The organism is Burkholderia sp. MSMB2157WGS, assembly GCF_001532755.1.
Lineage (GTDB): Bacteria > Pseudomonadota > Gammaproteobacteria > Burkholderiales > Burkholderiaceae > Burkholderia.
This window is the reverse complement of the sequence record NZ_LPJG01000005.1, coordinates 113,208-170,878: the sequence shown is the minus strand read 5'-3', so window position 1 is coordinate 170,878 and position 57,671 is coordinate 113,208. Positions and strand designations below refer to the sequence as shown.

The following is a 57,671-nucleotide window of genomic DNA, read 5'->3' as shown; positions in this document are numbered from 1 at the left end:
GTCGGCGCTCAACCCGGACGAAGCCTTGCGCGTACGCCGCCCCCAGCGACGGACGCGAAATTCGAGGGCCTGGAGCGCGACGATCAGCAGCAACGCAACAACACAGGCCGGCACGTAGAACGCGAGAAACTGCGGCCCCGTGTAATTCAGCACGTTGAAGTCCTGCGCCGATGCGCATGTGGCGGCGACGCTCGCGGCCGCCGCCGGCCACGCGAGTTTCGGCAGACGGTTGCGCCATGCACGGCGCGGCGGCGCGGCGGCCGTGCCGTCAGGCTGCTGCGCCTCCGCCTTCGCATCGGCCGGCCGATCGACGGGACGCGGCCAGATCGATGCCGGCGGCTCGCAGCCGAACAGCCGGCGGTAGCTGTCGAGCGTGTCGCGATAGCGCTGCGCGTACACGGTGGCCTCGTCCGGCGCGCCGGTGCCGGGCATGTGGTGCAGCGGCGCGCGCAACACGCCGGCGCAGAACACATCCCAGTATTCGAGCGTGTATTGCAGATGGAAATGCCACGCGGCATCGACCGCGACCGACGGCGTGACCGGATGCCCGGCCGCCTGTGCGAGGAACGCGAAGCGCTTGTATTCGTCGATCACGGCCAGCGCGTGGTCGCGCGACCAGCCTTCGGCTTCGGCGAGGCGCCGGCTGTACGGCAGCGGCGCGTGAGGATCGTCGGGGGAATACGCGTGCAGACGCGCAAGCAGCGCCTGCTGTGCCTCGGTCGGCGCGCACGCGGCGACTGCGGTCGAGGTAGACGGGATGGCAGCCATCGGGAGTCGGCGCGATGCGCGGACGGCCGCCGCGATCGACGCTTGGAGTGGTCGTTGCGGGCGATTCTCGCACAACGGCGAGGCACCGCGGCGGCGTGCCGCGCGCATCTGGGGCTGCTCGCCGCGCCACAAGTCAGAAACCGAGCTGCGCGAGCGTGATGTCGAGCGCGGCCGCGACTTTCTTGCGCATCGACTTGTGCAGCTTCTCGCGCTTTTCCTGTTTCGCGTAGTCCGATCGGCTAATGCCCATCCGCCGCACGACCTCGGCCCGCGTCAGGCCGAGATACCCGCGCCACGCGCGCGTCGCCACGTCGACCGTTGCGCTGCCGACTGCGTGCGGAATCGAGTCGCGAGCTTCGTCGCGCTGCACCATGTATTCCGCGTAGGGGATCATCACAAAGGCCGGCGCCCCGTCCGGCACGCTGATGAGCTGAGCGGAAAGGGATTTGCTCATCCGATGATCGGCGCCGTCGCTTCTACCTTTGTTCAGTAACTTACTCATGACGCTCGATTGAACTGGCCGCGCTCATCTGTATAAACTGCCACCAACCATCGCATCCCACCAAGTCAGGCGCAAGCAAAGCTGCCAGTAATACAGCAAAGTCAATCATTCATAGCCCATCGTAGGCTTAACTACCGTACGCACTGGGTCGTTCAAACGACAGCGTTAAAAATCAACAGGAAAATACTTATGGCGGAGCGTCGTTCGTCGGATTGCGAAAGGGTGTTGAATTCCTGCCTTGAGACTCTTCAGAACCGCGTTTCTATGGCGTGGAAGGGTCGTGAGAAAGAAGCCTTGATCTCGCTTGTCAGAGTTCTCGACTATGTCGCAGCGGCATCGATCTGGGGATTGGGAGTCCACGATGAGACATCTACATCGAAGACAAGAACGAACCCGAGATTTGCGCTCATGGGTGCGGCGGCCGCGCTGCGGCCGTTCCTTTCTGCAGTAAAGAACCTACCCGGTGGGGTTCCATGGGGTCCCAGCCAACTCCAAGTACAGCAATACTCCTATTCCTATCTCCACACTTGCGGTGAATTGATATTCCTGCGTCGTATGGCCGCATTGGAGCACTATGGCCTAGCCACTTCAGAACGCGAGGGGGCGGGTCAGTTTCGGATTAAGGCGGTAGCGGGCGCGCGCGAACGAGCTCTGATGGCTGCCTCCCAAGCGCTAGGGACACGTCGCCCCGAAGTTGATGTACCCGATACCGACGTGGACTGGTCTCGAGTTCACGCTCGGATGGCGAGCTACGTGGACACACCGGATGATTGGTCCATCTGCTATGAAAATGACTCGGAGATTGTGTCGATCTACCGCAATGCGGCTCGGCAATTTGGTCACGGCTTCTTCGAGGCAGAGGCACTTCCGGATGATGTGATCATTGGCGACAGGAGCTTCGGAGAGTGGAAGCACGCCTGCGAGCAAGCTTTGGGACGAATCCTTGCGCACATGAATTTCGCACGCCTACTCCAGAAGAAAATTCCAACAATTAACTTGAGGGACGTTCTTACTATTTTCGCCAGGAAAGACGATCTAAGGGATGTTTGGGAAGAAGCTGGAATTCCTGAAGCACTGATCCCTGCCACCATGAAGGCACTAACTCTGGACGTCGACGGATTGGACGACTGGGATAAAGCATTTGAGACACCCACCCCCTTTTATGTGGATCTCGGTAAGGATTTTGCGCTACTTCCTTGTTTTGGCGCTCTGATTAATCCGTACTTTGCGCTCTTCCGACACCTGAGGCAATTTTACAAGGCCGACTGGGATCGAGGGGTCGATCGCCGCGAAGAAGCTTTTCGCGCTGACTTAGCACGTTTGTTCACTGAGCCGAGATTTATTGTGCCGCCTCAAGGATTTCGACTTCAGCGCGCGGACGGCACTATGCTGACGGACATTGATGCCATCATAATTGACCGGGGATGCGGATCGGTCGCACTTGTGCAACTGAAATGGCATGACGTCTTCGGTTTCTCATTATCAGAAAGAGAAAGTCGTAGGCGAAATATTATCAAGGCCAATGATTGGACCTCCAAGGTCTCCGAATGGGTCGGCAGCAGATCATCGCAAGAGATCCTGCAACAGTTTCGGATCGACATACCTGTCTCTGATCGTCCCCCGCTTCTCTACGTCATCGCCAGATACATGGCTCGGTTCTCCGGGGCCGAAGACCAAGATACCCGGGCATTCTGGCTTGGTTGGCCAGAAATAGAGAATACCGAAAAAAACGCATTTACGACCTCGGATCCCTTAGAATTTATACCGATGCAAATAATGCGGGATCAGAAGAAATACGAATCACCCTTTACGCAGAATTTGGTTTTTCAGTTCCCGGATCTTGCAGTGAACCTAGAGATAGGTGCGTCGCCATGAGCTACCCTACTCATGGCCCAAGGGGTTGGACAGGTGGGAAACGATGGAAATGGTGCAACGATACTCGCACCTAGCAGCGGACCAGCCGGCACAATGGGTCGCGCCACTCACAGCCGAAACGACGACGGCGTCAGCTGCAAACCGGCCTATCAGACCGTGACCGCCGCGTGGCAGAAGGCCTTGAGGCCAGCGGTGATACGCGGCTTCCGTTGGCACGATCTGCGGCACACCTAGGTGAGCTGGCACGTGCAGCGCGGCGCGCCACTGCAGGTGTTGAAGGAGTTGGGCGGCGGGGCAACGCTGGAAATGGTGCAGCGGTACGCGCACCTGTCAGCCGACCACTTGGCGTATTGGTCACGCCGCTGACGGACGAGCCGGCGCCGGTGCTAGCTGCAATTTAGCTGCAATGAGTCTGTCCGACGAAGGAAGGAAACCGCTGAAAGCCTGACTAGACTTGGCGCGCCCGGCTGGGATCGAACCAGCAACCCCTGCCTTCGGAGGGCAGTACTCTATCCATTGAGCTACGGGCGCGTGAGACAGTGAAGCGACCCCATATACAGGCCGCCCACGATCGGCAAGACGGCAAGGATACCCGGTTTCCCATGACGCGTCCACCTCGCCCGCCGAATCGCCGTCGGGCGAGCCTGCGTGCGGGTAAACACGCGCCATCGCACCGCTCGCCGTGATGTAAACGTTCCGTCTATAATCGTCCGTGCTTCATTGGACTGCCATTTTGCCGTTGCACCGCGCTCACAATTCCTATTCACGGAGACGAGGCAAGCATGAGCGAAGCACCCCACGAATCTCCCGTCAAAACCCCCGGGCAGCTGATTGCCGTCATCATCGCGTCGTTCGCGATTCCGATCGTCCTGATCGTCCTGTTCGCCAATTACGCGAACCATGCATTCCGTTCCGGCGCCGGCACGGACGCGCTGTCCGACGAGCAGGTCGCCGCACGTATCGCCCCGATCGCGAAGGTCGACGTGAAGGACGCCAACGCACCCCGCACGTACAAGACGGGCGAGGAAGTCTACAAGGCCGTCTGCGTGACCTGTCACGGCACCGGCGCCGCCGGCGCGCCGAAGTTCGGCAACAAGGACGACTGGGCGCCGCGCATCTCGCAGGGCTTCGACACGCTGCTGAAGACGGCCCTCGCGGGCAAGGGCGCGATGCCGGCGCGCGGCGGCACGAGCCCCGACGACGTCAGCGACTATGAAATCGCGCGCGCGATCGTCTACATGGCGAACAACGACGGCGCGAACTTCCCCGAACCGGCCGCACCGGCCGCCAACGCGGCACAGGCCGCCAGCGGCGCACCCGCGTCGGGCGCCGACGCGTCGAACGCGCAGGCCGCCGCCGCCATGGCTGCGATCGCCGCGATCCCGAAGGCCGGCGAAAAACCCGCGGCCGCCCCGGCCGCCGCCGATGCGGCAACGGCCGGCAAGGCGCTGTACACGTCGACCTGCCAGGCCTGCCACGCGGCCGGCGTGCTCGGCGCGCCGAAGTTCGGCAGCAAGGAAGACTGGGCGCCGCGCCTGAAGGATTCGATGGACACGGTCTACAACTACGCGCTGCACGGCAAGGGCGCGATGCCGCCGAAGGGCGGATCGAACGCGTCGGATGCCGACGTGAAGGCGGCCGTCGACTACATGGTCAACGCGGCGAAGTAACGGTCCCGCTCGGCCATCCGTAAAAAACCCCCGCGACGCACGCGCATCGCGGGGGTTTCGTTTTCGTGCGGCCGGTTCGTCGCGCCGACGTACGCGCGGCGGCGGCGCCGCGTCACTTCTGCAGCAACGCCTTCAGGCTCGCGAGCCGGTCCTTCGGCGACATCGGCGCCTCTTCCGGCGTCGGCGGCGGCGCTTCGTCGAGTCCCATCTCGGGAATGAACCGCGACGGTTCGCACACGACCGTCTCGCGCGCCCGCTTGCGCTTCTTGCACCAGTTCAGGTGCAGGCTGCGCTGCGCGCGGGTGATCGCGACGTACATCAGCCGGCGCTCCTCCTCGATCCGTTCGTTGTCGATCGGGCCGTCGTCCTCGCTACCGCCGCGGTGCGGCATGATGCCTTCCTCGACGCCGACCAGGAACACGTGCGGATACTCGAGGCCCTTCGACGCGTGGACGGTCGACAGCCGCACGGCGTCCGGATCCTCGTCCTTGCCTTCGAGCATCGACATCAGCGCGACGGTCTGAATCAGGCCGAGCAGGTTCTTGCCCGTATCGGCGAGCCCGTCCGCGTTGTGGAAACCGTCGGCCTCGCCGTCGACGGCGTCCGTCTCGGGCTTCGTACCCTTGCGCTTCAGCCATTCGAGGAATTCGAGCACGTTCTGCCACTTCGACTGCGCCTGCCGCTCGTCGAACGCGTCGTACAGGTACGCCTCGTAGTGGATCGCCTCCATCATGTCGTCGAGCACGACGGTCGCGGGCTCCTTGTCCGCGCGCTCGGTCAGGCGCTGGATGAAGTCGCAGAACATCCGCAGCGGCTCGACCTGGCGCGCCGACAGCCGCGCCTCGATCCCGCCCATGTACACGGCCTCGAACAGCGACACCTTCGCCTGCCCCGCGAACGACCCGAGCGCCTCGAGCGTCGTGTTGCCGATGCCGCGGCGCGGCGTCGTGACCGCGCGGATGAACGCGGGATCGTCGTCGGCGTTCGCGATCAGCCGCAGGTACGCGCACAGGTCCTTGATCTCGGCCTTGTCGAAGAACGACTGGCCGCCCGACAGCACGTACGGAATCCGCTCGCGCCGCAGCACCTGCTCGAAAATCCGCGCCTGGAAGTTGCCGCGGTACAGGATCGCGTAGTCGCGGAACTGCGCGCGCCGCTCGAACTTGTGCGCGGACAGCCGGAACACGACCGATTCGGCCTCGTGTTCCTCGTCGTTGCACGCCGTGACGGTGATCGAATCGCCCATCCCGTGCTCGGACCACAGCTTCTTCTCGAACAGCTTCGGGTTGTTCGCGATCACGTTGTTCGCGGCGGTCAGGATCCGCACCGTCGACCGGTAGTTCTGCTCCAGCTTGATCACGTGCAGCTTCGGGAAATCCTTGCCGAGCTGCGCGAGGTTCTCCAGCGTCGCGCCGCGCCAGCCGTAGATCGCCTGGTCGTCGTCGCCGACCGCCGTGAACGCTGCGCGCGGGCCCGCGAGCTGCTTGAGCAGCTCGTACTGGCACGCATTGGTGTCCTGGTACTCGTCGATCAGCAGGTAGCGCAGCTTGTTCTGCCAGCGGTCGCGCACCTGCTCGTTCTTCGCGAACAGCTCGGCCGGCAGGCGGATCAGGTCGTCGAAATCGACCGCCTGGTACGCGTGCAGCGTCGCCACGTAGTTGCGGTAGACCAGCGCGGCCTGGTGCTCGTCCTCGTTGGCCGCGATCGCCATCGCCTCGTCGGGCATGATCAGGCCGTTCTTCCACAGCGAGATGATGCTCTGGATCTTGCGGATCAGGCCCTTGTCGGTCGTGCCGAGCTGCTCCTGGATCATCCCGAAGCAGTCGTCCGAATCCATGATCGAGAATTGCGGCTTCAGGCCGACGTGCTCGGCCTCCTGGCGCAGGATCTGCACGCCGAGCGAGTGGAACGTGCAGACGGTGAGTTGATTGACGGGCACCTTGCGGCCTTCCTTGCCGGGCGTGGTGAGCGTCTTGCCTTCCAGCAGCTTGGACACACGCTCGCGCATTTCGGCGGCGGCCTTGTTCGTGAACGTGACGGCGGCGATATGGCGCGGCTCGAAGCCTTTCGCTTCGATCAGGTGCGCGATCTTCTGCGTGATCACGCGGGTCTTGCCGCTGCCCGCGCCGGCGAGCACGAGGCAGGGACCGTCGAGGTAGCGCACCGCTTCATTCTGAGCGGGATTGAGGCCTGCGGACATGATGGCGGATGGTGTTGCTGGTTGACGGCGGAACGCCGGGAGGATGCCGTGCGCGGCAAGCTGGCGAAGCAGGCGCACACGCAGGCAGGACGCGCATGTTAACACGTCGGCGGCGTGTATTTCGGGCGCGCCGCAGGGCAGGGGCGCGCAGGCTTGCCGGGCGGGCGCCTCCTGTCCGTTCGCCGGGGGCGCGCCTGTCCGTTCGGCCAATCCGGCCCCGTCCGCGCTGCGATCGGACACAATACGCACTCCCCCGGCGCCACCCGCCGGCCCGCTTCAAATTCTCCTGAGCCGTCACCGGATCGATCTCATGGAATACCTGCTCGCCGCCGCCGCCGTCGGCCCACCGCTGTCCGTGCGGTGGCATTGCATGCGCGGGCGCCGCGGCAGCCCGAGGCTGCCGCCCCGCGCGACAGTGTGGCTGGAGACGGCCCGCTCCGGGGCTGGCTGGCCGCCACGGCTCGCCGCGCGCCGCGCGTCAGTTGGTCACGCCGTACGGCGCCCATCCCGCGCAAAATGCCGGCATGCCTCGTGCAAACGCCGCATCGCTTCGCGCGTTTCGCCCGACGCGTCTGTGCAAGCGGCGGCGCCATGCCAAAATAGCCGGTCGTCTCCGTGCCGTTTCGGCGCGCCATCCTTTAATTTCCTTCGCAGCCAGGAATTGCCATGTCGTCATTGCTCAGGATTGGTTTGATGGGTTTCGGTTTCGCCGGCGCGACGTTCCACGCGCCCGTGATCGCCACGAGCGGCCGCACTGAAGTCGCCGCGATCGCGACGGGTCAGTCCGATCGCGCGCACGCCGCCTATCCGGGGGCGCGCATCGTCCCCGACCTCGACACGCTGCTCGGCCTCGACGACATCGAATGCGTGGTGATCGCCACGCCGAACGACACGCACTTCACGCTCGCGCGCCAGGTGCTCGAAGCCGGCCGCCACGTGGTCGTCGACAAGCCGGTCACGCTCACCGCCGACGAGGCGCTCGCGCTCGCGCGGCTCGCGAACGCACGCAGCCGGTTGTTCGCGCCGTTCCACAACCGCCGCTGGGACGGCGATTTCCTCACCGTGCGCCGGATCGTCGACTCGGGCGAGCTCGGCCGCGTCACCTGCTTCGCGTCGCACTTCGACCGCTTCCGGCCGACGCCGCGCACGCGCTGGCGCGAGGAGCCGGCCCGCGGCGGCGGCCTGCTGCTCGACCTCGGCCCACACCTGATCGATCAGGCGCTCGTGCTGTTCGGCACGCCGGACACCGTGAGCGCCACCGTCAAGACGCGCCGCGACAACGGCACGGCGCCCGATTTCGTGCACCTGCTGCTCGGCTATCCGGACAAGGACGTCGCGCTGCATGCGAGCGCGCTGTCGGCGATCGAGCCCGCGCGCTTCACGCTGCACGGCACGCGCGGCAGCTACCAGAAGTTCGGGCTCGACACGCAGGAAGACCAGCTCAAGGCCGGCCTCACCGCCGACGACGTCGAATTCGGCGGCGGCAATCCGCCCGGCCTGCTGCGCGTGCTCGACGGCGACGTCGAAGTCGAACGTCCGGTGCCGACGCTCGACGGCCAGTACGCGGAGTTCTACCGCGCGCTCGCCGCATCGATCCGCGACGGCGCGCCGTTCCCCGTCACCGCGCAGGACGCGGTCGACGTGATGACGATCATCGAGCTCGCCGCGCAAAGCGAGCACGACGGCCGCCGGCTGCCGTTCGTGCGTCGTATCGTCTAATCGTTGCCGGCCGGGGCGGCGCCGCCGCGGCCGGCATCCCACGCCATGCGCCACGCACCACGCACCGCAGCGTCTGCCGCCCGCGGCCCCGGCGACTCGGCGACTCGGCGACTCGGCGACTCGGCGGCTCGGCGGCTCGGCGGCTCGGCGGCTCGGCGGCTCGGCGGCTCGGTGGCGCGGCGGCTCGGTCGGCTCGGTCGGCTCGGTCGGCTCGGTCGGCTCGGTCGGCTCGGTCGGCTCGGTCGGCTCGGTCGGCTCGGTCAGCTCGGTCAGCTCGGTCAGCTCGGTCAGCTCGGTCAGCTCGGTCAGCTCGGTCAGCTCGGTCAGCTCGGTCAGGTCGGTCAGGTCGGTCAGGTCGGTCAGCTCGGTCAGCTCGGCGGCATGGCGGCATGGCGTCTCAACATTCCGTTACAAATGGTGCGGGAACGAAAGTCAGCGGTCGTCCGGTCTGACGCGTTTCTCGAAAATCGATCCGACACCCATCCGTCAGGAGAATTTGATGCAACGGTTGATTCGCGCAGCGGCATGCTGCGTCCTGGTTTCCTCGCTCGCGGCCTGCATCGTGCAGCCGCAGCGGCCGGCCCGGCAGGCGCCCCCGCCCCGACCGAATCCGCAGGTCGTCGCGAACGACCGCATGCAGGAGGTCCAGGGCCGGATCGACAACCTGCACCGCCGCATCGACGCGCGCGTGAACGGCGGCTACTACCCGCCGCCGTATGGCGCGCAGTTGCACCACCGCCTCGACGTGATCCGCCAGGAAGCGAGCGACATGGCGGCCCAGCACAACGGCGGCCTGTCCGGCGACGAGCAGCGGGTGCTGAACCAGGAACTCGACACGGCCGCACGCGCGATCGGCGAGTAACGCGCCGGCGCCTGCCGGAGCGGATGACGCGGCGGCGCCCAGGGCCGCCGCTTGTCGCGAAGCGACATTCTTTTGCCCAAATTGACAATGCCCACCCGCTCGCGTACAGTCGCCCGCACGCGTCGGGAGAGCGTGCGACCGGGTGTTCCGACACCGGTTGCGCCGCCGAAGGGGCACACCCGCAAACTCTCAGGCAAAAGGACCGACCGCGTCGGGGAACCGCGTCCGCGCACTGCGCGCGCAATACGTTCCCCGCACTCTGGAGAGCGGCAGTAGCCCGCAGCGCATTGGCTGCGCGGGCAAGCTGCCCACCGAAGGGGCGCGCGCTCGCCGGGCTTGGCCCGAGCGCAATCTCTCAGGTATCGAGGACAGAGGGGCATGTACCGGATTGCTCGAGGCCATCGGCCGCGGCGGTCGGCACATGGCCGTTCTGATCCGCGCGCAAGCGCCTTGCCTGAGGCCTCGATGACTGCACTGAATCACACCCCGCTCAACGCCGCGCACCGCGCGCTCAATGCCCGCATGGTCGACTTCGGCGGCTGGGACATGCCCGTCAACTACGGCTCGCAGATCGAAGAACACGCGGCCGTGCGCACCGACGCCGGCATGTTCGACGTGTCGCACATGTGCGTCGTCGATTTCACCGGCAGCCGCGTGCGCGCGTTCTTCGAGCATGCGATCGCGAACCACGTCGGCAAGCTCAAGACGCCCGGCAAGGCGCTCTACTCGTGCCTGCTCAACCCGCAGGGCGGCGTCATCGACGATCTGATCGTCTATTACTTCACCGAAGAATTCTTCCGCGTGGTCGTCAACGCCGGCACCGCCGAGAAGGACATCGCGTGGTTCAACCAGCTGAACGAGCAAGGCGGCTACGGCCTGACGATCGCGCCGCGCCGCGATTTCGCGATCGTCGCCGTTCAGGGCCCGAACGCCCGCGAAAAGGTCTGGGCGACGGTGCCGTCCGCACGCGCCGCCACCGGCGAGCTCAAGCCGTTCAACGCCGCGCAGGTCGCCGGCACGCCGTTCGGCGATCTCACCGTCGCGCGCACCGGCTACACCGGCGAAGACGGCTTCGAAGTGATCGTCCCGGCCGTGCACGTCGTAGCGCTGTGGAATGCGCTGCAGCAAAACGGCGTGCGCCCGTGCGGGCTCGGCGCGCGCGACACGCTGCGCCTCGAGGCCGGCATGAACCTGTACGGCCAGGACATGGACGATACCGTCTCCCCGCTCGACGCGGGCCTCGCCTGGACGGTCGACCTCAGCGCGCCGCGCGACTTCGTCGGCCGCGCCGCACTGGAAGCCAACGGCACGCGCGCCGCGTTCGTCGGCCTGATCCTGCAGAAGGAAAACGGCAAGGCGGGCGGCGTGCTGCGCGCGCACCAGAAGGTCGTCACGCCGCACGGCGAAGGCGAGATCACGAGCGGCACGTTCTCGCCGTCGATGCAGGAATCGATCGCGTTCGCGCGCGTGCCGACGGCCGTCCAGATCGGCGACACCGTCCAGGTGCAAATTCGAGACAAGAATCTTCCCGCGCGCGTGGTAAAACTGCCGTTCGTGCGCAACGGCAAGGTCCTCGCTGCGTAACGACCGAGAAGCGGCCGGGGCCGCCTCCCGGCAAGCCGGGAGATGGCGCCCGGCGCAACCCCATCCGGCGCACCATGGCGGCGCGCCAGCAGAACGAACACACCTTTTTATCCAGGAGCATCCGATGAGCAACGTCCCGGCCGATCTGAAGTACACCGACGAACACGAGTGGATCCGCACCGAAGCCGACGGCACGCTGACGGTCGGCATCACCGATCACGCGCAGAGCACGCTCGGCGACATCGTCTTCCTCGAGCTGCCCGAAGTCGGCAAGTCGGTGACGGCGGGTGACGCCGTCGGCGTCGTCGAATCGGTGAAGGCGGCATCCGACATCTACTCGCCGGTGTCCGGCGAAATCGTCGAAGTCAACGAAGCGGCCACCGATGCACCGGAAGGCGTGAACAGCGACGCGTACGGCGTGTGGCTCTTCAAGATCAAGCTCGCGGCCGGCGCGTCGACCGACAAGCTGATCGACGCCGACGCCTACAGCAAGCTGATCGACTAATTTCCCTACCCGAACCGCGCGGCGCCGGCCTCGGCCCGCGCGGGACCAGAGTCACGCCATGAAGCTCGAACACCCGGACCGCCTGATGAACCGCACGCCCCTCTCGCTCGCCGCGCTCGAAACGCACGACGCGTTCGCCGAACGCCACATCGGCCCCGACGCCGCCAGCCAGCAGGCCATGCTCGACACGCTCGGCTTCGCGTCGCGCGCCGCCCTGATCGACGCCGTGATCCCCGCGTCGATCCGCCGCGCCGAAACGCTGCCGCTTGGGCCCTTCGCGCAGCCGAAGAGCGAGGCCGAAGCCCTCGCCGCGCTGCGTGCGCTCGCGGACAAGAACCAGGTGTTCCGCTCGTATATCGGCCAGGGCTACCACGACACGCACACGCCGGCCGTGATCCTGCGCAACGTGCTCGAAAATCCGGCGTGGTACACGGCCTACACGCCGTACCAGCCCGAAATTTCCCAGGGCCGCCTCGAGGCGCTCCTGAACTTCCAGCAGATGGTGGCCGACCTCACGGGTCTCGCGATCTCGAATGCCTCGCTGCTGGATGAAGCCACCGCCGCGGCCGAAGCGATGACGCTGCTGCAGCGCACCGGCAAGCCGAAGTCGAACGTGTTCTACGTCGCCGACGACGTGCTGCCGCAAACCCTTGAAGTGATCCGCACGCGCGCGCTGCCGGTCGGCATCGAGGTCAAGACGGGCCCGGCCGCCGACGCCGCGCAGGCAAACGCGTTCGGCGTGCTGCTGCAGTACCCGGGCGTGAACGGCGACGTGCGCGACTACCGCGCGCTCACCGAAGCGATCCACGCGGCCGGCGGCCACGTGGTCGTCGCGGCCGACCTGCTCGCGCTCACCGTGCTGACGCCGCCCGGCGAATGGGGTGCGGACGTCGCGGTCGGCAACACGCAGCGCTTCGGCGTGCCGATGGGCTTCGGCGGCCCGCACGCCGCGTATCTCGCGGTGCGCGACGAATTCAAGCGCCAGATGCCGGGCCGCCTCGTCGGCGTGACCGTCGACGCGCAGGGCAAGCCCGCGCTGCGCCTCGCGCTGCAGACGCGCGAACAGCACATCCGCCGCGAGAAGGCCACGTCGAACGTGTGTACCGCGCAGGCGCTGCTCGCGATCATGGCGAGCATGTACGCGGTCTACCACGGCCCGCACGGCCTGAAGACGATCGCGCTGCGCGTGAACCGCATCGCGGCGCTGCTGGCCGCCGGCGTGAAGCAGCTCGGCTTCGCGACCGTCAACGACACGTTCTTCGACACGCTGACGATCGATACCGGCGCGCGCACCGCGCAAGTCCACGCATTCGCGAAGAGCAAGCGCATCAACCTGCGCCGCGTGAGCGACACGCAAGTCGGCGTGTCGGTCGACGAAACGACGACGCGCGACGACCTCGCCGATCTCCTCGACGTGTTCGCGCAGGCCGCGGGCGGCACCGCGCCGGCCGTCGATGCGCTGGACGCGGGTCTCGACGGCGTCGCCGCATTGCCGGCCGGCCTCGAGCGCACGAGCGCGTACCTGACGCACCACGTGTTCAACCGCCATCATTCCGAAACCGAAATGCTGCGCTACCTGCGCAGCCTGTCGGACAAGGATCTCGCGCTCGACCGCTCGATGATCCCGCTCGGCTCGTGCACGATGAAGCTGAACGCGACGTCGGAAATGCTGCCCGTCACGTGGCCCGAGTTCGGCCGCATCCACCCGTTCGCGCCGGCCGAGCAGACCGTCGGCTACCGCGAGATGATCGACCAGCTCGAACAGATGCTCGTCGCGGCCACCGGCTACGCGGCCGTGTCGCTGCAACCGAATGCGGGCTCGCAGGGCGAGTACGCGGGCCTGCTGATCATCCACGCGTACCACGCATCGCGCGGCGAAGGCCATCGCGACGTGTGCCTGATCCCGGCGTCCGCGCACGGCACGAACCCGGCGTCCGCGCACATGGCCGGCATGAAGGTCGTGGTCGTCGCGTGCGACGCGCAGGGCAACGTCGACATCGCCGACCTGAAGGCGAAGGCCGAGCAGCACTCGAAGAACCTCGCGGCGATCATGATCACGTATCCGTCGACGCACGGCGTCTTCGAGCAGAACGTCCGCGAGATCTGCGAGATCGTCCACGCGCACGGCGGCCAGGTGTACGTCGACGGCGCGAACATGAACGCGATGGTCGGCCTGACCGCGCCGGGCCAGTTCGGCGGCGACGTGTCGCACCTGAACCTGCACAAGACCTTCTGCATCCCGCACGGCGGCGGCGGCCCGGGCGTCGGCCCGGTCGCGGTCGGCGCGCACCTCGCGAAGTTCCTGCCGAACCAGCGCTCGACCGGCTACGCGCGCGGCGAGGAAGGCATCGGCGCGGTGTCGGCCGCGCCGTACGGCTCGGCGTCGATCCTGCCGATCTCGTGGATGTACATCGCGATGATGGGCGCGAAGAACCTGACCGCCGCGACCGAAACCGCGATCCTCAACGCGAACTACATCGCGAAGCGCCTCGCGCCGCACTACCCGGTGCTGTATTCGGGCCCGGGCGGGCTGGTCGCGCACGAGTGCATTCTCGACCTGCGGCCGATCAAGGAAACGAGCGGCATCAGCGTCGACGACGTCGCGAAGCGCCTGATGGACTACGGCTTCCACGCGCCGACGATGAGCTTCCCGGTGCCGGGCACGCTGATGGTCGAGCCGACCGAATCGGAATCGCAGGAAGAACTCGACCGCTTCATCGCCGCGATGATCGCGATCCGCGAGGAAATCCGCGCGGTCGAGGAAGGCCGCGCCGATCGCGAGGACAACCCGCTGCGTCACGCGCCGCACACGGCCGCCGTCGTCACCGCGAACGAATGGCCGCATGCGTACTCGCGCGAGCAGGCCGCGTACCCGGTCGCATCGCTCGGCACGAACAAGTACTGGCCGCCGGTCGGCCGCGCGGACAACGCGTACGGCGACCGCAACCTGTTCTGCTCGTGCGTGCCGGTGTCGGACTACGCATAACGCGCGTCACGCCCGGAGCCGACCGACGGTGACCGCACCGCACGCAACCCCGGTTGCGTGCGGTTTTTGCGTTCGTCGGGCCGACCGGTTCACGTTCATCCGCCAATCCGGCTAACATCACACGCGATCCAGCCAATGAAGGAGTTCCGCATGGTGCGTCCGATGTTTCCGGGCCATGGTGCAACAGAGCGGCGGCCGCGCACGCGCGCAGGCCGTTCCGTGCCGATGCTCGTCGCGTCGCTGTCGCTGGCCGCCGCCGGCCTCGGCATGTCCGGCCGTGCGCACGCGGCGATGAATTTCTGCGCGGCGCCGGCGCTGCAGGCGAGCGAGACGACGCAGGCCGAGCCAGGCGTGCAGGCGCTGATCCGCAGCGTCGACGCACGCATCGGCGAGCAGCCGAAGGCGATGGCGCGCGTGCACACCGAAGGCACGCTGCCGCACGAAGGCATCTACGACCAGAGCGCCGCCGCGCTCAAGGACATGGACCTGATGCGCGATGCGGCGCTCGCGTGGCGCGTGACGAACGCGCCGCGCTACCTGCAACTCGTCGACCGCTTCCTGTCCGCGTGGGTCTCGACCTATCAGCCGAGCTTCAACCCGATCGACGAGACGCGCTTCGAGAGCCTGATCGTCGCGTACGACATGACCGCGAGCGCGCTGCCGGTGAAGACGCGCAACGCGGCGGCCGCGTTCATCGCCAAGCTCGGCGCCGGCTATGTCGCGCAGGTCGACGCGCAGAAGCGCCCGCTCACCGGCACCTGGCGCAACAACTGGCAGAGCCACCGGATCAAGCTGATCGCGCTGTCCGCGTTCACGCTCGGCGACCGCAAGATGATGAACGCCGCGCAGCGGCTGTTCGTCGAACATCTCGCCGACAACATCGGCCCGGACGGCAAGACCTGGGATTTCGAGGAACGCGATGCGCTGCATTACGCGGTCTACGATTTGCAGCCGCTGGTGACGGCCGCGCTCGCCGCGCGCCGCTTCAACCGCAACTGGCTGCGCGAGCGCGGCGCGAACGGCGCGACGCTCGCGGCCGCGCTCGACTGGCTCGTGCCGTATGCGCTCGGCGAGAAAACGCACGAGGAATTCGTGAATTCGCCGGTGCCGTTCGACGCGAAGCGCCGCGAGGCCGGCCTGCCGGGTTACACGGGGCAGTGGGACCCGAAAAACGCCACCGAACTCTTTCATCTGGCCGCGCGGCTCGACGGGCGCTATGCCCGCGTCGCGCAGCAGCTTTCCCCAACGCCGCCCGCATGGCTCGCCGCGTGCCTGCCATTGCAGGCGCGCTAGCTTCATTCTTATCGCAAGGCAGGTATCGAAATGGCAGTCAGCGTGTTTGACCTCTTCAAGATCGGCATCGGTCCGTCCAGTTCGCACACGGTCGGACCGATGCGCGCGGCGCTGATGTTCGTCCAGGGCCTCGAGCGCGACGGGCTGCTCGACGCGACGGCCCACGTGAAGGTCGAGCTGTACGGCTCGCTCGGCGCCACCGGCAAGGGCCACGGCACCGACCGCGGCGTGATGCTCGGCCTGCTCGGCGACGCGCCCGACACCGTGGATCCCGACACGATCGACGCGCGGCTGGAAGACGTCCGCAAAACGAAGCAGCTCGCGCTGCTCGGCACGCATCCGGTGCCGTTCGTGCTGAAGGACAACATCGCGTTCTACCGCCAGGCGCTGCCCGAACATCCGAACGGGATGAAGCTGCGCGCGAGCGACGCGAACGGCGCGGTGCTGGTCGAGCGCACTTACCTGTCGGTCGGCGGCGGCTTCGTCGTGACGGCCGGCGCGCCGAACACCAAGGTACTGAGCGCGGCCGAGCAGATGACGCACCCGTTTCGCACCGGCGCGGAGCTGCTCGCGCTGACCGCATCGACCGGCAAGTCGATCGCGCAACTGATGTGGGAAAACGAGCGCGCATGGCACACCGAGGAAGAAACGCGCGACGGGCTGCTGAAGATCTGGGCCGTGATGCAGTCGTGCGTGTCGCGCGGCTGCGGGATCGGCCATCCCGATGCCGACGGCAACCTGCCCGGCCCGTTCCAGGTCAAGCGCCGCGCGCCGCAGCTGTACCGCACGCTGACCGGCAGCCCGGAGCGCGCGCTGCAGGACCCGCTGTCGATGATCGACTGGATCAACCTGTACGCGATCGCGGTCAACGAGGAAAACGCGGCCGGCGGCCGCGTCGTCACCGCGCCGACCAACGGCGCGGCCGGCATCATCCCGGCCGTGCTGCATTACTACACGCGTTTCACGCCCGGCGCGAACGAACAGGGCGTGATCGACTTCCTGCTGACGGCCGCCGCGATCGGCATCCTCTACAAGCTCAACGCGTCGATCTCGGGCGCGGAAGTCGGTTGCCAGGGTGAAGTGGGTGTCGCGTGCTCGATGGCGGCCGGCGCGCTGGCGGCCGTGCTCGGCGGCACGCCGCAGCAGGTCGAGAACGCGGCCGAGATCGGGATGGAACACAACCTGGGCCTGACCTGCGACCCGGTGGGCGGGATGGTGCAGATCCCGTGCATCGAGCGCAACGCGATGGCGTCGGTGAAGGCCGTCAACGCGGCGCGCATGGCGCTGCGCGGCGACGGCTCGCATTACGTGTCGCTCGACTCGGTGATCAAGACGATGCGCGAGACGGGCGCCGACATGAAGACGAAGTACAAGGAAACGTCGCGCGGCGGGCTCGCGGTGAATATCGTCGAATGCTGATGCCGACCCCGGCGGCGACGCGGGATGGACCGATATCCCGCATTGCCGCCGGCACGGCGCCCGACGCTAGTCGTTCAGCCAGTTCTCCAGTCGCAGCCCCGGATAGCTGACGAAATCCCGCTCGTTGTTGGTCACGAGGACGACATCGAGCGACACCGCATGCGCGGCGATCAGTTTGTCGAGGTGATCCTTCTTCCGCTCGCGGGTGGCGTCGCGGATCGGGCCATACGCTTGCGCGGCCGCGGCGTCGAACGGCGCGACGGGAATATCCTCGATCAATGCGGCGAGATGGCGGCGCTCCCGGGCCGGACTCGCACATGCGGTCACGCCGTACTCGAGCTCCGCATAGGTGATCGCCGACATGACGACGTCGCCCGTGTAGCACTGCGCGAATCGTTTCGCGACCTGCTCCGGCTGATGCTTCATCAGATAGATGCACATGTTGGTGTCGAGCATGAAGCGCGGCATCACAATCCCTCGCGTTCGGCCTGCTCCTGATCGCCGCGCCCTTCGGCCATGAAGTCCGGCCCGAATTTCGCGAATTTCTGCAGTACCTGCGTCAGCGGCCGCCGCATCGGCCGAATCCGGATTTCGTCACCGACGCGCTCGATTTCCAGTTCGATGTCGCTGCGTTCATAGGCGAGGTCCGCCGGAATTCGCACGGCCTGCGAGTTGCCGTTCCTGAATACCCTCGTGGTATGCATGTCGATCTCCGCTCGGATGTACATTGTATGTACATTATCCGATGCGGGCGAAGATGTAAATCCATGTGTGTACATAAGCCTCCCGATGGCGTTCCGCTCGATACGTGAGCGTCAACGCCCCCGCTGAACGCCGACATGCCGATTCGGCGTCGGGCTCAACATCCATGGCACTCACTTTCCGCCGTCGCACGAACGCGCACAAGCTGGCCGACCCGCCCAGCGTTCCGGCACTTTTCGGCGGCCGGCGTACCGGCGCTCGGCCAACCGGCGTAAGCTGTACGTCCCGCTACCCAAGGGAGACGGCTGCCCATGTCGCATTCCAAGGATCTCGAGCCGCGCGCCACCACCGGTGCGCGACTGCTCGTCGATGCGTTGCTCGCCAATCACGTCGAACGCGTGTTCTGCGTGCCGGGCGAGAGTTTCCTCGCCGTGCTCGATGCGCTGGCGGACGACACCGCCCGCATCCAGACGGTCGTCTGCCGCCACGAGGCGGCCGCCGCGAACATGGCCGAAGCGGTCGGCAAGCTGACCGGCCGCCCCGGCATCGCGTTCGTCACGCGCGGGCCGGGCGCGACGCATGCGTCGATCGGCGTGCACACCGCGTTCCAGGATTCGACGCCGATGATCCTGTTCGTCGGTCAGTGCGCACGCGAGCACCTCGACCGCGAAGCCTTCCAGGAAATCGACTACCGCCGGATGTTCGGCCAGATGGCGAAATGGGTCGCGCAGATCGACGATCCGCGCCGCATCCCCGAATACCTGAGCCACGCGTTCCACGTCGCGACGTCCGGCCGGCCCGGCCCGGTCGTGCTCGCGTTGCCGGAGGACGTGCTGTCCGACGCGTGCGCACCGCAGCCCGTCGTGCCGGCTGCGAAACGCATCGCGGCGGCGCCGTCGGCCGCGCAGATCGACGAGCTGCGCGAACGGCTCGCGCGCGCGGAACGGCCGTTCGCGATCGTCGGCGGCAGCGGCTGGACGCCCGACGCCTGCGCGAACCTGCGCACCTTCGTCGAACGCTGGCAATTGCCGGTCGCGTGCGCGTTCCGCTACCAGGACACGATCGACAACGCACACCCGAACTACGCGGGCGACGTCGGGCTCGGGATCAACCCCGCGCTCGCGAAACGCATCCGCGATGCCGACCTGCTGCTCGTGATCGGGCCGCGCCTCGGCGAAGCGACGACCGGCGGCTACACGCTGCTCGACATCCCGAAGACGCGCCAGACGCTGATCCACGTGCATCAGGGCGCGGACGAACTCGGCCGCGTGTACGCCGCCGACCTGCCGATCGTCTCCGGCATGCCCGAGATCGCCGCGCCGCTGGCCGCGCTCGAGCCGCCCGAGCGGCCCGCGTGGGCCGGCGCGGCCGCCGACGCGCACCGCGCGTACCGCGAATGGCATGCGCCGCTGCCGATGCCCGGCGACGTGCAACTCGGCGACGTGATGGTGCAGTTGCGCGAGCGCCTGCCGCACGACGCGATCCTGACCAATGGCGCGGGCAACTATGCGATCTGGCTGCATCGCCACTTCGCGTACCGGCACTTCCGTTCGCAGCTCGCGCCGACGAGCGGCGCGATGGGCTACGGACTGCCGGCCGCGCTCGCCGCGAAGTCGCTGTATCCGCAGCGCGCCGTCGTCGCGCTCGCCGGCGACGGCTGCTTCATGATGGCCGGCAACGAGCTCGCGACCGCGATGCAATACGGGCTGAACATCGTGGCGATCGTCGTCAACAACGGCCATTTCGGCACGATCCGCATGCATCAGGAGCGCAACTACCCGGGGCGCGTGCACGGCACGGGACTCACGAACCCGGATTTCGCCGCGTATGCACGTGCGTTCGGCGCGCATGGCGAGACGGTCGAGCGCACCGCCGATTTCGCGCCCGCGCTCGAGCGCGCGCTGACCTGCGGGTTGCCCGCGGTGATCGAGATCCGCATCCCGCAGGACGCCAGCACGCCCGCCGCGACGCTCGAGCAGATCCGCGAGCAGGGCCGCCGCGCGCGTAGCGCATGACGATGGACATGCGCACCGCGCCGCCCGTCGCCGCGCTGTCGCCCGACGACGCGCTGACCTGCCCCGGCACGCTGCTCGCGCCCGACGGCATGCTCGTCGCGCCGTACGACCTCGAGCACGGCGACACGCACGCCGAAGGCCACGTGCCGGCCGCGCCGGCGCTCGGCCTGCTGCACGCGGCCCACCGGCCGTTCCGCCTCGATTACGGCGACGCGCGGCACGTGCACGTGATCAACGGGATGGGCGTCACGCTCGGCGACTCGGTGATCGGGCTGACGGCCCTCGCCGCGCTGCGCGCGGCCCATGCGGACCTGCGCTTCACGCTGTACCGGCCGGCGCGCGCGCCGCGCTATGTCGACGCGCTGTACGCGCTCGCGGCCGACGTCGTCGCGCCGTCACGCACGCTGCCGTGCGCGGCCGACGCGCTGCCCGCCGACGCGCACTGCATCGACGTCGGCAATCACCTGTACTGGCCCGCATTCGCGCGGCTGCCCATGATCGATTTCTTCCTCGACGCGCTCGGCGTCGATCCGGCCGCGGTGCCGGCCGCTGCAAAGCGCAACCGCTGGCTCGCGCGGCTGCCGCTGCCCGCGCTGCCGGCCGCGTGGCAGCGGCCGTACGTGCTGTTCTGCCCGAATGCGAGCACCGCGGTGCGCAGCGTGCCGCCCGCGCTGTGCATCGGGTTCGTGGAGCGGCTCGCGCAGCGTTACGGGCTGCCGGTGGTCGGCTTCGGCCCGCTCGCGCATCCCGCCTACGTGGACGTGAGCCGCGACGCGACCGACACCGCGCGCTTCATCGCGTGGATCAAGGGCGCGAGCCTGCTGTTCGCGCCGGACACGGCGGCCGTGCATCTCGCCGACGGTTTCGACGTGCCGACGCTCGCGTGCTTCACGACGATCGGGCCGGCATCGCGCGTGCGCGACTATCCGCACTGCGTGCCGGTCACGCTCGACGTGCCGGCCGAATTGCACGGGCTGCATCGCAGCGAGCGGCCGGACGATCTGGCGGCGGTCGAAGCCGCTTACCGCGCAATCGACTGGGACGCGCTGGCGTGGCCCGCGCCGCGCGACGCGGCGGCAGCGGCCATCTGAGCGAAGCCGGCGCGGCGGCGAGCGGAACGATCGAATCGGCAGCGCGCCCGACGCCAGTCCCCGCCGCGAGCGCCACACCGGGCGCCCGGCACACCGTGCCGAGCGTCTCACGCGCGATCGCGCAGCGTCTCCGACGGCCGCTTGCCGAACAGGCGCCGGTAATCGGTCGCGAACTGGCTGAGATGCCAGAAGCCCCATGCCTCCGCGACGTCCTGCACCGAGCCGGCCGCGCGCCCGCACAGGTCGCGCCGCGCGCCGTTCAGCCGCAGCGTGCGCAGGTAGGTCGCGGGCGCCATCCCGAGTACGTCCTGGAAGCAGTACTGCAGCGTGCGCCGGCTCACGTGCAACTGCTCGCACAGCTCGGGCACGCCGACCGGGCGCGTGCGATGCGCGAGCACGTAGTCGCGCGCCTGGTCGACGAGCCAGCGGCGCGTCGACGGCGCGCTGCCGCTGCCGTCGTCGGCCGGCTGCGCGCACGCGTCGAACAGCGCGGCCAGCACTTCGGCCTGCAGGTCGTCGCGCTGCGCATCGGGCAGCGGGCCGGCCATCGCCACCGCACCGTCGAGCCGGCGGCCGAGCAGCGCGCACAGGCGCGCGAGCCGCGCGTCGCCGACCTGCATCACGCGCTGCGTGAACAGCCGCTCGTCGAGCGCGCGATGCTCCACTTCCTCCGCATAGCGACGCAGCACGTCGCCGCGCACGACGACGCCGTAGATCGAGAACTGCGCAGGCGTCACGAGTTCGAATTCGACGTTGCCGGGCCGGAATGCGAGTGCGCCGGGGCCGATGCGGCACGCATCGATGCGTGCCGAGCCGTCGCACACGAGCGGGATGCCGAACCAGTACGCGTCGCCGCGCACTTCGCACGCCTGGCGCAGCAGGTGGCTGGTCGATTCGCGAAACAGCTTCATCGTGTCGAGCGGCAGCTCGGTCAGCGTGCCGACGAAACGGCCGGCCGCGAGCTGGTCGTAGGTCTGCCGCCAGCCGATCAGGTTGCGCGCCTGCTCGTCCGCATCGTGCGCGACGCTGACGACGGCCTGCCCGGCGAACGCGTCGTCGCCCTGCGCGCTGCGCCGCGTGTCTTCGGCGGTCGGTTCTTCCGTACACGCCACGTGTTGATCCATCGTGTCCTCCCTCACCTGCGCGGAACCCTGCGTATCACGCAAGTCCCGTGCCGAACCGCACGGCCCGGCGCGCCCCGCCATTCCACGCTGTCCGGCCAATGCGCGCCATGCGGGCGCACCCGAAGGCGGCACGTCGCGCACGCCGCCGGTGCGATCCGCGCGGCGACCGCGCATGCGTGCCGCCGCCCGAGCCGGATGCCGACGCCCGGATGCCGACGCCCGGACGCCGGCTACCGGGCCGGCTTCAGCCGCACGACCCGCGTGCCGCAATTGCCGTATGCCTGCGCGATCGCCAGTTCGACGATCGCGCTGCCCGCCGCCCACGGCGCCGCGTCCGCTTCCGGCAAATCGGCGCGCAGCGTGGTGCGACCGTTGATCCGGTAGCGCAGGCCGCGCACGAAATCGACGAACAGCAATCCGACCCCGCTGCCGTCGCAGGCGGCCGCGTCGATCCAGCCGCCGTCGCCGTCATGCGCGGCGGGCAACGCGAACCGCAGCGTCTTCGTATCGATCACGCGCACCACCGGCAGCAGATCGCCGTGCTCGCTGCGCCGGCTCTGCACGATGTCGCAGGTCATCGACGCACCCGCGCCGGACGCCGTGCCGACGAACATGAACGGTTGCGATTCGACGAACTGCCGTACGCCGATGCTCAGCCGCGTGGTCACGGCGTCGCTCATTCGCTCGGCTTCGTCGGCGACGCCGAAGCGGTGTTGCGCGTCGAGTTCGCCCGGATGGAATACCGGGTGACGCGGAAAGGATCGGGGCGGTTCTGCCATGCCGGGAGTCGTCACATGCATCGGTGCACCGTGCCGTCGCGCATGCGCGACGGCCGGCAGCGTGGCCGGCGCCGGCCGCCGGAAACGCGACCGGCGCCGGCCGTCGAACAGGGAAATCGAACCGGGCGGCGTGCCGGGCCGACCGGCTCCGGCACGCCGCCGCGGCAGCGGCGATCAGAAGAACCCGAGCGCCTCGGCCTGGTAGCTGACCAGCAGGCACTTCGTCTGCTGATAGTTCGACAGCGCCATCTTGTGCGTCTCGCGACCGATGCCCGACTGCTTGTAGCCGCCGAACGCCGCATGCGCGGGGTACAGGTGGTAGCAGTTGGTCCACACGCGGCCGGCCTCGACCTCGCGGCCCATCCGGTACGCACGCGTGCCGTTGCGCGTCCATACGCCGGCGCCGAGCCCGTAGAACGTGTCGTTCGCGAGTTCGATCGCTTCCTGCTCGTCCTTGAACGTCATCACCGACGCGACCGGCCCGAAGATTTCTTCCTGGAACACGCGCATCTTGTTGTTGCCGAGCAGCATCGTCGGTTTCACGTAATAGCCGGTGCCGAGTTCGGCGGCCGGCGCCGTGCGCTCGCCGCCGGTCAGGCATTGCGCGCCCTCGCCTCGGCCGATGTCGATGTACGACAGGATCTTGTCGAGCTGCTGCTGCGACGCCTGCGCGCCGATCATCGTCTGCAGGTCGAGCGGGTGGCCGGACTTGATGCGCTCGACGCGTGCGACGGCCTTCTCGATGAAGCGTTCGTAGATCGATTCCTGGATCAGGATCCGCGACGGGCACGTGCACACTTCGCCCTGGTTCAGCGCGAACATCGCGAGCCCTTCGAGCGCCTTGTCGAGGAACGCGTCGTCCTGGTCGAGCACGTCGGCGAAGAAGATGTTCGGGCTCTTGCCGCCCAGTTCGACCGTCGACGGAATCAGGCTGTCGGCCGCCGCGCGCAGGATGTGCTTGCCGACCGGCGTCGAGCCCGTGAACGCGATCTTCGCGATCCGCTTGCTGGTCGCGAGCGCTTCGCCCGCTTCCTTGCCGAAGCCGTTCACGATGTTGATCGCGCCGGCCGGGAACAGGTCGCCGATCAGTTCCATCAGCACGAGCACCGACGCGGGCGTCTGCTCGGCCGGCTTCATCACGACGCAGCAGCCGGCCGCGAGCGCCGGCGCGAGCTTCCACGCGGCCATCAGCAGCGGGAAGTTCCACGGGATGATCTGGCCGACCACGCCGAGCGGCTCGTGGAAGTGGTACGCGACGGTGTTGTCGTCGATTTCGGAGATGCCGCCTTCCTGCGCGCGAATGCAGCCCGCGAAATAGCGGAAGTGGTCGATCGCGAGCGGCAGGTCGGCCGCCATCGTCTCGCGCAGCGGCTTGCCGTTGTCGATCGTCTCGGCCACGGCCAGCAGCTTCAGGTTCTTTTCCATCCGGTCGGCGGCGGCGAGCAACAGGTTCGCGCGCTCGGCGACCGACGTCTTGCCCCACTTGCGGCGCGCCGCATGCGCGGCGTCGAGCGCCAGCTCGATGTCGTCGGCGCCGGAGCGCGGCACGCGGCAGAACGGCTGGCCGTTGATCGGCGACACGTTCTCGAAATACTCGCCCTTCACGGGCGCCACCCACTTGCCGCCGATGTAGTTGTCGTATTGCTGGCGGTACGGGTATTCGACGTCGAGGCCCAGTTGCTTCAGGTCAAACGGGTTCATACATGTCTCCTGTTCATCGTGCTTGTGTGAGTACAGCGCCGGTTGGAATGCGCTGGTCCCGTTTACGCAACATGCGTGCCAAACGGAACGGGCGCACGTCGATCGCGGCCGGCGCGCGTCGCTCCGTGCGGTGTTCACGCACGCAACACGGCAGGTGTACCGATTCTGAACACCGCGGTTGCGCAGCGAGGTGGCCGGTGTTCGGAATTTCCACAGTGGGCGGCGGTGCGTTGCCGCGAATGCGCGCCGCGCCGCGTGGCATGTCGCTTGCGTGCGAATCGCGGATCCCCACGCACGGCGCACACGCCGACCGACACCATGACCGATCGCGGCCCCCTGACCGACGATGCCATCGCCTTCATCCGCGAGCAGGCTTTCCTGATCGTCGCGACCGCCGACGCGGCCGGCAACGCCGACTGTTCTTACCGCGGCCGCCAGCCGCGCGCCGACGGTTCGTTCGCGCCGCTCGTCGATATCCCGGACCGCCGCACGCTGGTGCTGCCCGACTTCGCAGGCAACAACCTGCTCAACACGATCGGCAACCTGCTCGTGAATCCGGCCATCGCGCTGCTGTTCGTCGATTTCGTGCGTCGGACGACCTGGCTCGTGCAGGGCCGCGCGACGCTCGACGAGGATGCGCAGCGGCACGCGCGCCTGTGGCCGGATGCGTTGCGCTATCTGGTGATCGATGTGGCGTGCGCGCAGGCGCGCGCGGATGCGGCCCTGCCGCCGCTCGTGCTGGCGTGACGCGCAGCGGGTGAAGCGCTGACCGACGGACCATGCGGGCGGCTGCGCCTACTGGAATGTCGAGGTGCCGAAGCGCCGATGACCCGAGGCATCGAAGCGCCGACGTGCCGACGTGCCGACGTGCCGATGGCCCGAAGCACCGATGCACGATGCACCGAAGTGCCGAAGTGCCGAAGCGCCGAAGCGCCGAAGCGCCGAAGCGCCGAAGCGCCGAAGCGCCGAAGCGCCGAAGCGCCGAAGCGCCACGATACAACGCTCACCGCCCGTGCGTCTCCGCACAGGCCGGTTCGATCCGGCTGCTGCGCGCCGACGCATCGGTGAACGCGCGGCCTCCCGCCTCGTCGTCCGTTTCATCGCCCGCCTCGTCTCCGTCGGCGGCCGGCCGCCCGCCGAGAAACCCGAACACCACCGCCGCGCACAGCACCGTGACGACGGCCAGCCCGGCCAGCAGCCGATCGAACGCGTGCGTGTAGCTCGCGATCAACGCCGCGCGACCGACGCCCGGCAACGCGGCAGCCGCGCCCGCGAGATCGCCGGTCGCGAGCCGCGCGGCGGCCCGCAGCGTCGCGTCCGGCGTGCCGGCCGCCCCTGCCGCGTGCGCCAGCCCCGCTTGCGCGAGCGCGGCCAGCACCGCGCCGACGATCGCCAGCGCGATCCCCTCGCCGGCCACGCGCGTCGTGCTGAAAATGCCCGTCGCCATCCCCGCGCGCGCTTTCGGCACGACGCTCACCGACAGCCCGTCCATCAGCCCCCACGGCATGCCGGCGCCGACGCCGATCGCGAGCATCGGCGCGATCGCCGCCGGCCCCGCGCCGCCGCGCAGCGCGATGCCGAGCCAGACGAGCCCGGCCGCCGCGATCAGCAGCCCGAGCCCGGAAATCACGCCGGCCGACAGCCAGCGCGTGAGCGTCGCCGCGCCGAGCGGCACCACCAGCATCGGCGCGGAGATCGCGAGCATCAGCCAGCCCGCGTCGATCTCGCTGAAGCCGTCGATACCGATGAAGCGCAGCGGCAGCACGACGAGCAGCACGATGTAGCAGCAGCAGGTCGACACCGGCAGCACCTGCACGCCGACGAAGCGCGCGATGCGGAACAGCGACAGGTCGAGCATCGGCCGCGCGACGCGCGTCTCGATCGTCACGAACGCGCACGCGCCGAGCGCCGCGCCGGCCAGCAGCGCGATCACGAGCGGACTCGACCAGCCGCGCGCGGGCGCCTCGATCACGCCGAACGTGAACAGCGTCAGTGCGGCCGTGAACGCGGCCGTGCCGGGCCAATCGAGCCCCGTCGCGTGCGGATCGCGCGACTCGTGCATGCGCGGCAGCCCGAACGCGAGCGACAGCACGCCGGCCACCGCGCTCGTCACGAAGATCGCGCGCCAGCCGTAATGCCCGATCAGGCCGCCGGCGAGCACGGGCCCGAACGCGAGCCCGACCCCGAACGTCGTGCCGAGCAGGCTGAATGCGCGCGTGCGCGCCGCGCCGTCGAACTCCTGCGCGAGCGCGGCCGTGCCGCCGGCCAGCGCCGCGGCCGCCGCGAGCCCTTGGGCGGCGCGCAGCAGATCGACCGCGAGCATCGACGGCGCGAACGCGAGCGCGACCGACATCAGCGTGAAGCCGCCGACCCCGATGGCAAACAGGCGCTTGCGGCCGAACTGGTCGGCGAGCGCGCCCGACGCCATCAGGAAGCTGCCGAACGCGAGCATGAACGCGTTGGTGATCCAGTTCATCGCGACCGGGCTGCCGTGCAGGTCGCGGCCGATCGCCGGCGTCGCGACCGCGCCGCCTGAAAACGACAGCGGCAACGCGACGGTGGCCATGCAGACGGCGGCCAGCACCCACGCGCGCCGGCGCGCCGCCAGCGCCGAATTGGCCGAAACAGGGTGATCCATCATCGCTCCTCGAAAAGCCGGCGCGGATGCGCCATCGGAGCGACAGACGATAAATCGGATTCAATCCGCGAAAAACCACGCGAAGCTCCGCATATAACGGACTAAAATTCCGCAATACCTCTGCCAGCGTGCGTCGCCGCACGTCCTTCGATTCGATGGAAAGATGGAAAACCTCACCGGCATCGTCGCGTTCGTGCGCACCGCCGAAGCGCTGAGCTTCGTCGCGGCCGGCCGCGCGCTCGGCATCTCGGCGTCCGCGGTCGGCAAGACCATCGCGAAAATGGAGCAGTCGCTCGGCGTACGGCTGTTCAACCGCACGACGCGGCGCGTGACGCTCACCGAAGAGGGGCGGCATTTCTACGAGCGCTGCCAGCGCATCCTCGAGGATTTCCGCGACGCGGAGGCGACCGTGACGGCGTCCGCGCAGCGCCCGCGCGGCAAGTTGCGCGTGAGCCTGCCGGTGATCGGCTACCGCTTCCTGCTGCCGGTGCTGCCCGAATTCCGGCAGCGCTATCCGGACGTCGAACTCGATCTCGATTTCAACGACCGGATGGTCGACGTGGTCGAAGGCGGCTTCGACGCGGTGATCCGCAGCGGCCCGCTGTCCGATTCGAGCCTGATGTCGCGGCGGCTCGGTCCGTTCGCGTTCGTGCTGTGCGCGACGCCCGCGTATCTCGCGCAGGCCGGCACGCCGCGCACGCCGCGCGAGCTCGAAGCGCACGACTGCGTGCGCTATTGCTTCCCGACCACCGGCAAGCTGCAGGACTGGGCGCTCGCGGCCGACGACGGCACGCCGCTCGCGCTGCGCACCGCGATGACCTGCAACAACATGGAGGCGCTGCGCGGCGCCGTGCTCGCGGGGCTCGGCATCGGCTACATGCCCGACTTCCTCGCGCGCGACGCGCTCGAACACGGCGCGCTCGTCACCGTGCTCGACGATTACCGGATCGCGCCGGGGCAGTTCTCGATCGTGTGGCCGTCGAGCCGGCAGTTGTCGCCGAAGCTGCGCGTGTTCGTCGATTTCCTGTGCGAGCGGCTGTTCAGGTAGTCGGATGATGAGCAACTCAAGACTAGTGAGTCAGCAAAGCGAGGATGATTAGCGCTGTGGATATGATCGATCTGTATGCCATACACGAGCAAAAAGCCCGGGAAGGCCTTCTGACAATTCACCCCTCTCGATGGCTATACACCGGCCGCCAGTTGGGGCGAGGCGGCGTATTCGAGCTTCTCTCTCGTGGAAAACAAGAAATTCGAATTGGCGATCAACTCATTGAACGCTTCGGGCAACTTCATGACGCAGGCTTGAACAGCAAAGTGCGCCATAAGCATGACTACTACTTCGCTACACCGGAGATTGCCGACCGATACCGCAAATATGTCCCACGAGATCGCGGGCTTGAATGCGCTGTCCGAGACGTGTTATCCGTACGAAACCCCACTGCTCAAGCCGAAGTTCATACCCGGGTTGGCTACGTCGATCTGCTCCTTCCTACCGCGGTTATAGAAGTAAAAAGCTTCGTCAAATGGAAGCATGCTCTCGGACAAGTACTTGCATACTCGAGTTACTACCCGGATCGACGCAAAGTAATTCATCTCTACATTCCCGGCGCTCACCGCCCGGAGCTAGTCGAACAGCTAAAAATTTGTACCGAATTTAACGTGGATATCACGTATCAAAACCTTCTACCGAGTAGACTCGGCCCTATGTCGAGACTTGGTCAGGAATTTAGCCCTCGGGATACAACGTGTGCATGAAATGCAAGTGCACGGCACGTCGTTAGCGCGAGTAAATTCGTTGGATTAAAACTCGTCTGTCTGATACATACCCACCGTCATCTACGACTAAGTTATCGTCCGTCCCAATCCGGCACAGTCGCGCTGTCACGCCGCGCCGATCCGCTCCGCTTCGGCCGGCGGCGGCAGCGCGTCGCTGTCGTCCTTCAGCCCGACGCCCGTCAGCCCGAGGCGGCGCGCATGCGTCATCAGGTAATGCAGCTTGTGCGCGGCGGCCGCGTGCGGCAGCCCTTCGGGCCGCACGTTCGAAATGCAGTTGCGCAGCGCGTCGTGACAGCCGACCTTCGGCGCCCACGTCAGATACACGCCGAGGCTGTCCGGCGAGCTCAGCCCGGGGCGTTCGCCGATCAGCATCGCGACCACCTTCGCGCGCAGCAGCTCGCCGATCTCGTCGCCGAGCGCGACACGCGCCTGCGTCGCGACCACCACCGGGCCGATCCGCCAGCCGTCCGCGTCGAGCCGCGGCCGCACGGCCTGCAACAGCGGCAGCGCCTGCTTCGCGGCCGCGAACGCAGACAGCCCGTCGCCGACCGCGAACACGACATCGGGCGCCTCGTCGAGCGCCGCCCCGTAGCCGGCCAGCAGCCCGCGGCTGTCGTCGGACAGCTTGCGGCCGAGATCGGGCCGGCGCAGGTAATGATCGCGGTCCGGCGCGGCGCTCTGCACGCCGAGCGTCGGCAGCAGGCCGGCCGCCTCGATCTCGCGCCGCAGCGCGTCCGCGTCGAGCGGCTGGTGCACCGCGTCGCGCGCCTGCGCATGCGACAGGTTGAAGGCCAGCAGCGGCGCGGTCGGCAGGCTGTTGCCCGCGCGACCGAGCGCGATCCGCGCGTTCGTGAACGACTTCAGCTGCGCCCACGGGTTCTTCTCGACGGCGTCGCTCATGCGGACACCCCCATCCAGTCGTTCGCGCCCGCGAGCAGCGGCACGCGTGCCGTCGCCGCGCGCAGCGCGCCGTGCGCGTCGGCGATCTCCATCGTCTCCAGCCATTCCTCGAACTCGGGCGCGCGGCGCAGGCCGAGCACCTCGCGCACGTAGAGCTGGTCGTGGAACGACGTGCTCTGGTAGTTCAGCATCACGTCGTCCGCGCCCGGAATCCCCATGATGAAGTTGATGCCGGCCGCGCCCAGCAGCGTCAGCAGCGTGTCCATGTCGTCCTGGTCGGCTTCCGCGTGGTTCGTGTAGCAGATGTCGCAGCCCATCGGCACGCCGAGCAGCTTGCCGCAGAAGTGATCCTCGAGCCCCGCGCGGATGATCTGCTTGCCGTCGTACAGGTATTCGGGCCCGATGAAGCCGACCACCGTGTTCACGAGGAACGGCTCGAACTTGCGCGCGACCGCATACGCCCGCACCTCGCAGGTCTGCTGGTCGACGCCGTGGTGCGCGTTCGCCGACAGCGCGCTGCCCTGGCCGGTCTCGAAGTACATGAGATTGTTGCCGACCGTGCCGCGCTTGAGCGACAGCGCGGCTTCGCGCGCCTCGCCGAGCAGCGCGAGCGAGATCCCGAAGCTCGCGTTCGCCTTCTCGGTGCCCGCGATCGACTGGAACACGAGATCGACCGGCGCGCCCTTCTCGATCGCCGCGATCGTGTTGGTCACGTGCGTGAGTACGCACGACTGGGTCGGCACGCCGTAGCGTTCGCGGAAACCGTCGATCATCGCGAGCAGCTTCACGATCGCCGCGAGGCTGTCGGTGGCCGGGTTGATGCCGATCATCGCGTCGCCGCAGCCGTACATCAGCCCGTCGAGCATCGATGCGGCGATGCCCTTCACGTCGTCGGTCGGGTGGTTCGGCTGCAGCCGCACCGACATCCGGCCGGCCAGCCCGACCGTGTTGCGAAAGCGCGTGACCACGCGGCGCTTGCGCGCGGCCGCGATCAGGTCCTGGTTGCGCATCAGCTTCGACACGGCCGCGACCATCTCGGGCGTGAGGCCCGGCGCGATCCGTTCGAGCGCGGCGCCGTCGGCCGCGGGCGACAGCAGCCAGTTGCGGAAATCGCCGACGGTGAGATGCGAGATGTCCGCGAACGCCTGCGCGTCGTGATCGTCGACGATGAGGCGCGTGACCTCGTCGTGTTCATACGGGATCACGGCTTCGTTCAGGAACGCCTTCAGCGGCACGCCCGCGAGCGCGATCTTCGCGGCGACGCGCTCCTCCTCGCTCGCCGCCGCGACGCCGGCGAGCTGATCGCCGGAACGCAGCGGGCTCGCCTTCGCGAGCAGCGTCTTCAGGTCCGCGAAGCGGTACGTGCGCGGACCGATCGTCTCCGTATAGGACATCGTTCGAATCTCCTTGCCAAAAGCCGACGGCGCGCCCGTTCGACGGGGCGCGCCGGATGCCGTCAGGAACGGCCTTTCACTTTCACCTTCGCCTGCACCGTCGGCATCGCTCACTCCTCCAGCAGCGCGTCGCCGGGCGCGCTCGCGCGCTGCGCGCGGGTCGCGAGGAAGTACGCGTAACCGACCGCGAGGAAGCCGACGAACACCAGCGCGACCAGCCCGTTGAAATACACCATCGTACCGAGGCAGACCAGCGCCGCGAGGATCGCGAATGCCGGGAAGATCGGATACAGCGGCGCGCGGAACGGCCGCTCCAGGTTCGGCTGCGAGCGGCGCAGCTTGAACAGCGCCGCCATGCTGACGATATACATCACGATCGCACCGAATACCGACATCGTCACGATGTTCGCGGTGAGCGTCTGCCCGCCGAACTGGATCAGCTCGTCGCTGTAGATCGCGGCGATGCCGACCACGCCGCCCGCGAGGATCGCGCGATGCGGGGTCTTGAAGCGCGGATGCACCTTCCCGAGCCACTCCGGCAGATAGCCTTCGCGCGCCAGCGCGAAGATCTGGCGCGAATAGCCGAGGATGATCCCGTGGAACGACGCGACGAGCCCGAACAGCCCGAGCCACACGAGCATGTGCATCCAGCCGCTGTTCTCGCCGACGATGTACTTCATCGCCTGCGGCAGCGGGTCGTTGATGTTCGCGAGCTTGGTCCATTCGCCCGCGCCGCCGGCGAACACCATCACGCCGATCGCGAGCGCCACGAGGGTCAGGATCCCGGCCACGTACGCGATCGGAATCGAGCGCTTCGGGTTCTTCGCTTCCTCGGCGGCCATCGCGACGCCTTCGATCGCGAGGAAGAACCAGATCGCGAACGGAATCGCCGCGAACATCCCGTGGAACGCGCCCACGCTGAAGTGATCGGCGCCCGACCAGCCGCCCTTCGTGAAATTGCTCCACGCGAAGCCCGGCGACACGACGCCCATGAACACCAGCAGCTCGAAGATCGCGAGCAGCGTGACGACGAGCTCGAAGGTCGCGGCGATCTGCACGCCGACGATGTTCAGCGCCATGAACACGAGATACGCGCCCATCGCCGCGTGTTTCGGTTCGAGCCCCGGAAACTGGACGTGCAGGTACGCACCGATCGCGAGCGCGATCGCGGGCGGCGCGAACACGAACTCGACCAGCGTCGCAGCTCCTGCCAGATAGCCGCCGGTCGGGCCGAACGCGCGGCGCGCATACGCGAACGGGCCGCCCGCGTGCGGGATCGACGTCGTCAGCTCGGTGAAACTGAAGATGAAGGTGGTGTACATCGCCGCGACGAACAGCGCGGTGATCACGAAACCCAGCGTGCCGGCGCTCGCCCAGCCGTAGCTCCAGCCGAAGTATTCGCCGGAAATCACGAGGCCGACCGCGATACCCCACAGTTGCCAGGTCCCGAGCGTCTGCTGCAGCGCGGGCTGGCCGGGCGACCTGGCGCCGGCGGCGGGCCGGCCATTCGACTCTGCTTTCATCGGACTCTCTCCTCAAGGGCGCCGGGCCTGCACGCCCGCGCGACTGAGAATCGATGCTAGAGAGTCATTAAACGACGTGTTATCGAAATTCGGCAAAGATCGCGGCTGACGTTTCGCTTGCGAAAACGCCGGCCGCGCATGTGGCCGCGCCGATCCGGCCGCGCAGCGCGGGCCGGATCGGCCGTGCTTACTGGCCGCCGCCGCGCTGGTTGAACCAGCGGTCGAGCAGCTTGCCGGCCGCCTCGCGGCCGCCGAGGCCGAACGACAGCGCGACCGCCACCGCGATCGCGCCGAGCACGAGGCCGAACGCGAGCTGGACGATTTCGTTCGCGATGCCCATCGCGCGCAGCCCCATCGCGAACACGAGGCCGAGGATCGCGAATTGCGCGATGCGCGCGAACAGCACGCTGTGCTCCCGATCGGCCTGCTCGATCACGCGGCGCGCGAGGCCCGCGAGCCACACGCCGATCACGAGGATCACGCCGCCCATCAGCACGTGGCCGCCGAACTCGATGAACAGCGTGACGACGTCGCGCACCTGCGAGAAGCCGAGCCGGTTCGCGGCCTCGACCGCCGCGAACAGCATCGCGAAGAACACGATCAGCCGCGCGACCAGCACCGACGGCTGCAGGATGCCCGAGAACACGCGCTCGACGCCGAGCACGGCCGGCAGCCCGTCCGCGCCGGCGGCTTCCAGCAGCTTCTGCGCGAGCGACGCGACGAAGCGCGCGAAGTAGAACGTGACGAGCACGATCACGATCGCCGCGACGATGTCCGGCACCGCGCCGAGGAACTGGTTCAGCATGTTGGTCGCGGGAATCGAGATCGCGTCGATCTTCAGCGCGTCGAGCGCGGAGATCAGCGTCGGCACGAACACGAACACGTAGACGATCGTGCCGATCAGGCTCGACACGCGCACGGGCGTCGGGCTGTCGATTCCTTGCGTGAGGCGGTCGGCGCCGGCGGCGACCAGCAGGTTCGTCACGAGACCGCGCAGCACGCGCGCGACGACCCAGCCGACGAAGCCGATCACCGCGGCCGCGAAGATGTTCGGCACGATCGCGAGCAGCTTGTCGACCATCCCCTGCACCGGCGAGAGCAGGCCCGACAGCGCGAACGACGCGAGGATCGCCGGCAGGAACATCAGGATCACGAGCCAGAACAGCACGTCGCCGAGATAGCCGCTCATCGGCTGCATGCCGGCGCCTTCGGACAGCTTGTCGTCGATCTTGCTCGCCTTCAGCGCGCGGTTCGCGAGGCTGCGCAGCAGCGACGCGATCAGCCACGCGATCAGCGTCAGCGCCGCGCCGCCGATCAGGTTCGGCAGGTAGTTGACGATGTGCGTGACGAGCAGCGAGAACGGATTGGAGACCGCGTACAGGTTGAGCACGTTGAAGATGCCCACCGCGGTGACGAGCAGCACGAGCCAGAACAGGCCGCCGGCGATGATGCGTTCGACGCACGCGCCCTGGCCGGTACTTTCGTTGATCCGCTGATCGACCTTCAGTGCGTTGAGCAGGCGCAGCGCGCCGGCCCGCACCGCCACGGCGATCAGCCAGCCGATCACCAGGATGCCGATCGCGCCGGCGATCTTGGGCAGGTATCCGCCCAGCGTGGTCTGCAGCGACGTGATGAAGCTGGAAGCATCCATTTCTTCTTCTCCCGAAAACGTGGTGGTGCGATTGAACATCGACGAACGACCTGCGTACTTCGAAAAAGCGTGCTGCCCCGTCCGAGCAACTTACCCGAGAAAAATGACGCAATCACCCGATTTCACCGTCTTTAACTTTAGTTCTAGATTGCGGCGGGGCAAGACCCCATTTCGATGAAATAAAAAGGGGCAGATTTCGGACCACTACGCATTTCCGCAAGATTTGTCCATTCGGGCCGTGCTACCGTGGCGTCGGTTCTTGCCCCGGACACGCCGATGCCTGCATCCGAAACGAAGACCGAGCCGCCCGCGTGGGTCCGCTACGCAGCGAGCGTGGCGCGCGTTCACGCGTACATCGGCGCGCATCTCGACGGCCCGCTCGACCTGAATCGGCTCGCGGAAATCGCGTGCCTGTCGCCGTATCACTGGCAGCGCGTCTATCGCGCGCTGTACGGCGAGTCGATCGTGTCGACGGTGCGGCGGATGCGGATCGTGCGGGCGTCCGAGGATCTGGTCTGCACCGAGCGGCCGCTCGACGAGATCGCGCGGCGCGCGGGCTACGGTTCGACGCACGCGTTCGCGCGGGCGTTTCGCGACGCGTACGGCGTGCTGCCCGCGCAGCACCGGCGCACCGGCCGCCACCGGCCGATTTATCCGTTACAGCGAGGAGAGGAAGACATGTTCAAGCACGAGGTCGAGATCCGGCGCTTGCCGGCACTGCGCGGCTACGCGGTGACGCACACCGGCGCGTACATGAAGGTAGGCGACGCGTTCGGGCAGATCGGCGCGTGGGCCGGGCAGCACGGGCTGATCGGCCCGGGCGCGAAGATGATCGGGATTTTCTACGACGATCCGGACACGACGCCCGAAGCGCAGTTGCGCGCGAAAGCGTGCTGGATGCCGGCCGACGGCGCGCCGGACGTGGCGCCCGCGCCGCCGGTCGAGCGCGTGACGATCGCCGGCGGCGAATACGCGGTGCTGCTGCATACCGGGCCGTATGCGGACCTGAAGACGGCCTACCAGTGGCTCTACGGCGACTGGCTGCGCCACTCGGGCCGCGAAGCCGCCGACGCGCCGCCGTTCGAGCTCTACCTCAATACGCCGATGGACACGGCGCCGGCCGACCTGCTCACCGAAATTCACCTGCCGCTGCGCTGAGCGACGGGCCGGTGCGCCGGCCGTCGAACGAAGCGCGCCGGCCGGTGCGTATGCCTGGCAGGCGCGAACTCGCGGAGAGGCTCAAGCCGCCTGCGTCCCGCAACCGGGACAGAACCGCGCGTCGGTCGCCAACGCCGCATGGCAGCGGCTGCAGGCCTTGCTGCGTTGCGCCGCGCCGCACTGTGCGCAGAAGCGTGCATCGGCTGCGTTGAGTGCGCCGCAGCCCGCGCACGCGAGCTGGCTCAGCGGCACGTTGCCACCCTGGCCGCCTCGCCCTCCACTGGCATCGGCCGGCGCCTGCCAGCCCCAGCCGTGGTGATCGCGGCCGCGCGCATCGTGGCCGCCATGGCCGCCCTGACGTGTCCCGCCGTGATATCCGCCGTGATATCCGCCGTGATGCCCGCTACCGGGGCCGCCGGGGCTGCGCTCACCCCGGTTTCCGCCGCTGCCGTGCCCACCGAGAATCCGTTTCAGAAAGCCCATCGCCCGCTCCTCAACGTTCGGCCCGGGCGCCGCCGAACGCCCCGGAGGACGACAGCAGCCGCAAGCCGTTGGCCACGACGAGCAGGCTCGCGCCCGCGTCGGCGAAGACCGCCATCCACATCGTGCCGAGCCCCGCGACCGTCAGGCCGAGGAACACGACCTTCACGCCGAGCGCGAAGCCGATGTTCTGCACCAGCACGCGGTGCGTCGCGCGCGACAGCCGCACGAACGCGGGAATCTTGCGCAGGTCGTCGTCCATCAGCGCGACGTCGGCCGTCTCGATCGCCGTGTCGGTGCCCATCGCGCCCATCGCGAAGCCGATGTCGGCGCGCGCGAGCGCCGGCGCATCGTTGATCCCGTCGCCGACCATCCCGACCGCGCCCGCGCCGCCCGCCGACAGTTCCTCGACCGCCGCGAGCTTGTCTTCCGGCAACTGGTTGCCGCGCGCGTCGTCGATGCCGGCCTGCCGCGCGATCGCCTGCGCGGTATGCGGGTTGTCGCCCGTCAGCATCGCGGTGCGGATGCCGAGCGCATGCAGATCGGCGATCGCGTCGCGGCTCGTGTCCTTGATCGTGTCGGCCACCGCGAAGATGCCGAGCACGCGCGTGTCGTCGACCAGCACGACGACGCTCTTGCCCTGCCGCTCCAGCGCGTCGAGCTTCGTCTCCAGCGCCGCCGAGCAGCGCCCGAGCTCCTCGACGAGCCGGTGATTGCCGAGCCAGTAGCGCATGCCGTCGATCGTGCCGCGCACGCCGCGCCCGACGATCGCTTCGAAGTCCTGCACGTCGGCGAATGCCGTCGTGCCGGCGTCGCGGGCCGCGGCGGCGAGCGCCTGCGACACCGGGTGATCGGAGCGCGCGGCGAGGCTCGCGCCGAGGTGCCGCACGCGCGCCGCATCGGCGCCGTCCGCATGCACGTCGAAGTCGGTCTGCACCGGCTTGCCGTGCGTGATCGTGCCGGTCTTGTCGAGCGCGAGCCACGCGAGCTTGCGCCCTTCTTCCAGATAGACGCCGCCCTTCACGAGAATCCCGCGCCGCGCGGCCGCCGCGAGGCCCGACACGATCGTCACCGGCGTCGAGATCACCAGCGCGCACGGGCACGCGATCACGAGCAGCACGAGCGCGCGGTAGACCCAGTCGTGCCACGCGCCGCCCATCGCGAGCGGCGGCACCACCGCGACCAGCAGCGCGACCGCGAACACGATCGGCGTGTAGACGCGTGCGAACTGGTCGACGAAGCGCTGCGTCGGCGCCTTCGCGCCCTGCGCTTCCTCGACCGCGTGGATGATCCGCGCGAGCGTCGAGTTGGCCGCGACGGCCGTCACGCGGTATTCGAACGAACCCGATTCGTTGATCGTGCCCGCGTACACCGCGTCGCCGGTCGTCTTTTCGACGGGCAGGCTCTCGCCGGTGATCGGCGCCTGGTTGACGGTCGAGCGGCCCGCGACGACTTCGCCGTCCAGTCCGATCCGCTCGCCCGGCTTCACGCGCACGACCGCGCCGAGCGCGACCTGCGCGGCCTCGATCGTGCGCCACGCGCCGTCGGCCTGCCGCACGGTCGCGGTATCCGGCGCGAGCCGCATCAAGCCCTGGATCGCATTGCGCGCACGGTCGAGCGACTTCGCCTCGATCAGCTCGGCGATCGTGAACAGCACCATCACCATCGCGGCTTCCGGCCACTGGCCGATCGCCATCGCGCCCGTCACCGCGATGCTCATCAGCGCGTTGATGTTCAGGTTGCCGTTGCGGATCGCGATCCAGCCCTTCTTGTACGTGGTGAGCCCGCACGCGAGCACCGCGGCGAGCGCGAGCGCCGCCGACAGCCACACCGGCAGCCCGGCCCAGGTCGCGCCTTCGGACGCGAGCGCGGCGACGCCGGCGAGCGCCAGCGGCCACCACGGCTTCGCGGGCGCGGCGGCGACGCGCGCCGCCGGGGCGCCGGCCGTGGCGGCCTCCGGCGTCATGCCGAGCGTGCGGATCGCGCTTTCGATCGCCGGCTGCGCACCGGGCACGTGCTCGACGGTCAGCATCCGCTGCATCAGGTTGAATTCGAGCGCCGACACTTCGGGCATCCCGCCGAGCTTCTTGCGGATCAGCGTTTCCTCGGTCGGGCAGTCCATCTGCATGATCCGGAACGCGGAGCGCACGTGGCCCGACGCGGTCGCCTGCGCGACCGGCAGCGGCGCGAGCGTCAGCGCGGCCGGCGCGCAGCATGCGCCGGCCGCGTGGTCGTGGTCGTGGTCGTGGTCGTGGTCGTGGTCGTGGTCGTGGTCGTAGTCGTGGTCGTGACCGGCATGATCGTGCGCGGCGTGGCCGTGCGAGCACGTGGCGCCGTGCACGTGCTCGTCGTCGCCGGCATGGGCGTGATCGTGATCGTCACCCGCCTCGCCATGTGCCGCGTGAGCGTGCCCGTGGACGCGATCGTGGTCATGGCCGTGCGCGCGCTCGCCGGCCGCCGGCGCCGCGTCGGCAACGGTCGCCGTCTGCGTGTCGCACGATTCTGCGCAGCAGGCATCGGCGCCGTCGGCCTGACGGTGTCGTGGGTCGTGGGGACGCTGGGCGTCGGTCATGACAACCTCCTTCGTGGCTTGACGGTGTAGAGTTAACACCCTGAAGCCACTACAAGGTCAACCCTTACACGGGAGAAAGGCATGAAGATTGGCGAACTGGCCAAAGCGGCCCGCTGCACCCCCGAGACGATCCGTTTCTACGAGAAAGAGGGGCTGATGCCGGACGCGGAGCGCACCGATTCGAACTACCGCAACTACACCGACGTGCACGTCGAACGGCTGCGCTTCATCCGCAACTGCCGCGCGCTCGACATGGCGCACGACGAAATCCGTGCACTGCTGCAACTCACCGACACGCCGGCCGATCGCTGCGATTCGATCAATTCGCTGCTCGACGATCACATCGGGCACGTCGATGCGCGCCTCGCGGAATTGATGCATCTGCGCGACCAGCTCACCGAATTGCGCCGCCGTTGCGTCGGCGAGCATTCGGTCGAGGATTGCGGAATCGTGCACGGCCTCGCGACGATGGAAACCGTCGCGCCCGCCGCGAAGCGCTCGCACCTCGGCTGAAACCCTTGCCAAACAAGATAGTCCAGTCGAGAATAGTTATATTATTACTAGATATATTTTGACTATTCATGTCTACGAGTCGCCCGTCCCCGCTCGCGCTGGCCATCCTTGCGACGCTCACCGAAACGCCGATGCATCCGTACGGGATGCTGCAGCAACTGAAGGCCCGCGGATACGACGAAGTCGTCAACGTGCGGCAGCGTACGAGCCTGTACCAGACGATCGACCGGCTGCTGCGCGACGGGCTGATCGCCGTGCACGACACCGAGCGCGACGGCGCGTTTCCGGAGCGCACGCTGTATGCGCTGACCGAAGCCGGGCACACGGCCGGGCAGGCGTGGTTGCATGCGCTGCTCGCGGAGCCCGCGCGTGAATTCCCGGCGTTCGGCGCCGGCCTCGCGTTCCTGCCGCTGCTCGACGCGGAAGATGCGCGCCATCAGCTCGAACTGCGAATCGCACGGCTCGACGCCGAGCGCGAGCGGCTGGAAGCGCTGCGCGCCACCGCGCAGGCCGACCAGGTGCCGCGCCTGTTCCTGCTGCAAAACGAGCATGCGCTCGTGCTGCTCAATGCGGAGCTCGACTGGGCGCGCAGCGTGGTCGAACACCTGAAGATCGGCGCGCTGCGCTGGGTGGACGGCTGACGCGTCGCGCCGGCCGCTTCCCGTCGGCAACGGGAATCGCCCCCGTCAAAGCACCTTGCCGGGATTCAGGATCCCGCGCGGGTCCAGCGCGGCCTTCAGGCGGCGCATCAGCCCGATTTCCGCGTCGCTGCGCGTGTGCGCGAGATAAGGCCGCTTGAGCACGCCGATCCCGTGCTCGGCCGACACCGAGCCGCCCATGTCGCGCACCACCGCATACACGCAGTCGTCGATCGCATCGGCGTGCGCGTCGGTCATCCCGGCCGGCGACACGCCGATATGCACGTTGCCGTCGCCGACATGGCCGAAGAACAGGCACGTGAGCGCGGGCCAGCGCGCCCGCAACGCCGCCTCGCAGCGTTCGGCGAACGCGCCGAGTTCACCCGTCGGCAGACTCACGTCGAAGTTGACGAGATGGGGCAACGCGTCGATCGCCAGGCCTTCGCGCAGCGTCCACAGATCGCGCGCCTGCCGCTCGGAGCTCGCAAGTACCGCATCGTCGACGAGCGCCGCATCGAACCCCTCGGCCAGCGCCGTTTCGAGCGCATGGCGCGCATCGCCGCCCGGCGCGCTCGTCGCGCATTCGATCAGCACCGCGAAACCGCCGTCCCCGACGAACGGCGCCGACACGCCCGGCGTATGACGCGCGACGTAGTCGTAGAACGACGGCCACATCGCCTCGAAACTGACGACCTCCGGCAGCGCGCGCACGCGGTTCCACAGCCCGACCACCGCATCGTAGTCGCACACGCGGCAGAGCGCCGTGGCCGGCGCCGCGAGCGACGGGTGCAGCCGCAGCACCGCGCGCGTGACGACGCCGAGCGTCCCTTCGCTGCCGACGAACAGCTGCTTCAGGTCGTAGCCCGCATTGTTCTTCAGCATCCGGTTCATCGACGACACGACCGTGCCGTCCGCGAGCACGACCTCGAGCCCGAGCACCTGCTCGCGCATCATCCCGTAGCGGATCGCGCGCGTGCCGCCCGCATTGGTCGCGAGCATGCCGCCGATCTGGCACGAGCCGCGCGCGCCGAGATCGACGCCGAACGTGAAGCCCGCCGCTTGCGCGGCGTCCTGCACCGTCTGCAGCGGCGTGCCCGCGCGCACGGTGATCGTGCCGGCCGCCGCGTCGAGCGCTTCGATGCCGGCGAAGCGCTCCATCGACAGCACGACCTCGCCGCCCAGCGCGACCGCGCCGCGCGCGAGCCCCGTCAGCCCGCCTTGCGGCACGACCGGCTGGCCGAGCCGCGTGCACGCCGCGAGCGTGCGCGACACGTCGTCGACGCTGCGCGGGCTCACCAGCGCACGCGGCCGCACGCCGGGCGGCTCGTTGTACGCGGTGAAGTAACGCGGATCGATATCGGCTGCGCGCGTGACGAGCGCGTCGCCCAGTTCGGCGGCGAGCACGGCATCGACGGCATCGTCCGGTTCGCGGCCCGCCGCGCGCGGGTTCGGGGTCGGCATCGTGCTCGGCCCCGCTTACTTCGTCGAAATGTCGATATCGCCGAAATACTTCAGGCCGAGCGACTTCACCGTGCCGTCCGCCTTCAGCTTGTCGATCGCCGCGTCGAGCTTCGCCTTCAGCGCATCGTCGCCCTTGCGCAGGCCGAACGCGATGCCGCTGCCGAGAATCTTGTCGTCGTGCACCGGCTGCCCGACGAACGAGAAGCCCTTGCCGTCCGGGCGCGACAGGAAGCCGCGCTGGCCGGACGGCGCGAGCACGAGCGTCGCGTCGAGGCGGCCCGCGACCAGATCCGCATACGCCTGGTTCTGGTCCTGGTACGCGACGACCGCGACGCCGGCCGGCTCCCAGTGCGCCTTCGCGAAGGTTTCCTGGATCGACGCCTGCAGCACGCCCACGCGCTTGCCCTTCAGCGACTCCGGCGTCGGCAGCAGGCCGCTGCCGGTGCGCGCGATCAGCTGGGTCGGCACGCGATAGATGATCGTCGTGAAGTCGATCGCCTGGCGCCGTTGCTCGGTGGCGTTCATCGCCGAGTTGATCGCGTCGAACTTGCGACCCTTCAGCGCCGGGATCAGCCCGTCGAACGAGGTCTCGACCCATTTGCACGACAGCTTCGCCGTCTGGCAGACGGCATTGCCGACGTCGATGTCGAAGCCCTGCAGGTCGCCGTTCGGCGCCTTCGATTCGAACGGCGGGTATTGCGCTTCGAGGCCGAAACGCAACGTCGGCGCATCGGCGAGCGCCGCGCCGGAGCCGATTGCGCACGCGAGTGCGAATGCGAGTTTCAGGGTGGTCGTGTGCTTCATCGTGATCTCCTGTGTCTGGTCGAGGCGAGGTGCCCGTCGCCGGATGCCCGTCGCCGGATGCCCGTCGCCACTCTTTACAGCGAACGCAGCCGCCGCGCGCCTTCGACCAGCGTCGCGTCGTCCTTCGAAAAACTGAGCCGGATCACGCCGGCGTCGGTGCCGTCGGTATAGAACGCCGACAGCGGAATCGTCGCGACACGCGCGTCGCGGATCAGGCGCAGCACGAAATCGCTGTCGCTTTCATCCGAGAAGTGGCGAAAGCGCGCGAGCATGAAGAACGAGCCTTCGCTCGGCAGCAGCTCGAAACGCGAATCGGCCAGCTCGCGCGCGAGCAGGTCGCGCTTGGCCTGGTAGAACGCCGACAGGCCGAGATAGCTGTCCGGCCGCGCGAGAATTTCCGCGAACGCGACCTGCATCGGCGTGTCGGCCGAGAACACCATGAACTGGTGCACCTTGCGGATCTCGTCCATCAGCTCGGCCGGCGCGAGGCAATGGCCGACGCGCCAGCCGGTCACGTGGAACGACTTGCCGAACGACGACACGATCACGCTGCGCTCGGCCAGTTCGCGGTGGCGCGCGACGCTCTGGTGCCGCGCGCCGTCGAACACGACGTGTTCGTAGACTTCGTCGGACAGCACCACGATGCCCGTGTCGCGCGTGATCTGCGCGAGCCGCTCGAGATCGTCGGCGCAGAACACCGTCGCGGTCGGGTTGTGCGGCGTGTTGACGATGATCATCCGCGTGCGCGGCGTGACGGCCGCGGCCACCTCGTCCCAGTTCACGCGAAAATGCGCGGGCGACAGCTTGATCGCGACCGGCGTCGCCCCCTGCAACCGCACGATGGGCGCATAGCTGTCGAACGACGGCTCGAAATAAATGACCTCGTCGCCGGGATGCACGAGCGCGCTGATCGCCGCATAAAGCCCTTCGCTCGCGCTCGCGATCACCGTGATCTCGGTGGCCGGGTCGTAGCGCGCGCCGTACAGCGCCTCGGTCTTCTCGGCGAGCCGCTCGCGCAGCGCGATCACGCCGGCCATCGGCGCGTACTGGTTGTGCCCGTCGCGCATCGCGCGCGCGACGCCTTCGACGAGCGCCGGATCGGGCGCGAAATTGGGGGCGCCCTGCGACAGGTTCAACGCGTCGTGTCGAGCAGCCAGTTGGCCGATCACCGTGAAGATCGTCGTCCCGACGTCGGGCAGTTTCGAACGGGGCGCGGTCGCGCTTCGCATGACTCCTCCTCCTGATGTCCTTCGGGCGGGCCGCGCCATGTGCGGCCCTGCCGTCTGCCGCATGATTTAGCCCCAGCCAATATCGATGGACAATCGAAAGTTCGTCATGGCGGCCATGCATTTTTCTCATGGCCCGCGGCGATAAGCCCTCGGCGGCAAGGCCCGCCCGGACGCCCGATATGCGAATCGGGCATTTCCCCTACGAAACGCTACGCGTGCGCCGCCGCGAGGTAAGCGAGCAACACGGCCCGCAGTTCGCGGCGTTGCGCGGCGAAATCGAGCGCCGGCCCGAGCGTCAGCAACGCCTGCGACAGCCCGCCGTAGCAGATCGTATGGGCCATCCGCGCGAGCCCGTCGAGCCGTTCGGCCGGCGGCGGGTCGGCCGCGTGGGCGAGCGCGTCGCGCCACAGCGCGACATAGGCGTCGTAATGCCGGCGATAGGCGGCCAGCGGCGACACCTGCCGCTCCAGCACGAACAGCGCGCTCCACAGCGCCGCGTCGGCGGCGATCGTATCGACCTGGAGGTCGACCAGCGCGGCGGCGAGCTCGGCCCGCGGCGCGCCGCGCAACCGCTGCACCGTGTCGCGCAGCCGGTCGGCCAGCGCCAGCACGCGGCGGTGGATGCAGAGCGCCGCGAGGCTCTGCTTGTCGCCGAAATACTCGTAGAAGGTGCCGATGCTGACGCCCGCGACGGCCGCGATCTCGCGGATCGTCGCCTTCGCGTAGCCGCGTTCGAGCAAAAGCTGAACGAACGCCTGTTGCAGCGCGTCGGAGCTCGCCTGCGCGCGCGACTGGCGCGGCCGGCGGCGCAACGCGGGCGCGGGTTGCGCCGCCGGCGAGCCGGGCGGCGCCGGAACCTGAACATGTCGCGGCGGCATATTTGCTACTCTGAATTCAGCAGGGAAGACGTTTCACCGGAAGCCGGAACCCGCGCCGACGCGCCCTCCGTGCGGCGCGACGCCGGCCGACCGCGAAGCATGAGACCGGAGACCATCGCGATGACCGACTCGACTCACGCCGTCACGAACCAGTTCGACGAACTCGTCGACTATAACCTCTTCGCGACGGATCTCGCGCTGCGCGACGCGCTCGCCCGGGCGGGCGCCGACTGGGCCGTGCCGCAGCTCGACGCGTACGGCGCGTGGCTCGGCAGCGCCGACACCGCGCGGCTCGCCGACGAAGCGAACCGCCATACACCGGAACTGAACGCGTTCGACCGGCGCGGCCGGCGCATCGACCGCGTCGATTTCCATCCCGCATGGCACGCACTGCTCGGCCGGTATCGTCGCGAAGGCTTCGTGTCGCTTGCATTCCGCGACGCGCGCCGCGGCCGCTGGGCCGCGACCGCCGCGGGCTTCTACCTGCACGGCCAGATCGAGGCCGGCACGCTGTGCCCCGCGACGATGACGCAGGCCGCGATCCCCGTGCTGCAGAAGGAGCCGGCGCTGTGGGACCTCCTGCGCGACAAGCTCTATAGCGACGACTACGATCCGCGCGACGTGCCGGTCGCCGACAAGCGCGCGATCTGGTTCGGCATGGGCATGACCGAGAAACAGGGCGGCTCCGACGTGCGCGCGAACACGACGCTCGCCACGCCGGTCGGCGCGGGCGGGCGCGGCGGCGAATACCGGCTGCGCGGCCACAAGTGGTTCTTCTCCGCGCCGATGTGCGACGCGCACCTCGTCGTCGCGCGCACCGAAGCCGGCGGCCCGTCGTGCTTCTACGTGCCGCGCTGGCGGCCGGACGGCACGAAGAACGCGGTCGAGATCCAGCGGCTGAAGAACAAGGTCGGCAACCGCAGCAACTCGAGCAGCGAGATCGAGCTGAACGACGCGTGGGGAATCATGCTCGGCGACGAAGGCCGCGGCATTCCGACCATCATCGAGATGGCCACCTACACGCGGCTGAACTGCGTGCTCGGCAGCGCGGCGATGCTGCGCCAGGGCGTCGTGCAGGCGATTGCGTACACGCGCCAGCGCCATGCATTCGGCCGCGCGCTCGCCGAGCAGCCGCTGATGCGTACCGTGCTCGCCGATCTCGCGCTGGAGAGCGAAGCGGCGCTGTCGCTCGCGATGCGGCTCGCCGACGCGTTCGAACGCGACGACTCGCCGCGCGAACGCGCGTGGAAGCGGATCGTCACGCCCGCCGCGAAATTCTGGGTCTGCAAGCGCGCGGTCGAGCTGACCGGCGAGGTGATGGAAGTGTTCGGCGGCAACGGCTACGTCGACGACGGCCCGATCGCGCGCCTCTTCCGCGAGGCGCCCGTCAACTCGATCTGGGAAGGCTCGGGCAACGTGATGTGCCTCGACGTGCTGCGCGCGGTGTCGCGCGAGCCCGACGCGGCCGCCGCGCTGTTCGACGAACTCGCCGGCCTCGGCGCGGGCGAACCGCGCATTCGCGCGGCGCTCGACGCGTTGCGCGCGATGCTCGCCGCCCCGGCCGACACGCTCGAAGCGTCGGGCCGCGTGTTCGCGCAGCGGCTCGCGATCGTCGCGCAGGCGTGCCTGCTGCGCCGCGATGCGCCGGCGGCCGTCGCCGACGCGTTCGTCGCGACGCGGCTCGCCGCCCCCGACTGGGGCCGCATCGCCGGCGGCTTCGATCCGCACGCGATCGACGTCGCCGCGCTGCTGCAGCGCGCGTACCCGGCCTGACGCCGGCCCGCTCCCCCGAATCCGCAGTCGTTCGCCCGCCCCGGAGCCTCGATGAACCTCGTCGCCGCCCTCGACCGCGCCGCCCGCGCGACGCCCGACAAGCCCTTCCTCGTCAACGAATCCGCGACGATCACGTATGCGGCCGCACGCGAGCGTTCGCACCGCGCGGCGGCCGTGCTGAGCGCGCTCGGCGTCGCGGCCGGCGATCGCGTCGCCGCGATGTGCTTCAACACGCCGGCCTTCGTCGACCTGATGTTCGGCGCATGGCGCCTCGGCGCGGCATTCGTGCCGATCAACCACAAGCTGCAGGCGCCGGAAGTCGACTACGTGCTCGAACACAGCGGCAGCAAGGCCCTGCTGTTCGACGTGGCGCTCGCGCCGGTGGTCGAGCGCATCGTGCATCCGGCGCGGCGCCTCGTGACCGAGGGCGAACTCGACGGCGTGCCGAACTTCGACACGATGTGCGCGACGATGGACGGCCTCGCGGGCATCGAGCCGGCCGACGACGACATCGCGCAGATCCTCTACACGTCCGGCACGACCGGCCGCCCGAAGGGGTGCGTGCACAGTCATCGCACGGTGACGCTGGCGGCGATGCAGGCGGCGCTAGCAACCGGAATCGGCCGTCACGAGCGCACGCTGATGGCGATGCCGATCTGGCATTCGTCGCCGCTGAACAACTGGTTCGGCGGCACGCTGTACGCGGGCGGCACCGTCGTGCTGCTGCGCGAATACCATCCGCTGCGCTTCCTGCAGACCGTCGAGCGCGAGCGCGTGACGCTGTATTTCGGCGCGCCGGTGTCGTATACGTTGCCGCTCGACACGATCGACGGCTTCGCGGCATTCGACCTGTCGAGCGTGCGCGCGTGGCTGTACGGCGGCGGCCCGATCGGCGCCGCGCAGGCCGAACGGCTCGCCCGCGCGTACCGCAGCCACGCGTTCTTCCACGTGTACGGGATGACGGAAACCGGGCCGGCCGGCACGACGCTGTATCCGGACGAGCAGATCGCGAAGGCCGGCTCGATCGGCCGCCAGGGCGGCCCGGGCGTCGACCTGCGGGTCGTGCGGATGGACGGCGTCGATGCGCGGCCGGGCGAAACCGGCGAGATCTGGCTCAAGGCCGCCAGCACGATGCTCGGCTATCTCGACGACGCGGCCGCGACGCGCGCCGCGTTCACGCCGGACGGCTGGTATCGCACCGGCGACATCGCACGGATCGATCAGGATGGCTATCTGTTCATCGTCGACCGGCTGAAGGACATGATCGTCACCGGCGGCGAGAACGTCTATTCGAAGGAAGTGGAGGACGTGCTCGGCGCGCATCCGGACATCGCCGAGGCGGCCGTCGTCGGTGTCCCGCATCCGGACTGGGGCGAGACGGTCGTCGCGCACGTCGTGATGCGGGCGAACGCGGCGCCCGATGCGGATGCGCTGCGCGCGTTCTGCGGCGAGCGGCTCGCCGCGTACAAGGTCCCGCGCGAGTTCACGTTCGTGCAGGCGCTGCCGCGCACGCCGACCGGCAAGCTGCAGAAGTTCCTGCTCCGCGTGCGCGGCGAGTAGCCGCGCTCGCGCCGATAAAAAAAGCCGCATGGTTCGTGACCATGCGGCTTTTCAGATACCCGAGCGGCCGGGCAGCGACCTTCGCCGCCGCCCATGCTTCGGCACATCGCGACAGGCGGCTTACTTCCCGCCGATGCTCTTCAGCGGCTTCCAGTCGCCCTTCTCGACCTTGTACATCGTGATGCCGCCGTTCTTCAGGTCGCCCTTCGCGTCATACGCGACGTGCGTCGACGTGACGCCGGCCATGTCGGTCTTCGCGAGCACCGGCAGGTACTTCGCCGGATCGGTCGAATCGGCCTTCTTCATCGCGTTCAGCATCGCCATCGCGCCGTCGTACGCGTACGGCGAGTACGTCTGCACGTCTTCGCCGAAGCGCTTCTTGTACTTGTCGGCGTAAGCCTTGCCGCCCGGCATTTCTTCCAGCGGCAGGCCGGCCAGCGACGCGATCGTGCCTTCGGCCGCGGCGCCCGCGATCTTCAGGAACGTCGGCGTCTTCACCATTTCGCCGCTCATCAGCGGTGCGGTGATGCCGAGCGCCTTCATCTGCTTGACCATCGGCGCCGCCTGCGAATCCGCGCCGCCGTAGTAGACGAGGTCCGGCTTCGCCGCCTTCAGCTTCGTCAGAATCGCCTTGAAGTCGACTGCCTTGTCGTTCGTGAATTCACGGTCGACGATCGTCGCGCCGCCGGCCTTCGCGGCCTTCTCGAACTGGTCGGCGAGACCCTGGCCGTAGGCCGTGCGGTCGTCGACGATCGCGATCTTCTTCATGCCGAGATCCTTCGACGCGAACGTGCCGGCCACCGAGCCCTGCTGCGTGTCGGACGTCATCATGCGGAAGGTCGTCTTGTAGCCCTGCTGCGTGTATTCCGGCGCCGTCGCCATCGCGATTTCCGGAATGCCCGCGTTCGCGTAGATGCGCGACGCGGGAATCGTCGTGCCCGAGTTGAAGTGGCCGAGCATGCCCTTGATGCCGTCGTCGACCAGCTTCTGGGCGACCGTCGTACCCGTACGCGGGTCGGCCTGGTCGTCCTGCGTGTCGAGCACGAATTTCACGGCCTTGCCGCCGATCTTCGGGTTCGTCGCGTTGAAGTCTTCCAGCGCGAGCACGATCCCGTTCTGCATATCCTTGCCGTAGTGCGCCTGCGCGCCCGTCATCGGCCCTGCGTAACCGATCTTCACGTCATCCGCATGGGCCGTCCCCGCCAGCGACATGACCGCGACGAACGTCGCGCCTGCCACCTTTTTCATCGTGTGTTGCATAGCATCTCCTTGGTACCAGGGTAAATGGAGCGGCTTCGGGATCGCCTTGCCGCTTCCTTTGTTTGATCCGAACGGCAAGGATGGTCAGCCGATCGTCATCAAATTCGCATTGCCGCCCGCCGCGGCCGTGTTCACGCTCACCGAGCGCTCCGTCAGGAGCCGTTCGAGCGCGTAGTCCTCCGCGTCGCCGTTCTCGAACGCGCCCACCGACACGCCCTGCACCGACACGATCGGGCCCGGCCGCTGCGCGACGTCCTTCACGAGCGTCTGCAGCTCGTCGCTGTCGCCTTCGAACAGCACCGCGTCGAACGGCGCGTCGGCCTGCTTGCGCACGGCCGCGTGCGCCTTCAGCGACGCCGGCAGCGCGGCGACCAGCGCCTCGCCCGCCGCGCCGGCGAACAGCGCACGGTTGCCCGTCGCCAGCACCGCCGCGAACTGCGCACGCGCGCCGCCCGGCGTGGCCGCGACACACAGCACCGTGCCGCGCGGGCCGAGTGTATACGTGTTTCGCTCGCCCGTCGGGCCGGTCAGCACGGCGGTCGCGCCGGCCGGCACCTGCGCGAGATAGCCGTCGCAACGCGCGGCCAGCACCGGCTCGCGCTGCTCGATCAGCCAGTCGCGCAGCGTCGTGAGCGCCGCCGCCGGGTTGCCGCGCGCATCGCTTTCGGTCGCGCCGTCCGCCACCAGCGACTGCGCGAGCGCGCGCGGCAGGCCCGACGGACGCGTCGCGAGCAAGCGCTGCAGGTACAGCGCGCCGCCGGCCTTCGGGCCCGTGCCCGACAGCCCCTCGCCGCCGAACGGCTGCACGCCGACCACCGCGCCGATCACGTTGCGGTTCACGTAGATGTTGCCCACGTGCGCATTCGAAATCACGTGCGCGATCGTCTCGTCGATCCGCGTGTGGATACCGAGCGTGAGCCCGTAGCCGGTCGCGCGGATCTGCTCGAGCAGCTTGTCGAGCTGGTTGCGGCGGTAGCGCACCACGTGCAGCACGGGGCCGAACACTTCACGCTTCAACTCGTCGATGCTGCCGATCTCGATCAGCGTCGGCGGCACGAACGTGCCGTGCGCGCAGGCATCGGGCATCGGCAGTTGCGTGACCGCGTGGCCCTTGTCCTTCATCGCCGCGACGTGTGCGTCGATCGTCTGCTTCGCTTCGGCGTCGATCACCGGGCCGACGTCGGTCGACAGCCGGTCGGGGTTGCCGAGCGCCAGCTCGTGCATCGCGCCCTTGAGCATCGTCAGCGTGCGGTCCGCGACGTCGTCCTGCAGACACAGAACGCGCAACGCCGAACACCGTTGACCGGCCGAGTCGAACGACGACTGCATCACGTCCGCGACGACCTGCTCCGCGAGCGCCGACGAGTCGACGATCATCGCGTTCTGGCCGCCCGTTTCGGCGATCAGCGGGATCGGCTTGCCGTCCGGATCGAGGCGCGCGGCGAGCGTCTTGTTGATCAGGCGCGCGACTTCGGTCGAACCCGTGAACATCACCGCACGCGTGCGCGGGTCGGCGACCAGCGCCGCGCCGACGGTTTCGCCCGTGCCCGGCAGCAGTTGCACCGCGCCGGCCGGCACACCGGCCTCGCGCAGCAGCCGCACGGCTTGCGCGGCGATCAGCGGCGTCTGTTCGGCCGGCTTCGCGAGCACCGTGTTGCCGGCGGCGAGCGCCGCGGCCACCTGGCCCATGAAGATCGCCAGCGGGAAGTTCCACGGGCTGATGCAGACCACGGGGCCGAGCGGACGGTGCGTGTCGTTCGAGAATTCGCCGCGGATCTGCGCCGCGTAGTAGCGCAGGAAGTCGACCGCTTCGCGGATCTCGGCGATCGCGTTCGGCAGCGACTTGCCGGCTTCGCGCACGATCAGGCCCATCAGCGTGTGCATCTGCGCTTCGAGCAGATCGGCCGCGCGCACCAGGCAATCGGCGCGCGCGTCGACCGGCGTCGCCTGCCAGATCGGCGCGGCGGTCACCGCGTGCGCGAGCGCCGCGCTCACGTGTTCGGCCGTCGCTTCGCTGACCGTGCCGACCACGTCGCGCAGGTCGGCCGGGTTGCGCACGTCGCGCGCCGGTGCGTCGGCGAGCGCGTCGTCGGCGAGCATCGGCGCCGCGCGCCACGGATGGTGCGCGCTCGCGAGCAGCGCGGACGACAGCGACGCGAGACGGTGTTCGTTCGACAGGTCGAGGCCCATCGAGTTGGGACGCTCGTCGCCATACAGGTTGCGCGGCAGCGGGATCTTCGCGTGCGGCGCGCCGAGCGGCACGACCTTCGATGCCTCGTCGACCGGATCGGCGACCAGTTCCTTCACCGATACCGTCTTGTCGGCGATGCGGTTCACGAACGACGTGTTCGCGCCGTTTTCCAGCAGACGGCGCACGAGATACGCGAGCAGCGTCTCGTGCGTGCCGACCGGCGCGTACACGCGGCACGGACGGTTCAGCTTGTCGCGGCCCGTGACTTCCTCGTACAGCGGCTCGCCCATCCCGTGCAGACACTGGAACTCGTACTGGCCCGGGTAGTAGTTGTGGCCGGCGAGGTGATAGATCGCGGCGAGCGTGTACGCGTTGTGCGTCGCGAACTGCGGGTACACGGCGTCGGGCGCCGCGAGCAGCTTCTTCGCGCACGCGAGGTACGACACGTCGGTGTAGATCTTGCGCGTGTAGACCGGATAGCCCTCGAGGCCGTCGACCTGCGCCCGCTTGATTTCGGTATCCCAGTACGCACCCTTCACGAGGCGGATCATCAGACGGTGACGGCTGCGGCGCGCGAGATCGATCAGGTAGTCGATCACGAACGGGCAGCGCTTCTGGTAGCCCTGCACGACGAAGCCGATGCCGTTCCAGCCCGCGAGCTCCGGATCGAAGCACAGCGCCTCGAGCAGGTCGAGCGACAGTTCGAGACGGTCGGCCTCTTCCGCGTCGATGTTCAGGCCGATGTCGTAGCGGCGCGCGAGCAGCGCGAGCGCACGCACGCGCGGCAGCAGCTCGCTCATCGTGCGGTCCTGCTGCGAGCGCGAGTAGCGCGCGTGCAGCGCCGACAGCTTGATCGAGATGCCCGGGCCTTCGTAGATGCCGCGGCCGCCGGCCGCCTTGCCGATCGCGTGGATCGCCTGTTCGTACGACGCGTAGTAGCGCTGCGCATCCTCTTCGGTCGTCGCCGCTTCGCCGAGCATGTCGTACGAGTAGCGGAAGCCGCGCGCTTCGTACTTGCGGCTGTTCGCGAGCGCTTCGGAGATCGTCTCGCCGGTGACGAACTGCTCGCCCATCAGACGCATCGCCATGTCGACGCCCTTGCGGATCAGCGGCTCGCCGCCGCGACCGATCAGGCGCGTGAGCGCCGACGACAGACCCGCTTCGCTGTTGGTCGTCACGAGCTTGCCGGTGATCATCAGCCCCCAGGTCGCCGCGTTCACGAACAGCGACGGCGCGTGGCCGACGTGCGAACGCCAGTCGCCCTTGCTGATCTTGTCGCGGATCAGCGCATCGCGCGTCGCGCGATCGGGAATGCGCAGCAGCGCTTCGGCGAGGCACATCAGCGCGACGCCTTCCTGGCTCGACAGCGAGAACTCGTGGATCAGCCCTTCGACGCCACCGCCCGAGCTCTTCTCGCGCAGCGCCTCGACCAGCTTCGTCGCGAGCGCCTGCACGTCCGCCTGCAGGTTCGTGGGCAGACGCGCCTGGCCGAGCAGGAACGGCACGCATTCCGGTTCCGGACGGCGGTACGCGGCCGTGATCGCCGCGCGCAACACCGATTGCGGCTGCACGTTCTGCGCGAATTCGAGGAACGGATGCGGCGAGTTGTCGTCGTCGCCGTCCGCGGCCTGCCCGTCGGCGAGCTCCGTCACGCCGCTGTGGCCCGACAGCTCGGGCGGCAACTGGCCGTGCTCGATCCGCTCGAGATACGCGAAGATCGCCTGCTTGATCAGCCAGTGGGGAGTGCGCTCGAGACGCGCGGCGGCGTCCTTGAGGCGCGAGCGGAGAAGATCGTCGACTTTGACGCCGAGAGTCGTGCTTGCCATGGTGGGTTCGTGCGCCGGTGCGAGGCCGGCTGTGTGGTGTAAGAGGATGCGCGAAATCCTACGGCACGCAATAAAAAGGTGCAACCAAATTGAGAGATAGGTTGCACCCGCAAGTTAGTCAATATAATCAGACACTTATGCGGTTGCAACCTAGGGGTTGCCCGTGGTCCCGGGATCGGTATTTTCCCTGATCGGGCCGGTTCGGCGAGCGTGTGCAACCGTCGGCCTGCGCAAGCGCGGCCGAAAACGGGTTGCACTGGGGTGACAGGATGCGGTGCCGACCCGGCATCGGGGCAAGCGACGGGAAACGACGATTCGGGGGCGCCGGCGGCACGGGTTACCGGCATCCGGCCGCGGCCCGCGCGACGGCCGCGCGGAGGCCGCTCAGATATCGAGCGGATCGACCTCGACGCTCCACCGCAGCACGCCCTTCAGCGCGCGCAGTTCCGGCTGCCACGCGCGCAGCGCATGCTGCAGCGCCGCCCGCGACGCGCTTTCGAGTAGCAACTGCGCACGGTGGACGTTCGCGACCTTCACGATCGTCATCGGCACCGCGTCGTACACGGTCACGCGATCGGCGCCCGGCAACCCCGGCAACGCGGCCGCGGCCTGCAGCAGGAACGCGAGCGCCGCGTCGAGCGTGCGCCCTTCGGCGCGCAGCAGCGCCTGGTAGACGAACGGCGGCAGGTGCGCGTCGCGACGCTCGCCCAGCGTCGAATTCGCGAAGCCCACGTAGTCCTGCCGCCCGAGCGCGTGGTACAGCGCGTGACGCGGATAGCGCGTCTGCACCAGCACCTCGCCCGGCAGCCCGGCGCGCCCCGCGCGGCCGCTCACCTGCATCAGCTGCGCGAACAGCCGCTCGCTCGCGCGGAAGTCGTGCGAGAACAGCGCGGTATCGGCATTGAGCACGCCGACGAGCGACACGCGCCGGAAATCGTGCCCCTTCGCGATCATCTGCGTGCCGACCAGGATGTCGACCTCGCCCGCGTGCACGTCGGAAAAAAGCGCCTGCGCGCTGCCCTTGCGGCGTGTGCTGTCCGCGTCGATGCGCAGAATCCGCGCGCCCGGCACGGCCTCGGCAAGCGCCTCCTCGATGCGCTGCGTGCCGCGACCGAGCGGCGCGATGTCGACGTTCCCGCACTCGGGGCACGACCGCGGAATCCGCGCTTCCCAGCCGCAGTGATGGCAGCGCAGCGCGTGCTCGGGCTTGTGCAGCACGACGTACGCGCTGCAGCGCGGGCAGCCGGCCACCCAGCCGCATGCGTCGCACGCGAGCTGCGGCGCGTAACCGCGCCGGTTCAGGAACACGAGGCTCTGTTCGCCGCGTTCGAGCCGCGCCTTCAGCGCCGCGACGAGCGGCCCCGACAGCCCGCCCATCGACGCGCGCCCGCGCCGCCGCTCTTCTTCGAGATCGATCAGCCGCACGGTCGGCAGCGTCGCGTCGGCCACCGCGCGACGCGACAGCGTGAGCCGCGTGTAGCGCCCCTGCTCGGCCAGCCACCAGCTTTCGAGCGACGGCGTGGCCGAGCCGAGCACGACCGTGATGCCGAGCTGTTTCGCGCGCCACACGGCCAGATCGCGCGCCGAATAGCGCAGCCCTTCCTGCTGCTTGTATGCGGGCTCGTGCTCCTCGTCGACGACGATCAGCGCGAGCGTCGGCATCGACGCGAGCACCGCGAGGCGCGTGCCGAGCACGATCCGCGCGCGGCCCGTGTGGGCAGCGAGCCAGTTGCGCGCCCGCTCGCCTTCGGCGAGCCCGCTGTGCAGCGTGACGATCGCGTCGTCGGCGAGCGCGCCCGCGAAGCGCGCGCGAAACGCGGCCTCGAACTGCGGCGTCAGGTTGATTTCGGGCACGAGCACGAGCGCCTGTGCGTCCGGGCGCGCATCGAGCAGCGACGCGAGCGCGTGCAGATAGACCTCGGTCTTGCCGCTGCCCGTCACGCCGTGCAGCAGGAACGGCGCGAAGCCCTGCGCGGCGCGGATCGTGTCGAACGCCTCCGCCTGCTGGTCCGTCAACGCCGGCGGCACAGCGCGTCCACCGCTTGTCGACAGGTTATCCACAGGGTTGACCACAGGCGCATCGGCCCAACCGATCTCCTCGACGGCCACCCAGCCGCGCGCCGCCCAGTCGTCGAGCGTCGCGACCGCCTTCGGATGCAGCACGCGCGCATCGGGCAGCGTCAGCGAGCCGGTATCGACCAACGCCTGCGCGAGCCGGCGCAGCGCGGCGCCGCGCGCCGGCAACGCGTCGGGCAGCGCCGCGCGGCCGGCTTCGGTCGGTAGGTAGCGCACCTCCGGCGCGAGCAGCCGCCCCCAGCGCCCCGCGTCGCGCAGCGCCTGCGGCAGCGCCGGCAACGCGACTTCGCCGCGCCCGCGCTGATAGTAGTCGGCGGCGAACGACACGAGCGTGAGCCAGTCCGCCGACAACGGCGGCAGGTCGGTACAGATCGCCTCGACCGCGCGCAGCCGCGACGGCGGCACATCGGTGTGAGTGGTGACTTCGCAGACGAGCCCGACCGCCTGCCGCTTGCCGAACGGCACCTGCACGAGCGTGCCGGGCACGGGCGGCGGCTGCACGTCGCAGCGGTAGTCGAACAGGGTCGCGAGCGGATGGTCGAGCGCCACGCGCAGGTAGACGCCGCTCATCGACACGCTCCGGCAGCGGCGGCACGCAGCGCACGGACGGCTTGCACCCGCGCCCGCATGGCGACGGCGAACTTAAAGTAAAACTTCAGATTCGGCGCTAAGTTTTGGATTCGCATTAGGAATCGCCGTATACCCTGCCCAGCCTGTGGATAACTTTGTTGAGAACTCGCCGCTCAACGGCCGCAACGCGCGCGGGGCCGTGCTTTCCGCTGTTTTTCACCGTTTGTCGCCGGCCCCCGCGAAGCCTTATTCCATAAGGCTGCTATTCAAATTACCGAACAATAGCGAGACAAATTGACCGATACGGGGCTCTACCGCGCTGCAACGTGGAAAATGTGTATAAGTCAAGTCTTGACAAGCATCGAATCGGCGACCGGAGCGGGGTTGCGTCCTGTTTAGTTTCAACGACGAAACGCCGTCATTCCGCAACGCAGCATGACGGCGCTTGCATTCAGCGCGCCGCTCCGCTACGGATCGCGCGGCTGTGGGTATGCACTTCGTCGACGAGTTCGGCGACGTGATCGGGCGACGTGAATTGCGAAATACCGTGCCCGAGATTGAACACGTGACCCGGATGGTTGCCGTAGCTGTCGAGCACCGCGCGCGCCTGTTCGCGCACCGTGGCCGGCGGCGCGAACAGGATCGTCGGGTCGAGGTTGCCCTGCAGCGCCACGCGCCCCGCGACGCGCTCGCGCGCGGCGCCGAGGTTGACCGTCCAGTCGAGCCCGACCGCGTCGACGCCGGTCGCCGCGATCTCCTCGAGCCACAGCCCGCCGCCCTTCGTGAACGTGATCACCGGCACGCGCTCGCCGTCGTGCTCGCGCTTGAGCTGCGACACCACGCGGCGGATGTAATCGAGCGAGAAGCGCTGGTACGCGCCGTCGGCCAGCGCGCCGCCCCACGTATCGAAGATCATCACGGCCTGCGCGCCCGCGTCGATCTGCGCGTTCAGATACGCGGCCACCGCCTGCGCGTTCACGTCGAGGATCCGGTGCATCAGGTCGGGGCGCGAATACGCCATCGACTTCACCGTGCGGAAATCGTCCGAGCCGCCGCCTTCGACCATGTAGCACGCGAGCGTCCACGGGCTGCCCGAGAAACCGATCAGCGGCACGCGCTGACGGCCCTGGCCGTCGGTGAGCGCGCGGCGGATCTCGCGCACGGCGCCCGTCACGTAGCCGAGCGTCTCCTCGATGTCCGGCACCGCGAGCTTCGCGACGTCGGCCTCGGTGTGCACCGGATGCGCGAACTTCGGCCCTTCGCCGGCCTGGAAGTCGAGACCGAGCCCCATCGCGTCGGGAATCGTCAGGATGTCCGAGAACAGGATCGCGGCGTCGAGCGGAAAGCGCTCGAGCGGCTGCAACGTCACTTCGGTCGCGTAGTCGGGATTTTTCGCGAGGCCGAGGAAGCTGCCGGCGCGCGCACGCGTCGCGTTGTATTCGGGCAGGTAGCGGCCGGCCTGACGCATCAGCCAGATCGGCGTGTAGTCGGTCGGCTCGCGCAGAAGCGCACGCAGGAAGGTGTCGTTGAGCAGGTTATGGGCCACGGTAGGAGCGACGATGCGAAGGCAAAGCGGCATTTTACCGGACAGCCGCGATCGGACTGCGCATGCCGGTGCGATGGCGGCCATATGACGCGCGCGATGGCTCCGTTATGATCGGACGCTCATATCGAACCGAACCAAGGAGGAGACCGATGAAGACATTCGCCACGCTCGCCGCAGCCGCATGGCTGTGCTGCACCGCCGCACACGCGCAGACCGCGGCCGGCGCCGCCACGACTGCGCCGGCCGCCGGCACGCGGCTCGACGACGTGCTCGCGCGCGGCGCGCTGCGCGTGTGCACGACGGGCGACTACAAGCCGTATTCGTACCACCGCGCGGACGGCCGCTTCGAGGGCATCGACATCGACATGGCGGAATCGCTCGCGAAATCGCTCGGCGTGAAGGCCGACTACGTGAAGACGAGCTGGTCGAACCTCACCAACGACTTCGTCGCGAAGTGCG

The 57,671-nt window shown here is 68.5% G+C and carries 43 protein-coding genes, 1 tRNA gene, 2 pseudogenes and 2 riboswitches (2 of these 48 cut by a window edge); of the genes and pseudogenes, 22 read left to right on the top strand and 24 right to left on the bottom strand.

What is annotated here, in order from left to right; translation table 11 throughout:
• Both WT53_RS02170 and WT53_RS02165 read right to left on the bottom strand, forming a co-directional pair.
• Positions 1-768, bottom strand: partial view of a TIGR04222 domain-containing membrane protein gene (locus tag WT53_RS02170; protein WP_034209857.1) — the 5' portion only. It extends 831 nt beyond the left edge of the window; 768 of the gene's 1,599 nt are visible here — the first part of the coding sequence; its start codon is at positions 766-768; its stop codon lies beyond the left edge, outside the window.
• A 133-nt stretch (positions 769-901) separates the two neighbouring features.
• Complete coding sequence (locus tag WT53_RS02165) at positions 902-1,222, bottom strand: helix-turn-helix domain-containing protein (RefSeq protein WP_034209603.1); 321 nt, start codon at positions 1,220-1,222, stop codon at positions 902-904.
• Positions 1,223-1,459: 237 nt separating this feature from the next.
• Between WT53_RS02165 and WT53_RS02160 the strand changes: the two genes are divergently transcribed.
• Both WT53_RS02160 and WT53_RS34015 read left to right on the top strand, forming a co-directional pair.
• Positions 1,460-3,145 carry a hypothetical protein gene (locus WT53_RS02160; protein ID WP_156447847.1) on the top strand — a complete coding sequence of 562 codons (1,686 nt, stop codon included), beginning with the start codon at positions 1,460-1,462 and terminating at the stop codon, positions 3,143-3,145.
• Positions 3,146-3,292: 147 nt separating this feature from the next.
• Positions 3,293-3,511: pseudogene (locus WT53_RS34015) on the top strand (tyrosine-type recombinase/integrase); the annotation flags it as partial.
• Between the two features lie 89 nt (positions 3,512-3,600).
• Here WT53_RS34015 and WT53_RS02155 read toward each other — a convergent pair.
• Positions 3,601-3,676 (bottom strand) — tRNA-Arg (locus WT53_RS02155).
• A gap of 251 nt (positions 3,677-3,927) precedes the next feature.
• On the opposite strand from WT53_RS02155, the gene WT53_RS02150 reads away from it, so the two are divergent.
• Positions 3,928-4,815 (top strand): cytochrome c5 family protein, encoded by an 888-nt coding sequence (locus WT53_RS02150; protein ID WP_034209605.1) that lies wholly within the window; start codon positions 3,928-3,930, stop codon positions 4,813-4,815.
• 112 nt (positions 4,816-4,927) lie between these two features.
• Here WT53_RS02150 and WT53_RS02145 read toward each other — a convergent pair whose 3' ends face one another.
• A complete protein-coding gene (locus WT53_RS02145) occupies positions 4,928-7,015 on the bottom strand; it encodes a UvrD-helicase domain-containing protein (protein ID WP_034209606.1) in 2,088 nt (695 codons plus the stop codon).
• 666 nt (positions 7,016-7,681) lie between these two features.
• Between WT53_RS02145 and WT53_RS02140 the strand changes: the two genes are divergently transcribed.
• The 7 genes from WT53_RS02140 (at position 7,682) to WT53_RS02110 (ending at position 17,383) form a co-directional block, all read left to right on the top strand.
• Positions 7,682-8,734: an oxidoreductase gene (locus WT53_RS02140; RefSeq protein WP_060258307.1), complete on the top strand. Its 1,053-nt coding sequence runs from the start codon at positions 7,682-7,684 to the stop codon at positions 8,732-8,734.
• Positions 8,735-9,233: 499 nt separating this feature from the next.
• Complete coding sequence (locus WT53_RS02135) at positions 9,234-9,596, top strand: hypothetical protein (protein ID WP_034209609.1); 363 nt, start codon at positions 9,234-9,236, stop codon at positions 9,594-9,596.
• 113 nt (positions 9,597-9,709) lie between these two features.
• Positions 9,710-9,812: riboswitch (glycine riboswitch) on the top strand.
• A gap of 33 nt (positions 9,813-9,845) precedes the next feature.
• Positions 9,846-9,978: riboswitch (glycine riboswitch) on the top strand.
• Between the two features lie 83 nt (positions 9,979-10,061).
• Positions 10,062-11,180, top strand: a complete 1,119-nt coding sequence (gene gcvT / locus WT53_RS02130) for a glycine cleavage system aminomethyltransferase GcvT (protein WP_034209610.1) — start codon at positions 10,062-10,064, stop codon at positions 11,178-11,180.
• Positions 11,181-11,304: 124 nt separating this feature from the next.
• Positions 11,305-11,685 (top strand): glycine cleavage system protein GcvH, encoded by a 381-nt coding sequence (gene gcvH, locus WT53_RS02125; protein ID WP_034209611.1) that lies wholly within the window; start codon positions 11,305-11,307, stop codon positions 11,683-11,685.
• A gap of 58 nt (positions 11,686-11,743) precedes the next feature.
• Entirely contained in the window at positions 11,744-14,671 is a 2,928-nt protein-coding gene (gene gcvP / locus WT53_RS02120) for an aminomethyl-transferring glycine dehydrogenase (RefSeq protein WP_034209612.1), read from the top strand.
• A 150-nt stretch (positions 14,672-14,821) separates the two neighbouring features.
• Positions 14,822-15,964 (top strand): alginate lyase family protein, encoded by a 1,143-nt coding sequence (locus tag WT53_RS02115; RefSeq protein WP_034209613.1) that lies wholly within the window; start codon positions 14,822-14,824, stop codon positions 15,962-15,964.
• A 30-nt stretch (positions 15,965-15,994) separates the two neighbouring features.
• On the top strand, positions 15,995-17,383 hold the full coding sequence (locus tag WT53_RS02110) for an L-serine ammonia-lyase (RefSeq protein ID WP_034209614.1): 1,389 nt from the start codon (positions 15,995-15,997) through the stop codon (positions 17,381-17,383).
• A gap of 66 nt (positions 17,384-17,449) precedes the next feature.
• On the opposite strand, the gene WT53_RS02105 is transcribed toward WT53_RS02110, so the two are convergent.
• Positions 17,450-17,851 (bottom strand): type II toxin-antitoxin system VapC family toxin, encoded by a 402-nt coding sequence (locus WT53_RS02105; RefSeq protein WP_034209615.1) that lies wholly within the window; start codon positions 17,849-17,851, stop codon positions 17,450-17,452.
• Entirely contained in the window at positions 17,851-18,087 is a 237-nt protein-coding gene (vapB, locus tag WT53_RS02100) for a type II toxin-antitoxin system VapB family antitoxin (protein ID WP_034209858.1), read from the bottom strand. Before vapB ends, WT53_RS02105 begins: the two co-directional genes overlap by 1 nt.
• A gap of 309 nt (positions 18,088-18,396) precedes the next feature.
• Here vapB and WT53_RS02095 point away from each other — a divergent pair, with 309 nt between their 5' ends.
• Positions 18,397-20,100, top strand: a complete 1,704-nt coding sequence (locus WT53_RS02095) for a thiamine pyrophosphate-binding protein (protein ID WP_034209616.1) — start codon at positions 18,397-18,399, stop codon at positions 20,098-20,100.
• Complete coding sequence (locus WT53_RS02090; protein WP_034209617.1) at positions 20,097-21,191, top strand: ADP-heptose--LPS heptosyltransferase; 1,095 nt, start codon at positions 20,097-20,099, stop codon at positions 21,189-21,191. The genes WT53_RS02095 and WT53_RS02090 overlap by 4 nt, the downstream gene beginning before the upstream one ends.
• Positions 21,192-21,298: 107 nt before the next feature.
• Here the strand turns inward: WT53_RS02090 and WT53_RS02085 are convergent, their stop codons facing one another.
• The 3 genes from WT53_RS02085 to WT53_RS02075 form a co-directional block, all read right to left on the bottom strand.
• Entirely contained in the window at positions 21,299-22,315 is a 1,017-nt protein-coding gene (locus tag WT53_RS02085; protein WP_034209618.1) for a helix-turn-helix domain-containing protein, read from the bottom strand.
• A gap of 230 nt (positions 22,316-22,545) precedes the next feature.
• Entirely contained in the window at positions 22,546-23,094 is a 549-nt protein-coding gene (locus WT53_RS02080) for a hypothetical protein (protein ID WP_034209619.1), read from the bottom strand.
• A 174-nt stretch (positions 23,095-23,268) separates the two neighbouring features.
• Entirely contained in the window at positions 23,269-24,795 is a 1,527-nt protein-coding gene (locus WT53_RS02075; protein WP_034209620.1) for an aldehyde dehydrogenase family protein, read from the bottom strand.
• 162 nt (positions 24,796-24,957) lie between these two features.
• Here WT53_RS02075 and WT53_RS02070 point away from each other — a divergent pair.
• Positions 24,958-25,542 (top strand): annotated as a pseudogene (locus WT53_RS02070) (pyridoxamine 5'-phosphate oxidase family protein).
• Between the two features lie 256 nt (positions 25,543-25,798).
• Here WT53_RS02070 and WT53_RS02065 read toward each other — a convergent pair.
• A complete protein-coding gene (locus WT53_RS02065) occupies positions 25,799-27,433 on the bottom strand; it encodes an MFS transporter (RefSeq protein WP_060258304.1) in 1,635 nt (544 codons plus the stop codon).
• Positions 27,434-27,596: 163 nt separating this feature from the next.
• Here WT53_RS02065 and WT53_RS02060 point away from each other — a divergent pair, with 163 nt between their 5' ends.
• Positions 27,597-28,481 (top strand): LysR family transcriptional regulator, encoded by an 885-nt coding sequence (locus tag WT53_RS02060; protein WP_034209623.1) that lies wholly within the window; start codon positions 27,597-27,599, stop codon positions 28,479-28,481.
• 56 nt (positions 28,482-28,537) lie between these two features.
• Entirely contained in the window at positions 28,538-29,188 is a 651-nt protein-coding gene (locus WT53_RS33305) for a hypothetical protein (protein WP_155294516.1), read from the top strand.
• A gap of 126 nt (positions 29,189-29,314) precedes the next feature.
• Here the strand turns inward: WT53_RS33305 and eutC are convergent, their stop codons facing one another.
• The 4 genes from eutC to WT53_RS02040 form a co-directional block, all read right to left on the bottom strand.
• The gene (gene eutC / locus WT53_RS02055) at positions 29,315-30,109 is read right to left on the bottom strand and encodes an ethanolamine ammonia-lyase subunit EutC (RefSeq protein ID WP_060258301.1); all 795 of its coding nucleotides are present in this window, start codon (positions 30,107-30,109) and stop codon (positions 29,315-29,317) included.
• On the bottom strand, positions 30,106-31,503 hold the full coding sequence (locus tag WT53_RS02050) for an ethanolamine ammonia-lyase subunit EutB (RefSeq protein WP_034209625.1): 1,398 nt from the start codon (positions 31,501-31,503) through the stop codon (positions 30,106-30,108). The genes eutC and WT53_RS02050 overlap by 4 nt, the downstream gene beginning before the upstream one ends.
• 110 nt (positions 31,504-31,613) lie before the next feature.
• On the bottom strand, positions 31,614-33,026 hold the full coding sequence (gene eat, locus WT53_RS02045; protein ID WP_034209626.1) for an ethanolamine permease: 1,413 nt from the start codon (positions 33,024-33,026) through the stop codon (positions 31,614-31,616).
• A 187-nt stretch (positions 33,027-33,213) separates the two neighbouring features.
• Positions 33,214-34,677 (bottom strand): mechanosensitive ion channel, encoded by a 1,464-nt coding sequence (locus WT53_RS02040; protein WP_034209627.1) that lies wholly within the window; start codon positions 34,675-34,677, stop codon positions 33,214-33,216.
• 276 nt (positions 34,678-34,953) lie between these two features.
• Between WT53_RS02040 and WT53_RS02035 the strand changes: the two genes are divergently transcribed.
• Positions 34,954-35,835, top strand: a complete 882-nt coding sequence (locus WT53_RS02035; RefSeq protein ID WP_034209628.1) for a GyrI-like domain-containing protein — start codon at positions 34,954-34,956, stop codon at positions 35,833-35,835.
• Positions 35,836-35,916: 81 nt separating this feature from the next.
• On the opposite strand, the gene WT53_RS31700 is transcribed toward WT53_RS02035, so the two are convergent.
• Complete coding sequence (locus WT53_RS31700) at positions 35,917-36,318, bottom strand: zinc ribbon domain-containing protein (protein ID WP_080747861.1); 402 nt, start codon at positions 36,316-36,318, stop codon at positions 35,917-35,919.
• Between the two features lie 10 nt (positions 36,319-36,328).
• Positions 36,329-38,656 (bottom strand): heavy metal translocating P-type ATPase, encoded by a 2,328-nt coding sequence (locus WT53_RS02025; protein ID WP_257127809.1) that lies wholly within the window; start codon positions 38,654-38,656, stop codon positions 36,329-36,331.
• Between WT53_RS02025 and WT53_RS34010 the strand changes: the two genes are divergently transcribed.
• The 3 genes from WT53_RS34010 to WT53_RS02015 all read left to right on the top strand — a co-directional run bounded on the left by WT53_RS34010 (position 38,657) and on the right by WT53_RS02015 (position 40,041).
• Complete coding sequence (locus tag WT53_RS34010; RefSeq protein ID WP_230624978.1) at positions 38,657-38,917, top strand: hypothetical protein; 261 nt, start codon at positions 38,657-38,659, stop codon at positions 38,915-38,917.
• Positions 38,918-38,968: 51 nt separating this feature from the next.
• Complete coding sequence (gene cadR, locus WT53_RS02020; RefSeq protein WP_034209631.1) at positions 38,969-39,400, top strand: Cd(II)/Pb(II)-responsive transcriptional regulator; 432 nt, start codon at positions 38,969-38,971, stop codon at positions 39,398-39,400.
• 68 nt (positions 39,401-39,468) lie between these two features.
• Positions 39,469-40,041 carry a PadR family transcriptional regulator gene (locus WT53_RS02015; protein WP_034209632.1) on the top strand — a complete coding sequence of 191 codons (573 nt, stop codon included), beginning with the start codon at positions 39,469-39,471 and terminating at the stop codon, positions 40,039-40,041.
• Positions 40,042-40,086: 45 nt separating this feature from the next.
• Here the strand turns inward: WT53_RS02015 and WT53_RS02010 are convergent, their stop codons facing one another.
• From WT53_RS02010 to WT53_RS01995, 4 genes are all read right to left on the bottom strand, one after another.
• Positions 40,087-41,499 carry an FAD-binding oxidoreductase gene (locus WT53_RS02010; protein ID WP_034209633.1) on the bottom strand — a complete coding sequence of 471 codons (1,413 nt, stop codon included), beginning with the start codon at positions 41,497-41,499 and terminating at the stop codon, positions 40,087-40,089.
• 15 nt (positions 41,500-41,514) lie between these two features.
• A complete protein-coding gene (locus WT53_RS02005) occupies positions 41,515-42,303 on the bottom strand; it encodes an ABC transporter substrate-binding protein (protein ID WP_034209634.1) in 789 nt (262 codons plus the stop codon).
• A 74-nt stretch (positions 42,304-42,377) separates the two neighbouring features.
• Positions 42,378-43,532 carry a pyridoxal phosphate-dependent aminotransferase gene (locus WT53_RS02000; protein ID WP_034209635.1) on the bottom strand — a complete coding sequence of 385 codons (1,155 nt, stop codon included), beginning with the start codon at positions 43,530-43,532 and terminating at the stop codon, positions 42,378-42,380.
• Positions 43,533-43,741: 209 nt separating this feature from the next.
• On the bottom strand, positions 43,742-44,410 hold the full coding sequence (locus WT53_RS01995; protein WP_034209636.1) for a TetR/AcrR family transcriptional regulator: 669 nt from the start codon (positions 44,408-44,410) through the stop codon (positions 43,742-43,744).
• 120 nt (positions 44,411-44,530) lie between these two features.
• Here WT53_RS01995 and WT53_RS01990 point away from each other — a divergent pair, with 120 nt between their 5' ends.
• Together WT53_RS01990 and WT53_RS01985 are read left to right on the top strand one after the other, a co-directional pair.
• Positions 44,531-46,183: an acyl-CoA dehydrogenase family protein gene (locus tag WT53_RS01990; protein WP_034209637.1), complete on the top strand. Its 1,653-nt coding sequence runs from the start codon at positions 44,531-44,533 to the stop codon at positions 46,181-46,183.
• Positions 46,184-46,234: 51 nt separating this feature from the next.
• Complete coding sequence (locus WT53_RS01985) at positions 46,235-47,743, top strand: class I adenylate-forming enzyme family protein (RefSeq protein WP_034209638.1); 1,509 nt, start codon at positions 46,235-46,237, stop codon at positions 47,741-47,743.
• A 120-nt stretch (positions 47,744-47,863) separates the two neighbouring features.
• Here WT53_RS01985 and WT53_RS01980 read toward each other — a convergent pair whose 3' ends face one another.
• The 4 genes from WT53_RS01980 to hemE form a co-directional block, all read right to left on the bottom strand.
• Complete coding sequence (locus tag WT53_RS01980; protein ID WP_034209639.1) at positions 47,864-49,003, bottom strand: branched-chain amino acid ABC transporter substrate-binding protein; 1,140 nt, start codon at positions 49,001-49,003, stop codon at positions 47,864-47,866.
• 84 nt (positions 49,004-49,087) lie between these two features.
• Complete coding sequence (gene putA / locus WT53_RS01975; protein ID WP_034209640.1) at positions 49,088-53,020, bottom strand: trifunctional transcriptional regulator/proline dehydrogenase/L-glutamate gamma-semialdehyde dehydrogenase; 3,933 nt, start codon at positions 53,018-53,020, stop codon at positions 49,088-49,090.
• Positions 53,021-53,404: 384 nt separating this feature from the next.
• Complete coding sequence (locus tag WT53_RS01970; protein ID WP_034209641.1) at positions 53,405-55,666, bottom strand: primosomal protein N'; 2,262 nt, start codon at positions 55,664-55,666, stop codon at positions 53,405-53,407.
• Between the two features lie 451 nt (positions 55,667-56,117).
• Positions 56,118-57,212 carry a uroporphyrinogen decarboxylase gene (gene hemE, locus WT53_RS01965; RefSeq protein ID WP_034209642.1) on the bottom strand — a complete coding sequence of 365 codons (1,095 nt, stop codon included), beginning with the start codon at positions 57,210-57,212 and terminating at the stop codon, positions 56,118-56,120.
• Between the two features lie 149 nt (positions 57,213-57,361).
• On the opposite strand from hemE, the gene WT53_RS01960 reads away from it, so the two are divergent.
• On the top strand, positions 57,362-57,671 hold the start of the coding sequence (locus WT53_RS01960; RefSeq protein ID WP_060258295.1) for a transporter substrate-binding domain-containing protein. Its footprint extends 491 nt past the window's final position; the window shows 310 of its 801 coding nt (coding positions 1-310); its start codon is at positions 57,362-57,364; the stop codon falls past the right edge of the window.

What these genes read in the sequence shown, in the direction of transcription:
- WT53_RS02165 (WP_034209603.1), bottom strand. Translation starts at nt 1,222, where the DNA reads ATGAGCAAATCCCTTTCCGCTCAGCTCATCAGCGTGCCGGACGGGGCG.
- WT53_RS02160 (WP_156447847.1), top strand. Translation starts at nt 1,460, where the DNA reads ATGGCGGAGCGTCGTTCGTCGGATTGCGAAAGGGTGTTGAATTCCTGC.
- WT53_RS02150 (WP_034209605.1), top strand. Translation starts at nt 3,928, where the DNA reads ATGAGCGAAGCACCCCACGAATCTCCCGTCAAAACCCCCGGGCAGCTG.
- WT53_RS02145 (WP_034209606.1), bottom strand. Translation starts at nt 7,015, where the DNA reads ATGTCCGCAGGCCTCAATCCCGCTCAGAATGAAGCGGTGCGCTACCTC.
- WT53_RS02140 (WP_060258307.1), top strand. Translation starts at nt 7,682, where the DNA reads ATGTCGTCATTGCTCAGGATTGGTTTGATGGGTTTCGGTTTCGCCGGC.
- WT53_RS02135 (WP_034209609.1), top strand. Translation starts at nt 9,234, where the DNA reads ATGCAACGGTTGATTCGCGCAGCGGCATGCTGCGTCCTGGTTTCCTCG.
- gcvT (WP_034209610.1), top strand. Translation starts at nt 10,062, where the DNA reads ATGACTGCACTGAATCACACCCCGCTCAACGCCGCGCACCGCGCGCTC.
- gcvH (WP_034209611.1), top strand. Translation starts at nt 11,305, where the DNA reads ATGAGCAACGTCCCGGCCGATCTGAAGTACACCGACGAACACGAGTGG.
- gcvP (WP_034209612.1), top strand. Translation starts at nt 11,744, where the DNA reads ATGAAGCTCGAACACCCGGACCGCCTGATGAACCGCACGCCCCTCTCG.
- WT53_RS02115 (WP_034209613.1), top strand. Translation starts at nt 14,822, where the DNA reads ATGGTGCGTCCGATGTTTCCGGGCCATGGTGCAACAGAGCGGCGGCCG.
- WT53_RS02110 (WP_034209614.1), top strand. Translation starts at nt 15,995, where the DNA reads ATGGCAGTCAGCGTGTTTGACCTCTTCAAGATCGGCATCGGTCCGTCC.
- WT53_RS02105 (WP_034209615.1), bottom strand. Translation starts at nt 17,851, where the DNA reads ATGCCGCGCTTCATGCTCGACACCAACATGTGCATCTATCTGATGAAG.
- vapB (WP_034209858.1), bottom strand. Translation starts at nt 18,087, where the DNA reads ATGCATACCACGAGGGTATTCAGGAACGGCAACTCGCAGGCCGTGCGA.
- WT53_RS02095 (WP_034209616.1), top strand. Translation starts at nt 18,397, where the DNA reads ATGTCGCATTCCAAGGATCTCGAGCCGCGCGCCACCACCGGTGCGCGA.
- WT53_RS02090 (WP_034209617.1), top strand. Translation starts at nt 20,097, where the DNA reads ATGACGATGGACATGCGCACCGCGCCGCCCGTCGCCGCGCTGTCGCCC.
- WT53_RS02085 (WP_034209618.1), bottom strand. Translation starts at nt 22,315, where the DNA reads ATGGATCAACACGTGGCGTGTACGGAAGAACCGACCGCCGAAGACACG.
- WT53_RS02080 (WP_034209619.1), bottom strand. Translation starts at nt 23,094, where the DNA reads ATGGCAGAACCGCCCCGATCCTTTCCGCGTCACCCGGTATTCCATCCG.
- WT53_RS02075 (WP_034209620.1), bottom strand. Translation starts at nt 24,795, where the DNA reads ATGAACCCGTTTGACCTGAAGCAACTGGGCCTCGACGTCGAATACCCG.
- WT53_RS02065 (WP_060258304.1), bottom strand. Translation starts at nt 27,433, where the DNA reads ATGGATCACCCTGTTTCGGCCAATTCGGCGCTGGCGGCGCGCCGGCGC.
- WT53_RS02060 (WP_034209623.1), top strand. Translation starts at nt 27,597, where the DNA reads ATGGAAAACCTCACCGGCATCGTCGCGTTCGTGCGCACCGCCGAAGCG.
- eutC (WP_060258301.1), bottom strand. Translation starts at nt 30,109, where the DNA reads ATGAGCGACGCCGTCGAGAAGAACCCGTGGGCGCAGCTGAAGTCGTTC.
- WT53_RS02050 (WP_034209625.1), bottom strand. Translation starts at nt 31,503, where the DNA reads ATGTCCTATACGGAGACGATCGGTCCGCGCACGTACCGCTTCGCGGAC.
- eat (WP_034209626.1), bottom strand. Translation starts at nt 33,026, where the DNA reads ATGAAAGCAGAGTCGAATGGCCGGCCCGCCGCCGGCGCCAGGTCGCCC.
- WT53_RS02040 (WP_034209627.1), bottom strand. Translation starts at nt 34,677, where the DNA reads ATGGATGCTTCCAGCTTCATCACGTCGCTGCAGACCACGCTGGGCGGA.
- WT53_RS02035 (WP_034209628.1), top strand. Translation starts at nt 34,954, where the DNA reads ATGCCTGCATCCGAAACGAAGACCGAGCCGCCCGCGTGGGTCCGCTAC.
- WT53_RS31700 (WP_080747861.1), bottom strand. Translation starts at nt 36,318, where the DNA reads ATGGGCTTTCTGAAACGGATTCTCGGTGGGCACGGCAGCGGCGGAAAC.
- cadR (WP_034209631.1), top strand. Translation starts at nt 38,969, where the DNA reads ATGAAGATTGGCGAACTGGCCAAAGCGGCCCGCTGCACCCCCGAGACG.
- WT53_RS02015 (WP_034209632.1), top strand. Translation starts at nt 39,469, where the DNA reads ATGTCTACGAGTCGCCCGTCCCCGCTCGCGCTGGCCATCCTTGCGACG.
- WT53_RS02010 (WP_034209633.1), bottom strand. Translation starts at nt 41,499, where the DNA reads ATGCCGACCCCGAACCCGCGCGCGGCGGGCCGCGAACCGGACGATGCC.
- WT53_RS02005 (WP_034209634.1), bottom strand. Translation starts at nt 42,303, where the DNA reads ATGAAGCACACGACCACCCTGAAACTCGCATTCGCACTCGCGTGCGCA.
- WT53_RS02000 (WP_034209635.1), bottom strand. Translation starts at nt 43,532, where the DNA reads ATGCGAAGCGCGACCGCGCCCCGTTCGAAACTGCCCGACGTCGGGACG.
- WT53_RS01995 (WP_034209636.1), bottom strand. Translation starts at nt 44,410, where the DNA reads ATGCCGCCGCGACATGTTCAGGTTCCGGCGCCGCCCGGCTCGCCGGCG.
- WT53_RS01990 (WP_034209637.1), top strand. Translation starts at nt 44,531, where the DNA reads ATGACCGACTCGACTCACGCCGTCACGAACCAGTTCGACGAACTCGTC.
- WT53_RS01985 (WP_034209638.1), top strand. Translation starts at nt 46,235, where the DNA reads ATGAACCTCGTCGCCGCCCTCGACCGCGCCGCCCGCGCGACGCCCGAC.
- WT53_RS01980 (WP_034209639.1), bottom strand. Translation starts at nt 49,003, where the DNA reads ATGCAACACACGATGAAAAAGGTGGCAGGCGCGACGTTCGTCGCGGTC.
- putA (WP_034209640.1), bottom strand. Translation starts at nt 53,020, where the DNA reads ATGGCAAGCACGACTCTCGGCGTCAAAGTCGACGATCTTCTCCGCTCG.
- WT53_RS01970 (WP_034209641.1), bottom strand. Translation starts at nt 55,666, where the DNA reads ATGAGCGGCGTCTACCTGCGCGTGGCGCTCGACCATCCGCTCGCGACC.